The sequence below is a fragment of the Microcoleus sp. w1-18aA5 genome, assembly GCF_036701705.1.
Taxonomy (GTDB): domain Bacteria; phylum Cyanobacteriota; class Cyanobacteriia; order Cyanobacteriales; family Microcoleaceae; genus Microcoleus.
Map to the genome: position 1 here is coordinate 1 of NZ_JAUPTE010000052.1, position 47,983 is coordinate 47,983.

34 protein-coding genes and 5 pseudogenes are annotated in these 47,983 nt (G+C 47.4%); 22 read left to right on the top strand and 17 right to left on the bottom strand.

Annotated features, from left to right (window positions below; genetic code table 11):
* Positions 1 to 63 precede the first annotated feature (63 nt).
* From Q5691_RS18395 to Q5691_RS18420, 6 genes are all read right to left on the bottom strand, one after another.
* Entirely contained in the window at positions 64 to 297 is a 234-nt protein-coding gene (locus Q5691_RS18395; RefSeq protein WP_333346165.1) for a DUF5615 family PIN-like protein, read from the bottom strand.
* A gap of 9 nt (positions 298 to 306) precedes the next feature.
* Positions 307 to 636, bottom strand: a complete 330-nt coding sequence (locus tag Q5691_RS18400) for a DUF433 domain-containing protein (RefSeq protein ID WP_333346168.1) — start codon at positions 634 to 636, stop codon at positions 307 to 309.
* A 155-nt stretch (positions 637 to 791) separates the two neighbouring features.
* A complete protein-coding gene (locus tag Q5691_RS18405) occupies positions 792 to 1,814 on the bottom strand; it encodes an ATP-binding cassette domain-containing protein (protein ID WP_333209614.1) in 1,023 nt (340 codons plus the stop codon).
* Between the two features lie 583 nt (positions 1,815 to 2,397).
* Positions 2,398 to 2,586, bottom strand: a complete 189-nt coding sequence (locus Q5691_RS18410) for a hypothetical protein (RefSeq protein ID WP_015175516.1) — start codon at positions 2,584 to 2,586, stop codon at positions 2,398 to 2,400.
* 313 nt (positions 2,587 to 2,899) lie between these two features.
* Positions 2,900 to 3,823, bottom strand: a complete 924-nt coding sequence (locus tag Q5691_RS18415; protein WP_333209539.1) for a histone deacetylase — start codon at positions 3,821 to 3,823, stop codon at positions 2,900 to 2,902.
* 152 nt (positions 3,824 to 3,975) lie between these two features.
* Positions 3,976 to 4,125, bottom strand: coding sequence for a hypothetical protein (locus tag Q5691_RS18420; RefSeq protein WP_333209537.1), 150 nt, complete (start codon positions 4,123 to 4,125; stop codon positions 3,976 to 3,978).
* Positions 4,126 to 4,218: 93 nt separating this feature from the next.
* Here Q5691_RS18420 and gyrA point away from each other — a divergent pair, with 93 nt between their 5' ends.
* From gyrA to Q5691_RS18435, 3 genes are all read left to right on the top strand, one after another.
* Positions 4,219 to 6,930, top strand: a complete 2,712-nt coding sequence (gene gyrA, locus Q5691_RS18425) for a DNA gyrase subunit A (protein ID WP_333209536.1) — start codon at positions 4,219 to 4,221, stop codon at positions 6,928 to 6,930.
* A gap of 118 nt (positions 6,931 to 7,048) precedes the next feature.
* A complete protein-coding gene (locus Q5691_RS18430) occupies positions 7,049 to 7,705 on the top strand; it encodes a Uma2 family endonuclease (protein WP_333209534.1) in 657 nt (218 codons plus the stop codon).
* Between the two features lie 220 nt (positions 7,706 to 7,925).
* Complete coding sequence (locus Q5691_RS18435; RefSeq protein ID WP_333209533.1) at positions 7,926 to 9,218, top strand: ribonuclease D; 1,293 nt, start codon at positions 7,926 to 7,928, stop codon at positions 9,216 to 9,218.
* A gap of 372 nt (positions 9,219 to 9,590) precedes the next feature.
* On the opposite strand, the gene Q5691_RS18440 is transcribed toward Q5691_RS18435, so the two are convergent.
* Positions 9,591 to 10,598, bottom strand: a complete 1,008-nt coding sequence (locus tag Q5691_RS18440; protein ID WP_333346171.1) for an aldo/keto reductase — start codon at positions 10,596 to 10,598, stop codon at positions 9,591 to 9,593.
* 106 nt (positions 10,599 to 10,704) lie between these two features.
* Positions 10,705 to 11,718: an aldo/keto reductase gene (locus tag Q5691_RS18445; protein WP_333346206.1), complete on the bottom strand. Its 1,014-nt coding sequence runs from the start codon at positions 11,716 to 11,718 to the stop codon at positions 10,705 to 10,707.
* Positions 11,719 to 11,856: 138 nt separating this feature from the next.
* Here Q5691_RS18445 and Q5691_RS18450 point away from each other — a divergent pair, with 138 nt between their 5' ends.
* Complete coding sequence (locus tag Q5691_RS18450; RefSeq protein WP_333346211.1) at positions 11,857 to 12,156, top strand: hypothetical protein; 300 nt, start codon at positions 11,857 to 11,859, stop codon at positions 12,154 to 12,156.
* Here the strand turns inward: Q5691_RS18450 and Q5691_RS18455 are convergent.
* From Q5691_RS18455 to Q5691_RS18475, 5 genes are all read right to left on the bottom strand, one after another.
* Complete coding sequence (locus Q5691_RS18455) at positions 12,143 to 13,198, bottom strand: NAD(P)-dependent alcohol dehydrogenase (RefSeq protein WP_333346173.1); 1,056 nt, start codon at positions 13,196 to 13,198, stop codon at positions 12,143 to 12,145. The genes Q5691_RS18450 and Q5691_RS18455 overlap by 14 nt on opposite strands.
* 160 nt (positions 13,199 to 13,358) lie before the next feature.
* On the bottom strand, positions 13,359 to 14,135 hold the full coding sequence (locus Q5691_RS18460) for an SDR family oxidoreductase (protein ID WP_333346175.1): 777 nt from the start codon (positions 14,133 to 14,135) through the stop codon (positions 13,359 to 13,361).
* 24 nt (positions 14,136 to 14,159) lie between these two features.
* Complete coding sequence (locus Q5691_RS18465) at positions 14,160 to 15,245, bottom strand: alpha/beta hydrolase (protein ID WP_333209522.1); 1,086 nt, start codon at positions 15,243 to 15,245, stop codon at positions 14,160 to 14,162.
* A gap of 52 nt (positions 15,246 to 15,297) precedes the next feature.
* Positions 15,298 to 15,810 (bottom strand): (R)-mandelonitrile lyase, encoded by a 513-nt coding sequence (locus Q5691_RS18470; protein WP_333346178.1) that lies wholly within the window; start codon positions 15,808 to 15,810, stop codon positions 15,298 to 15,300.
* A 23-nt stretch (positions 15,811 to 15,833) separates the two neighbouring features.
* Entirely contained in the window at positions 15,834 to 16,340 is a 507-nt protein-coding gene (locus tag Q5691_RS18475; RefSeq protein ID WP_333346181.1) for a cyclophilin-like fold protein, read from the bottom strand.
* Positions 16,341 to 16,619: 279 nt separating this feature from the next.
* On the opposite strand from Q5691_RS18475, the gene Q5691_RS18480 reads away from it, so the two are divergent.
* Positions 16,620 to 17,603, top strand: a complete 984-nt coding sequence (locus Q5691_RS18480) for an AraC family transcriptional regulator (RefSeq protein ID WP_333346184.1) — start codon at positions 16,620 to 16,622, stop codon at positions 17,601 to 17,603.
* Between the two features lie 224 nt (positions 17,604 to 17,827).
* Here Q5691_RS18480 and Q5691_RS18485 read toward each other — a convergent pair whose 3' ends face one another.
* Positions 17,828 to 20,359, bottom strand: a complete 2,532-nt coding sequence (locus Q5691_RS18485; protein ID WP_333346208.1) for a VWA domain-containing protein — start codon at positions 20,357 to 20,359, stop codon at positions 17,828 to 17,830.
* A gap of 212 nt (positions 20,360 to 20,571) precedes the next feature.
* On the opposite strand from Q5691_RS18485, the gene Q5691_RS18490 reads away from it, so the two are divergent.
* The 3 genes from Q5691_RS18490 (at position 20,572) to Q5691_RS18500 (ending at position 29,091) form a co-directional block, all read left to right on the top strand.
* The gene (locus Q5691_RS18490) at positions 20,572 to 21,558 is read left to right on the top strand and encodes an AEC family transporter (protein WP_333346187.1); all 987 of its coding nucleotides are present in this window, start codon (positions 20,572 to 20,574) and stop codon (positions 21,556 to 21,558) included.
* 163 nt (positions 21,559 to 21,721) lie between these two features.
* Positions 21,722 to 27,139 (top strand): AAA family ATPase, encoded by a 5,418-nt coding sequence (locus tag Q5691_RS18495; RefSeq protein ID WP_333346190.1) that lies wholly within the window; start codon positions 21,722 to 21,724, stop codon positions 27,137 to 27,139.
* A gap of 299 nt (positions 27,140 to 27,438) precedes the next feature.
* On the top strand, positions 27,439 to 29,091 hold the full coding sequence (locus Q5691_RS18500) for a calcium-binding protein (protein ID WP_333346193.1): 1,653 nt from the start codon (positions 27,439 to 27,441) through the stop codon (positions 29,089 to 29,091).
* 67 nt (positions 29,092 to 29,158) lie between these two features.
* Here the strand turns inward: Q5691_RS18500 and Q5691_RS18505 are convergent, their stop codons facing one another.
* Complete coding sequence (locus Q5691_RS18505; protein ID WP_333311867.1) at positions 29,159 to 29,521, bottom strand: hypothetical protein; 363 nt, start codon at positions 29,519 to 29,521, stop codon at positions 29,159 to 29,161.
* Positions 29,522 to 29,922: 401 nt separating this feature from the next.
* Here Q5691_RS18505 and Q5691_RS18510 point away from each other — a divergent pair, with 401 nt between their 5' ends.
* Together Q5691_RS18510 and Q5691_RS18515 are read left to right on the top strand one after the other, a co-directional pair.
* The gene (locus Q5691_RS18510; RefSeq protein WP_333209506.1) at positions 29,923 to 30,765 is read left to right on the top strand and encodes a photosystem II manganese-stabilizing polypeptide; all 843 of its coding nucleotides are present in this window, start codon (positions 29,923 to 29,925) and stop codon (positions 30,763 to 30,765) included.
* Positions 30,766 to 31,227: 462 nt separating this feature from the next.
* A complete protein-coding gene (locus tag Q5691_RS18515) occupies positions 31,228 to 32,001 on the top strand; it encodes an RNA polymerase sigma factor SigF (RefSeq protein WP_333209505.1) in 774 nt (257 codons plus the stop codon).
* A gap of 457 nt (positions 32,002 to 32,458) precedes the next feature.
* Here the strand turns inward: Q5691_RS18515 and Q5691_RS18520 are convergent, their stop codons facing one another.
* Positions 32,459 to 33,625: a pyridoxal phosphate-dependent aminotransferase gene (locus Q5691_RS18520; RefSeq protein WP_333346196.1), complete on the bottom strand. Its 1,167-nt coding sequence runs from the start codon at positions 33,623 to 33,625 to the stop codon at positions 32,459 to 32,461.
* A gap of 237 nt (positions 33,626 to 33,862) precedes the next feature.
* On the opposite strand from Q5691_RS18520, the gene Q5691_RS18525 reads away from it, so the two are divergent.
* The 10 genes and pseudogenes from Q5691_RS18525 (at position 33,863) to nrdJ (ending at position 46,878) form a co-directional block, all read left to right on the top strand.
* Entirely contained in the window at positions 33,863 to 34,375 is a 513-nt protein-coding gene (locus Q5691_RS18525; RefSeq protein ID WP_333209500.1) for an adenine phosphoribosyltransferase, read from the top strand.
* 204 nt (positions 34,376 to 34,579) lie between these two features.
* Positions 34,580 to 35,620, top strand: coding sequence for an ABC transporter permease (locus Q5691_RS18530; RefSeq protein WP_333209498.1), 1,041 nt, complete (start codon positions 34,580 to 34,582; stop codon positions 35,618 to 35,620).
* A gap of 392 nt (positions 35,621 to 36,012) precedes the next feature.
* Positions 36,013 to 36,777: pseudogene (locus tag Q5691_RS27730) on the top strand (leucine-rich repeat protein); the annotation flags it as partial.
* 459 nt (positions 36,778 to 37,236) lie between these two features.
* Positions 37,237 to 37,857, top strand: a pseudogene (locus Q5691_RS27735) (DUF6745 domain-containing protein); the annotation flags it as partial.
* Positions 37,858 to 37,878: 21 nt separating this feature from the next.
* Positions 37,879 to 38,463, top strand: a pseudogene (locus tag Q5691_RS18540) (ABC transporter permease); the annotation flags it as partial.
* A gap of 364 nt (positions 38,464 to 38,827) precedes the next feature.
* A pseudogene (locus tag Q5691_RS27740) lies at positions 38,828 to 39,253 on the top strand (leucine-rich repeat domain-containing protein); the annotation flags it as partial.
* A 507-nt stretch (positions 39,254 to 39,760) separates the two neighbouring features.
* A pseudogene (locus Q5691_RS27745) lies at positions 39,761 to 40,327 on the top strand (DUF6745 domain-containing protein); the annotation flags it as partial.
* Positions 40,328 to 40,758: 431 nt separating this feature from the next.
* Positions 40,759 to 42,921 (top strand): DUF4394 domain-containing protein, encoded by a 2,163-nt coding sequence (locus Q5691_RS18550; RefSeq protein ID WP_333209492.1) that lies wholly within the window; start codon positions 40,759 to 40,761, stop codon positions 42,919 to 42,921.
* 167 nt (positions 42,922 to 43,088) lie between these two features.
* Positions 43,089 to 43,376, top strand: coding sequence for a hypothetical protein (locus Q5691_RS18555; protein ID WP_006630975.1), 288 nt, complete (start codon positions 43,089 to 43,091; stop codon positions 43,374 to 43,376).
* A gap of 208 nt (positions 43,377 to 43,584) precedes the next feature.
* Positions 43,585 to 46,878 carry a ribonucleoside-triphosphate reductase, adenosylcobalamin-dependent gene (nrdJ, locus tag Q5691_RS18560; RefSeq protein WP_333209490.1) on the top strand — a complete coding sequence of 1,098 codons (3,294 nt, stop codon included), beginning with the start codon at positions 43,585 to 43,587 and terminating at the stop codon, positions 46,876 to 46,878.
* A 186-nt stretch (positions 46,879 to 47,064) separates the two neighbouring features.
* On the opposite strand, the gene Q5691_RS18565 is transcribed toward nrdJ, so the two are convergent.
* On the bottom strand, positions 47,065 to 47,283 hold the full coding sequence (locus tag Q5691_RS18565) for a hypothetical protein (protein ID WP_333209489.1): 219 nt from the start codon (positions 47,281 to 47,283) through the stop codon (positions 47,065 to 47,067).
* Between the two features lie 161 nt (positions 47,284 to 47,444).
* Between Q5691_RS18565 and Q5691_RS18570 the strand changes: the two genes are divergently transcribed.
* Both Q5691_RS18570 and Q5691_RS18575 read left to right on the top strand, forming a co-directional pair.
* Complete coding sequence (locus tag Q5691_RS18570) at positions 47,445 to 47,645, top strand: helix-turn-helix transcriptional regulator (protein WP_333081626.1); 201 nt, start codon at positions 47,445 to 47,447, stop codon at positions 47,643 to 47,645.
* Between the two features lie 52 nt (positions 47,646 to 47,697).
* The gene (locus Q5691_RS18575) at positions 47,698 to 47,865 is read left to right on the top strand and encodes a hypothetical protein (protein WP_333209487.1); all 168 of its coding nucleotides are present in this window, start codon (positions 47,698 to 47,700) and stop codon (positions 47,863 to 47,865) included.
* The last annotated feature ends 118 nt before the right edge of the window (positions 47,866 to 47,983 follow it).

Sequence of the window (47,983 nt, forward strand, 5' to 3'; positions counted from 1 at the left end):
AGATAGTCTAGATGGAAGCTCATAATGGTAAATGTATTAGTATGTACATTTTACACCATAAACTCAGGAGAGCCGTTCCTTATCCCTCAACTGTTCGTAAGCCAAATCTGGCATAGTTGCCCGGTCATGGCTTAACACAATGCGATCGTTCTGGGCCGCCCAGTTGAGAATTGTTGGATCGTCAGCTTCTCGCAAACCAACATCCTGAACGCGAAGCAAGTCAAGGTCTGGCTGACGCAGGAAAAGCCCTCGAACAATATCGCCATTAAAATTTTCATCGCTCAACAGCCGCAGCATAGTTAATCCTCAAGATTGTTTTTGGGCTAACAAGCGCGATCGAATAACGCCCAGATCGGGTTGAATGCCTAACAAACGCTGATGGACGGAATCTGCTAATTGCTCGCGATAATTGAGATAAGCTTCTACTGCTTCTTGGTGTCGGAGATAATAGCCGATCGCACTATAGACATCGGACAATGACAGAGTTGAATAACGCTGCACAATAGATTCCGGCGACGCACCATCCTGAAAAGCTCGAATCACCAATTCCAGCAAAACTCTTGAGTTTCCCACCCGAATAGCACCTGTTGCATCTTCTCGGAAAGGAGGCGCTTCAACTTCCAAAACAAGATTCATCTATTAATATCCCCCCAAATTACGAGCGTATTTTTTCACTCTCCTCTTAAGATTATATAGCAGAAGGAAGAAGGTTTTCTCTTCCTTCTTCCCTGTTCCTTATATCCGTTACATCCGTTACAAAATCCGTTGCCGAACTTTTCTCTTCCCTCAAACTACGATCGCATCGCCTGTTTTTGCTCAGCCTTCAAATCGCGGTTGCTAGCAGCAGCCAACTCCGCATCCAACAGCGTCTTACCAGTCGCCGCCAAATACACATCATCCAAACTCGGCCGAGATTGAGCAATCCCAAAAGTAGGAAGTCCCGCATTTTTTAAAGCTTGCTGAATAGTCACCAGCGCATCGCTTTGCGGTGTTACTACTAAATTGAGAGAATTTCCTTGAGCCGTGTTGACAATTACTTCCTGCACAAAAGGCAAAGATTGCATCAGTTTTTTAGCTTTTTCAGCTTCTTCGATCGGCGAAAACTCCCGAATCCGCAGAGTCACCCGATCGCCCCCAACCCGATTTTTCAACTCCTCCGGCGTCCCCTCAGCAATCACCGTACCCTTGTCAATAATCGCCACGCGATCGGCCAAAGCATCAACTTCTTCGAGATAGTGACTCGTAATCAAAACCGTCGTACCTTCTTCCCGCAAGCGCCGCAGGAAATCCCACACTACCACCCGACTTTCAATATCGAGCCCGACAGTCGGTTCGTCTAACACCAAAACATCCGGCTGGTGAAGCAATCCAGCAGCTAAGTCGAGGCGTTTGCGGATACCGCCGGAATAAGTGCCCGTCTTTTTATTTTCCCACTCCTCCAAACCGAGGAGTTTCACCATTTCGTCAATCCGCCCTTTAATCGTAGGGCGCGGCAAATGGTAAAGCGCTGCTTGCAGTTGCAGGAGTTCCCGCCCCGTCAGCACCTTATCGAGAGCCACTTCTTGGGCGACGTAGCCGAGTCTTTGTCTGGCAATTCTCGGCTGACTGACAGCAGAAATGCCAGACACTTCAATGCGTCCGCTATCGGGCGCACTCAAAGTACAAAGTACCCGCAGGGTTGTGGTTTTGCCTGCACCGTTGGGGCCTAGCAAACCAAATATTTCCCCCGGTTCTACCTTGAAGGAAACATCTTTAACGGCTTCTACAGTGCCGTAGCGTTTCTGAAGATTTTCAATTAAAACGGCGGGAGCCATATATTTTGGGGATGAACTGGTTGTTAATATTTTGACACTTCTGAGCTCAAATTGCCGGAATGGTCGATCGACTAATGCGACTGGCTGTGCTGGTAACGATCGCACACTCCTCCTCAACCGGAAACTGCTTATAATTTTGATTCTTAATATCAGTTTAATAAATATTAACTTTATAGCGGTTTTCAACCCTGATCTTCATCAGTTTTCCCACTCTCCAATGTCCCCTCTCAAATCCAAAAAATTATGAGTCTTGAGTTAATTATAACTTTTCAGTTAACAACTCAAAACTCATAAGTTTTCAACAAGTAGAGATGCACCCGAAACCTGTTATTTTTTAATTATCTCTACCTATAGGCAGATGTGTAGCGAGATTTTGATAATTAACACACTGGTCAAACACATCACACTTTCGAGGCAACTATTAAACACAAAAAACTTCCCTACTTGGCAAGTTCTACTTGTAACGAGTTCCCAAAAAATGTAACTGTAGGACCGTGATCTCAACCCCGATAGTTATGAGTAATTACCAATTCTTTAATCGAAAATGGTGTTAAATCTCCTACAGAGAGTGGCTGCCACGTCTTTAATCGACAATTTTTACCCAACCGCGACGAACGTTGTACAGCAGTCGGTTGATGATGGCATACTCATCTTCATTCAGTGTTCTTTCTAAGAGTGCAGATCTGAGCTGTCTCCGGTCGTGGCGAGTCACGACGCTGGAGAACATGACCTGACCAAATAACTCTTCAAGTGTCATTTGGGATACTGACATGATAAACCTCCTAGTTGATTGAGACAGATAAAATTTTAACAGGCTTGTTGTTTTTGTATTATGCACTCTGAGAGCGACTTCAAAGGCGATCGAACACATTGACAATGTGTGATTTTTTGGTTAAAAATCTGTGACCAAGACTTTGATGCCAAGTGACTTGGATCTCTTAACTTTGTGATGCTTGTCACTGAAGTCAGAAGTCAGAAATCAGAAGTCAGAGGGAAAAAGACCATCAAGCACGATCGCCCTCAACAACTCTCCATCCCGTCCTCACCGCTTCTCAACCTTATTTTTCCCTAGGTCAATTTTCCAGCTAATTGAGGCATCGGTCAATAGTCGCCACAACCGACTCGGCCAACTCTTTCAGCGCGTAACCCCCCTCCAAACCAAAAGCTATGCGGCGGGTGAGTTGCAGGCAGTATCCGGTGAAAGTACCGAAATCTGACGGCATCAGAGTCATGCTCGCCAGCGGATCAGACGCAGTAGCGTCATAACCAGCGCTGACAATCAACAAATCCGGTTCAAATTTTGACAAAAAAGGCACGACAAGAGATTCAAAGGCGCTCAGGTATTCAGCTATGCCGCTGCCGGGATAGAGGGGAATGTTCAGCACGTTGTCGTAGGCACCGCGCTCCTCGGCATCTCCAGTTCCCGGATAGCACGGAGATTGATGCAGGGAACAGTAGGCAATTTGGCGGCAGCTTTCCACCAAAGATTGAGTGCCGTTGCCGTGGTGCACGTCCCAGTCGAGGATGGCGACGCGGTTGATTCCCGGCTGTTCCAAGGCGTAGTGAGCGGCGATCGCAGCATTGGAAAACAAGCAAAAACCCATCGCGCGGGCGTTTTCGGCGTGGTGTCCCGGCGGTCTGGCCAGCACAAAAGCCGGTTCCCCCGCAGCCACCACTCGATCGACCCCATCGAGCCAAGCACTCGCCGCTAGCAGCGCTACATCGTAACTTTCTGCTGAAATCGGCGTATCACCGTCGAGGTAGCCACCTCCCCGATGAGCCAAATGTTCGACTTCTTTGATGTATCTTTGCGAGTGAACTTTTTTGATAGCCGAGAACAGTTGTTGTTCGCGCTGCGCCACTGGGGTGGGCAGTTGCCACTCAATTTGAGCCGCCCAAGGAGCAGCTTTCAGAGCGTTGACGATCGCCGTTAAACGTTCTGGTCGCTCTGGGTGAAGCATTCCAGTCTTGTGTAGCAAGAAATCTTCGGAGTAGATGACGGGTAGCATCGGCTGATTTTAGATTTTAGATTTTAGATTTTAGATTTTTAGTTTGCTTTAAGAAGGCCTTCGGTTTTGTGAAATTACAATTGCGATCGGGAAACCCTTTTATTTTTTTAGATAACCCTCAAAAAACTCACCAAAGCATGAAAGCCTTCCCCCTAAAAAACCATTTCTAGCTTTTGCCAATTGATGACTAAATCACCAACTGCCAACTTACGAATTTCCCTTGTTTCGCCCATTAATTTTTCTGGCAACTTTCCCATAAATTCAAAGGCAAATTGTGATATAATTTCAGGAGTAATTTGCAATATTTGGCAGCTCTACTGAATCCAAACCGATTTTATCGCATTTTTGAGATTTATAGCGGTCAAATTTAAATTTTTAACGGAGTTTTTCAACCTATGAGTATCTCTGAGTCGCGGATAATCCCGACGGATCTGGGTAATGAGATGTCCCGATCGTACTTGGAATACGCCATGAGCGTAATTGTCGGTCGGGCGCTACCAGATGCCAGGGACGGTCTCAAGCCCGTTCACCGACGCATTCTCTACGCCATGAACGAATTGGGCTTGACTCCCGATCGACCTTTCCGCAAATGCGCCCGCGTCGTGGGGGAGGTGCTGGGCAAGTATCACCCGCACGGAGATACAGCGGTTTACGACGCCCTGGTGCGGATGGCTCAGGATTTCTCCATGCGGGAACGCCTGATCAACGGCCACGGCAACTTCGGCTCCGTTGACAACGACCCGCCCGCTGCCATGCGGTACACCGAATGTCGCCTCACAGCTTTGACTAGCGACTCCATGCTGCGCGACATCGACTCGGAAACAGTTGATTTTGGCGACAACTTCGACGGTTCCCAGCAAGAACCCCTCGTACTCCCGGCACGCATCCCCCAAATTTTGCTCAACGGTTCATCGGGGATTGCTGTAGGGATGGCCACCAACATTCCGCCGCACAATTTAGGCGAAATAATTGACGGTTTAGTAGCACTAATTCACAATCCAGCAATTACTGACCTGGAATTGATGCAGTACATCCCCGGCCCGGACTTCCCCACCGGAGGGCAAATTCTGGGTAGAGGCGGCATTCGCGATGCTTACACCACCGGGCGGGGTTCGATTACAATGCGCGGAGTCGCTGGCATTGAAACCATCGAACATCCTGGCCGCCCCGACAAAGAAGCAATTATTATCACCGAATTGCCTTACCAAACAAACAAGGCAGCGCTAATTGAGAAAATTGCCGAACTTGTCAACGACAAAAGATTAGATGGAATTTCCGACATTCGCGACGAAAGCGATAGAGACGGAATGCGGATCGTCATCGAACTCAAGCGCGACGCCTATCCCCGCGTCGTCCTCAACAACCTCTACAAACAAACACCCCTCCAAGCCAACTTTGGAGCCAATATGTTAGCGCTAGTAAATGGGGAACCCCAACTACTTACGCTCTCCCAATTCCTCAATGTCTTCCTAGACTTCCGCATTGAGACAATTACTCGCCGGACTCAATACGAGCTCCGCAAAGCAGAAGAACGCGACCACCTTCTGCAAGGCTTATTAATTGCCCTAGACAACTTAGATGCAATTATTCACCTAATTCGCGCCGCAGCCGACTCCGCCGCAGCCAAACAAGAATTGATAGATAATTACGGTCTTTCAGAACAGCAATCCGACGCAATTCTGCAAATGCAGTTACGGCGTTTGACAGCATTGGAAGCGCAAAAAATTCAGCAAGAACACGAAGAATTGCGAGCAAAAATCGCCGATTTGGAAGATATCTTAGCGCGTCGGGAACGCATCTTAGAAATTGCCGAATTTGAAGCAGTCGAAATCCAAACCAAAATCGCCACTCCTAGACGCAGTGTGATCGAACACGCCGAAGGAGAAATCGATGAAAGAGATTTAATTGCCAACGAACAAGCAATTATTCTGATCACAGAACAAGGCTACATCAAGCGGATGCCGGTCAGCACTTTCGAGGCCCAAAGTCGCGCTACTCGCGGCAAAGCAGGCGCGAAAATGAAAGAAGACGACGGAGTAGAACATTTCCTTTCCTGCTGCGATCACGATAGCGTTTTGTTCTTCAGCGACAGGGGCGTAGTTTACTCTGTAAAAGCTTATCAAATCCCCGTCTGTTCCCGGACGGCCCGCGGCACTCCCGTGGTGCAACTGCTGCCGATTCCTATAGAAGAAAAAATCACTTCTATGGTGTCAGTCACAGAATTCACCAGCGAAGAATACTTGGTCATGCTGACTCGCGGCGGCTACATCAAGAAAACCGCACTTTCCGCTTTTGGTAACATCCGCACTAATGGATTAATCGCGATTTCTCTAGAAGAAGGCGACCAACTGCGCTGGGTACGGAGAGCAAAAGTTGGTGACAGCATCATCATCGGTACGCGCCAAGGGATGGCAATTCATTTCCGCACTAATCACGAACAGTTGCGCCCAGTCGGCCGCGCGACGCGGGGTGTAAAATCGATGAAATTGCGATCGGGCGATGAGTTGATTAGCATGGACATTTTGCCCAGTTCAATTGTTGCGGAAATTGCTGAACTGGAAACGGAAGATTCGGAATTTGAGGGAGCTAATATTGCTCAATTAGAAACTGGCGAATCGGAATTTGAAGGAGCAGAAATTGCTGAATTGGACACTGAAGATGCGGAAGTGGAAGATGAAGAATTAGAACTGCAAGCCGAGGAAATTGAAGGCGAAGATGTCGAAGAAATTTCGGCAGTTAGCAGCGAAGTTCCTTCAGTGTTGGTAATCACCACCAACGGCTACGGCAAGCGGGTTCCAGTTTCTCAATTCCGCCTACAAAGACGGGCTGGCAAGGGATTGACTGCTACTAAATTTAAGTCGAAAAAGGGTAAGGATCAGGTAGCTGCGCTGCGAATTGTCAACGAAGATGACGAATTGATGATCATTACCAACCGAGGTATTATTATCCGTCAGGCTGTGAGTGCAATTTCTACTCAATCGCGCACAGCAACGGGTGTGCGGGTGCAGCGGTTAGATGAGGATGATTCGATCGTAGCTGTGGCTTTAGTGCCGCCTGCTGGTGAAGAATCGGCCGAAGAATCGGAATCTGAGGAAGTGGCAGAATAGTCATAGGTTAATAGTTTGTAAGGTGCGCGCTGCGTACCTTACTGCTGAATGGTAAAAATGCGATCGCCCCTACTCTGAAGTTTTCCCTCAAAAGTCAAAGATTTTTTCCGGTGAGGTAATGATGAGTCAACTCCAAACCCAACTACTAACTGATACCTGGGTTACAGCGACTTGGGATGAATATATAGAAATTATTAAACAGCCGGAGTACGATCGAGCAAAATGCTACTACTACAACGGACAGTTGAGGATTGAAAGGGCAGCAGTCGGGGCTGATCATGCTGATGACAACGGAATTATCGTCATCTTAATCAATTTATTTGGTATTGCTAAAGGTATAAAAATGAGACTGCTGGTCAACTGTAGCTACGCCAAAACGGGTGTCCGAGGCGCTCAACCTGATGCTTCTTACTACATCGGAGACCGGGTACAAACGGCACCTCGCGGCAGTTCGGTAGTGAATTTGGATAGCGCAGTTTCCCCTGATTTAGCGATTGAAATTGCCGACAGTTCTCTCGTTGACGATTTGGGTACTAAAAGAATGATTTATGAAGAATTAGGAGTGTCTGAATATTGGGTAGTAGACGTACAAAAAGCGCAAGTTATTGCTTTCAAAATAATTGCTAACCGGGGAAGCGAACGGCTGACGGAATCTCAAGTTTTGCCGGGGCTAAAAGTTGCTTTATTAGAGGAAGGTTTGCGCCGCAGTCGCCAGACAGACAATACAGAAGTAGGCAACTGGTTTTTAGAGGAAGTTCGTGAGAATTGTCAATAGTGCGATCGACTGTATTCTTTTTTTTAACTGGAGGCTAGAAACCCGGTTTCTACGAGTTTTGCGAACAGGAACGAGGAATATAGGAAGAAACCGGGTTTCTGAGGTTTGCGTGTGTCCAGGACACGACAATGCCATGCCCGACGCTTGAATCGTTGACAATCGATCCGATAATTGCTATAGCATAATATAATCAAAAAGTTAATAGCAAAAGTCGGTAAAAATGCCTTATTTAACAGCAGCAAACGACATCAAAGCACTCATCGCTAAATTTTCTCAAGCTAAAATTCTGTGGGTGGATACAGAAATCGCTGACTATAAATCCAACCCCAGATTATCTCTGATTCAGGTGTTAGCTGACTCCACAGATTCCACGGGAGATGCCACTTTTCTACTAGATGTCTTGGATCAACCAGAATTGGCAAAAGATTTCATCAACCAAATCATGGTCAATCCAAATATTGAAAAAGTTTTGCACAACGCCAGCTATGACATCAGATTTATGGGCAATGACGACGCTCAAAATGTCACCTGCACATTGCAAATGGCGAGAAAGATTCCAGCTTACATTCTGCCCTTACCTAATCGACAACTCAAAACTTTAATAGAAACACTTTGCGGCATTGCTTATGTAGATAAAACAGAACAAAGCGGCGATTGGGCAAAGCGTCCCCTCACCCAGAAGCAGCTAGAATATGCCAAGATGGACGCGGTTTATTTAGCTGGAGTGCATCGCCGCCTGCTAGAAATCCTTGCCCAATGTTACCCCGAACCGGCAACGGAAAACTTAACTGCATTGGGCGAAAAATATCAGGAAATAGAATCTCGGTGGAAGCCACTAGACTCAGAAATTTCTGAAGTCAAAGAACGATTTAAAGCGGGGATGATGGCGCAAAAGCTTAAAGATAGTTCTTATTTTGAGCTTTCCAGTTCGATAACGATGAAAGTAGATTTTATGACGCTGGCAAGACTGACGCAAACTGAGGGAATTGAGTTAAATTTTCCAGTGACGCTGACGAAAGAAATTCAAAAACAGTTAGGCCAACTCATCGCCGATCCATCTTTAGAAGTTGAGGAGATTGCTAGTAGGCGCTTGAATTCCAACCTACAGCAACGGCGGAAATCTACTAAGAAAGTTGTACCGGAACCGGAGAGTGAGGATTTAACAGCATTGGGGGAAAGGTACAAAGAAATTTTGGCTGAATGGAAGTTGCTGGATTCTGAAGTTGAGCATCTGAAAGAGCGGATTAAAAAAGCAATGTTGGTGCAAAATCAGGAAAATACTCCCCATTTTAACTTATCTAGTTCCTCGATTTTGAAGGTAGATTTTGCTAGCTTAGCAAAACTTGCCCTATCTGTGGGAGTTGAGTTAGATTTTATGGTGACGCTGACTCAATACATCCAAAAGCGGTTAGGGGATGCGCTTAACAAAATTGATGTGCAAATTGAGTATATTACCAGTTGGCGAATGACGGCGAAGACTGTGGAAGATGAAGAGGAAGAAATTCCGTTTTAATTAACGTCAGTTCTGGTTAAGCAGAAGGAGGCAAAACCCAATCAAACCCAAGAGAGTGCTTCTTAGGTTGATGGCAATAGGCAATTAAACCACACAAAACATTCGCACAGAGGCGTTGCTTAATCAGGGTATGAAAAAATAAGTTTAAAATCCAGAAACTGTGTCGAAAATGGTTTCTATGACTTGCCTATTTTGCCTTGCATACCGTAAATCAGCAACGCCTATTTTCCTTTTATTCGGATCTTAATCAAGTCTTGTTCACCGCTGACCTTTTCCATCCACTCGACGGTATTGCCGGAGCAGTCGTTGGTCTCGCGTATGTAGTCTGCTACGGTGACAGAAATGTCAACGAGAGAACCTATTCTTCGCTGCTCAGCGACCGGTCATTTGCTCCAGCTTTTCAGGGTACCGAGACCCTTGCACCGCGATCTTGGAGGCGGCGTCATCGATGTCACGCACATCGTCAGATGTGAGTTCGACGGAGACTGCCCCAATGTTTTCATCCAAGCGATGCAGCTTCGTAGTGCCTGGGATTGGAACAATCCACGGTTTCTGGGCTAGCAGCCAGGCGATCGCGATTTGAGCCGGTGTTGCCTGCTTCCGTTCTGCAATACTACCGAGCAGATCAATCAAGGCTTGATTCGCCTTGAGAGCCTCCGGCGTGAAGCGAGGCAGGGTGCTGCGGAAGTCGGAACTGTCGAAGGTCGCGTTTTCGTCGATCTTGCCGGTGAGGAAGCCTTTTCCCAGCGGGCTGTACGGGACAAGTCCGATGCCAAGTTCCTCAAGGGTCGGTATCACTTCCGCTTCAGGCTTTCTCCACCACAGCGAGTATTCGCTCTGAAGAGCCGTGACTGGCACAACGGCATGGGCGCGCCGAATCGTTTGCACGCCTGCTTCAGAGAGTCCAAAGTGCTTCACCTTACCTTCCTGAATCAGTTCCTTCACTGCTCCTGCCACGTCTTCGATCGGCACGTTCGGATCGACCCGGTGCTGATAGAGAAGGTCGATCGCCTCCACCTTGAGCCGCTTGAGCGAACCCTCCACGGCTTCTTTGATGTGTTCCGGTCGGCTATTGAGTCCGGGTGAACCCTTCATGCCACGAGGATCGGAATTCGGACTGATGTCGAACCCAAATTTAGTAGCAATGACCACTTGCCCGCGGAAGGGAGCGAGGGCTTCACCCACCAACTCTTCGTTTAAGTACGGGCCGTAGACTTCGGCAGTGTCAAAGAATGTTATTCCGCGATCGACGGCGGCCGCCAGAAGAGCGGTCATCTCCTGCGTGTCTTTGGGCGAACCGTAGCCAAAGCTCATTCCCATGCAGCCGAGCCCGATCGCCGAGACTTCCAGATTACTGTTTCCAAGTTTGCGCTTTTGCATTTTTTGAACTCCTGTCTTTGAATTAAAGGTCGAAACTGTCTTACTTCACGCTCAGGGTTGTTATTGCTTGGATGGTTTCATGTTCAGCAAAGTAGGTTTGGAACGTTCAGGGCTTCGGGGGCGCTTCTACACCCGAAAAAACCAGCACTGCGTCTGGCAGACGTGCCCCACGAATCTCGATCGCCGAAACAGATCGGTTCATTTCGGCGAGTTCGGCAGGCGTGAATCGAATGGCTGCCGCGCCGATGTTCTCGATCATGTGCGGCATCTGTGTCGTGCCGGGAATGGGGACGATCCACGGCTTCTGTGCCAAGAGCCACGCCAGCGCGATTTGAGCAGGAGTGGCTTGTTTCCGCTCAGCCCAGGTTTTGACTAATTCCACGATCGCCAGGTTGTGCGGCAGATTTTCGGGCGAGAACCGGGACTCAACGCCGCGAATGTCACCAGGAGCGAACCGCGTCTGGGCGTCAATGGCACCTGTCAGAAAACCCACACCAAGCGGACTCCAAGGAACAAAGCCGATGCCCAGTTCCTGGCAGAGAGGGATTACCTCTTCTTCCGGCCCACGCCACAGCATCGAATATTCGTTCTGAACGGCGCTTACGGGCAACTCGGCATGAGCGCGGCGTAACGTTTTCAGCCCCATCTCGGACAGACCCCAGTGCAGAACCTTGCCTTGCGCCATCAACTCCTTGACTGCGCCGGCGACATCTTCAATTGGAACCTGTGGGTCAACTCGGTGCTGGTAGAGAAGATCGATGCGATCGGTGCGGAGGCGCTTGAGCATACCATCGACTACCCGCTTGATGTGTTCCGGGCGGCTGTTGAGTCCCGGACGGCGCTCACCGGTTTCTTGATCGATGTTCCAGCCGAACTTGGTTGCGATCGCGACCCGATCTCGGAACGGAGCCACGCCTTCGCCCAAGATTCGTTCCACCTCATGCGGCCCGTAAGCCTCCGCCGCGTCGTAAAAGGTGACGCCCCGGTCAAAGGCTGTCCGAATGATGTTGAACATCTCAGACCGGGTGGGGATGGTCTGTTGATAGGTGCGGCTCATGTTTTGGACGCCAATGCCAACGGCAGAGACTTCCAGGGTACCAAGCTTGCGGCGTCCCTCAATCGTGGGCGACGACTCTCCGTCAGCGGGGCGATCCGCCGGACCAGACTGTGCACTGGCGGACATACGACTCAATAACGAGGCTGCGGCTAAGCCTACCCCTGCACCAAGAAATGTGCGGCGACCAGGCAGCGCGGGGCCGTGTTTTCCATTTCGACCTTTTCGGTTTTGCATGATTTTTCCTTTAAGGGCAATTACGGTCAAGATTCCACCGTAGGCAAGGTAGGAGGGCCAGAGATGGAGAAGTTACGCCCCGATCGCCGTTTCGGGTGGCACTTTGATTTCGAGCGCTGCTGCGAAGCGCAGATCGCAAAAACCCCGTCGCTGAATGCCTCCAAACGGTTAGTATCCACACTCACCTCCTCTGCGAGTAACGATTGCCAAATTTGCGCTTCTGTATGGTTGCTCCTTCTAGAATCTGCCTCAATTATTCAGATTTGAGAGATGCCATATCGATGCAGAAGCGGTACTTCACGTCAGATTTGAGCAGGCGATCGTAGGCTTCGTTGACCTTCTGGATGGGGATAACTTCAACATCCGCAGTGATATTATGTTCGCCACAAAAGTCCAGCATTTCCTGGGTTTCCGCAATGCCGCCGATGTTAGAGCCGGAGAGACTGCGCCGCCCCATAATCAGGCTGAATGCCGCAACCTCCAGAGGATTCTCCGGTGCGCCAACCAGAGTGATGTTACCGTCGAGGCGGAGCAGGTTGAGATAGGCGTTGATGTCGTGCTTGGCGGAAACGGTATCAAGGATGAAATCGAAGCTACCAGCGTGCTTTTGCATTTCGTCGGCATTGCTGGAGACCACGACCTCGTGGGCACCGAGGCGGAGCGCATCTTCCGTCTTACCGGGCGAGGTGGTGAAGACGACGACATGAGCGCCGAAGGCACGAGCAAACTTCACGCCCATGTGTCCCAATCCTCCCAGACCGACCACGCCAACTTTCTTGCCCTCGGTGACACCCCAGTGGCGCAGGGGCGAGTAGGTGGTGATCCCGGCGCAGAGGAGCGGCGCAACCCCAGCGAGATCGAGGTTATCTGGAACGCGCAGAACGAAGCGTTCATCGACGACGACGCTATCAGAGTAGCCACCATAGGTGACGGTCGCAGTCTTGTGCTTGTCTGGGGAGTTGTAGGTGAGGGTCAGGTTCGGGCAGAACTGTTCAAGATTAGCTTTGCACTGGGGACAGGTTCCATCCGAATCAACCATGCAGCCAACTCCTGCCAGATCGCCTGGCTTGTACTTCGTCACTGCCGGGCCAACCTGGGTGATACGTCCCACCATTTCATGACCGGGAACGATCGGGTAGACCGTGCCACCGCCCCATTCGTTTCGCACCATGTGAAGATCGGAATGGCAGATGCCACAGAAGAGGATTTCGATCTGAACGTCATGTTCGGTTAGGTCGCGCCGTGCGATCGTGTCAGAGGCTAATGGTGATGTTGCACTAGCTGCGGAATAAGCTTTGGCGTTGTACATGAATTGATGCTCCTATTGATTTACATTTGGTGTCTGCTACTGCTGTCGCTGACCTGCGATATGACTAATCGCCCTTGGCGCTGAAGGTAGCGATCGCGACAATGCTTTGTTGTCGTGCGTTTAATGTCGTGCGTTTAGGGTTCGATCGCGTTAGCGGCGATCACTGCACCGTTTGGCCGCCATCGATGACCATAGCGTGGCCGATCATGAAGGCAGCCGCATCGGAGCACAGCCAGATGACGGCCGCAGCGATCTCTTCGGGCGTGCCCATCCGTCCGACCGGCTCCTCTGCAATGACCTTCGCACGCCCCTCGTCCGTGTCGCCGGTGAAGCGACCCATCATCGGGGTGTCGATGTAGCCGGGACAGACAGCGTTGACGCGGATGTTCTGCGCGGCGTAGTCGAGGGCCGTTGCCTTGGTCAGTCCGATCACGCCATGTTTTGCGGCGGTGTACGCGGGGCTGCCCTTGATACCGATGATTCCCGCGCCGGAGGATGTGTTAACGATCGCGCCGCGTCCCTGCTTTAGAATCAGCGGGATCTCGTGCTTCATGCACAGGAAAACGCCACGGAGGTTGATGTCGATAATCCGGTTCCACTCCTCCTCCTCGTACTCTGCGGTCGGAGCCGCCTTCCTCGGCTCGATGCCCGCGTTGTTGAAGGCAAAGTCCAGCCGCCCGAAGGCCTCAACGGTCTTGTCCAGGGCCGCCTTCACCTCCTCGGTTCGCGTTACATCGCACCTGACGGCGATCGCCCGACCGCCCAGTTCTTCGATCGTGCGTGCCGTTTCTTGATTGCCCTGTTCTGAAACATCAGCAGCCACCACGCTGGCACCCTCACGGGCAAACGCCAGCGCCGTAGCTCGACCAATGCCACTCGCTGCTCCGGTGACGAAAACGACTTTGCCGATAAAGTTTCCATTCGATTGTGTTGACATATTTTTCTCCTCCTAGTTGCTCGCTTACTTGTTGAGGTGCTGATTGAAAAAGGACGCAAGCTTGTCCCACGGGATAAGGTTCACCCGATCGTACAAATCGACGTGCCCGGCCCCTGGAAGAATGTAAAGTTCCTTTGGTTCGGCTGCGCGCTTGTAAGCATCTTCACTGAACTCTCTGGAGTGTGCATCTGCACCCGTGATGAAGAACATAGGACGAGGCGAAATCGTCTCAATGTCATCAAACGGGTAAAAGTTCATGAATTTAACGTTACTGGTAAGCGTCGGGTGGGTTGTCAGTTTCGGCGACGAACCTTTGGGAGTGTATTCGCCCCTGGGAGTGCGGTAGAAGTCATAGAACTCACGCTCAATAGCAGTGGACTTCTCATTCAGTTCATGTACAGTCCCGCTTGTGTATTTGGTCTCGCCGCCCGTGAACTCCGCATAGCGTTGCTCGGCCGCCTCTGCGATGACTTTCTTTCTCTGTTCGAGGGTCGTAGAATGCCTCAGCCCGTTACGATTGGCCGCACCCATGTCGTACATACTGACCGTCGCAATGGCCTTCATGCGCGGGTCGATCTTGGCGGCGCTGATGACGAAGCTGCCGCTGCCGCAAATCCCAAGAACGCCAATCCGTTCTCTGCCAACGAATGGTCGGGTGCCCAGAAAATCCACCGCAGCACTGAAATCCTCGGCATAAATATCCGGCGCAACAACGTTGCGGGTCTGCCCCTCACTCTCGCCCCAGAAGGACAAATCGAGGGACAAGGTGACGAATCCCTGTTCAGCCAGTTTTTGGGCGTACAGATTCGAGCTTTGTTCTTTGACTGCGCCCATTGGATGCCCGACAATAATTGCCGGATTCTTAGCATTCTGATTCAAGGTTTTGGGAATGAAGAGATTTCCGGCAACCTTCATGTTGTATTGGTTTTTGAACGTAACCTTCTGCATAGTCACCTTGTCACTCTTATAGAAGTTGTCCGCCCCCTCGACTACAACAGACTGCTGCACGGGTGCTTGGGATATCTTAGAGGCGCGCGTTTTGTCGATCGCAACTGCTGCTGTCGTCGCACCGATTGCACTTATCAAGAGGGTTAGTATCAGGTGTTTCATTAGAGTTCTCCAAATGTGTGGATTGGTTAGCTGTTGTAGAGGATGGATACTCCTATCGATTTACATTGAGTGTCCGGTATTGCTCGTCACTGACCTGTTCCAGCCAGTCCACGACCTTGCCGTTGAGTTGTTCGTGAAGGGCGATATGCGTCATGGCTGTAGTGGCTGTAGCTCCGTGCCAGTGCTTCACTCCCGGCGGAATCGAAACCACATCACCGGGTCTGATTTCCTGAATTTGTCCACCCCATTGCTGGACATAGCCAACCCCAGCCGTCACGATGAGCGTTTGTCCTAATGGGTGGGTATGCCACGCAGTTCGCGCTCCAGGCTCAAAGGTGACACTGGCACTACCCGTGCGGGCTGGACTTTGGGCTGAGAATAGGGGGTCAATGCGGACGGAACCTGTAAAGTTTTCGGCAGGCCCTCTGGTGGAAGGCTGCGAACCGTTTCGTCTAACCTCTACAAGTTGTGTGTTATTGCTGGATGGGGCTTGTGTTTGTACCACAGGAGAGAAGCCCAAAGCAAGCAGAGAAGATGACACGATCGCGATCGCAAGCAGTTTCATTTTTATCTCCTTTGACGTTTCTACTAAATTCGCTCGATTGTCACTTCTACAGAACCAGGGACATTAAATGCTTCTACGCCAGCATCGATCTTGCCGATCGTGATGATGCCTGGGTCAGGGATTTCCTGTCCGTCGCGGCGATAATAAATAGCCACATCAGAACTGGGAGACCAGTAAATGATGTCTCCAACTTCATAGGTTTTGGTTCGCTCTCCCTCCTGGGAAATCGCTCTCGGCAGGTGGGCAAACTTTTCTCTGCCAAACAAATCGTTCATCGTCAGCGTTAACGGCAGCAGGGAAATAAAATCTCGTGTGGTTGGGTTGTCGATTAACGTGGCTGTAACGATTTTGTCTCCGACTTTGATGTTGATCTGCATACTGTTTGCCTGCTGGGTTGATATTTCAGTCGGCATCTGCGACGAGGCGTTGCTAGGCATACTGTTATCGGTATGGCAGGCTGAGTAACTTAGGGACATCACCAAAGCGATCGCTAGAATCAGCATTCTCCTGCCGCAGTTTCTTCGCTGCATGACAAACCATTTCAGATGTATCAAGATCCTCTTCATGAGTTTTCTCTTGAATAAAAATCCAGACTCTTGCGGGAAGCCTGAATGCCATTTCATTGCTTTAACCTCATTCTAGAAATCTTGAAAGGCAAGCAATAGGATGATTGTCTAGAATGGTTGTACAATCCTGCAAACTTGCACTGATTTCTATTCAAGCCACGCTAGATTCTTATACAGGCTTAGCTGCCAAACCCTTGTCTTTACCTTGATGTGTCTATAAATCTATCTGAACAGGCATAAGAAATGAACGCTGCAAAAACGAGTGAAAAGTCCGGTAGAGCCTTGATGAATGACTTTCAGACAAAGCGCGAGGCAGACCGATCGCAAGCCAACCGAGAGGAACTAACGGAGCGAATTGCCCAAGCGATTCGTCAAGATGGAGCGATCGAACCGCTGAAAGGATTGCACTTCTACCGCTCCTCTTCCCCTGGGGAATGCTTTCATAGTGTCTCTATTCCTGCCTTTTGTGCGATCGCTCAGGGCTGCAAAGAAGTGCTTTTGGGCTGCGATCGCTATCAGTACGATCCGATGCACTATCTGTTGGGGACGGTCGAACTGCCGATTGCCAGTCGCATTTTAGAAGCAACCCAGGAAAAACCGTACCTGGGTCTTCGTTTCGATCTTGACCCTACCCTAGTTGGCTCAGCCATGGTTGAGGCAGGCTATCCCTCTGCACAACGGGGTGCCAGTGTCAAAGCGATCGATGTCAGTCCGTTAGATGCAAATCTGTTAGATGCTGTCGTGCGGCTCGTCAGGCTGCTCGATTCCCCTGCTGAAGCGTATATGCTTGCACCCCTGATTAAGCGGGAGATTATCTATCGGCTCCTCATGGGAGAACAAGGTGGCCGACTCTGTCATATTGCAGTTTTGGGTGGCTACACTCACCAAATTGCTAGAGCAGTCGATCGACTTCGTAAAGACTTTAACCAGCCGCTTCGGATTGAAAGCATCGCACGAGAGCTGGGAATGAGTGTATCGAGCTTCCACCATCACTTCAAGTCTGTCACTGCCATGAGTCCCTTGCAGTTCCAGAAGCAACTGCGACTGCAGGAAGCTCGCCGTCTGATGTTGGGGCAAAACCTTGACGCTACCAGTGCTGCCTACCGTGTGGGTTATGACGATTCTTCGCACTTCAACCGAGAGTACAAGCGACTCTTTGGTATACCGCCGATGCGCGATATGGAGCGGCTGCGAGAAGCTGCTAGGGAGATTGCGAGTTCAACTTGACATCCTCAAGATGCCCTAATCTTGCTATAAATCGCTAAAACGCAGTTATAGTTCCCGCAATCGTATAGATAGAAAATCATCTTGCGATCGCTCTGTTAATAATTTCCATAAACTGATGCAGTAAAGCAGTCAACTCTCAGCAAACTCTCCGGCGTGGAATCGATCGCGCTTTAAATAAAAATATTTAACCAAGGTGGGCAAATAATGCCCACCCTCCCTAATTCCTACTTCCCTACCGTGAAATACTCATTCTTAGCATACACGCTAATAATGCAGTCTCCCACTTCAAAAAACATCCCCTCTTGCTCATCTTTAGAAAATTGCAAGTTGCCGTATTTAGAATTAATTTCCTCAGCAGTCGCCGCTTTTGCCTCCATTTCATCCGGGATAAGTCCGGTAGAACCGATATAGAAAACCAGCGGTGAAACTTTTTCCCTGTACACTTTTTCAGCATAAGCTTCCAGTAGCTCATTCGCATTAGCTAAAGCAGCGACAAACTCCTCTCGCTTGACATCTTCTCCCTGCCATTTCGCTTGCAAAAGGCGCAGCAAACTATCTGCACCAACTTTGGCTAAAGTAGTGCTAACAATTCCGTTATCCTCCAACCCCAAAAACTCATCGAAAATCAGTTTCATCAAGTCGTCAACTTTGGTGATTTTTGTTCTGGATGACAGCGTTTTGTGGGCGAAGACAACAGGCTCATCTAACGTGATGTCAAATGTCGGTTTTGCTAGCTTTTCGCCCGTGTTTTGGTGGTAAACTTCATAAAGGCGATCGAGAAATTTGTTGGCAGAGTGCAATTTGCCGAAGTTGAGGATGTTTTTGCTGCCGATGTCGATTTTGTAGCTGACTCGCGAATCTACTGAACCGTTGGCGATCGCACTTTTTAAATCTGTGTATTCCGTCGTCGTCGGAAAGTTGATGTAAAGGCTTTTTGACAGATAATGCTGTTTCAATTCTTCCAATTGTTCCGCAGTGTAAGCCTCGGATTCCTCCTTCAAATGAGCCGAGAGAATGCTAGAGAGAATTTTGATTTTTGCGAGTTCCTCAAACACTCCGTCAAGGCTGCTGTAACGCCCGTAAAAAGGCACTAGAGGCAAAGTCTCTAACTTAATATCGTACTCTGAACGGAAGTCAAATTCTTGCACAGGCGAACCGTCTTTTTCAAGGATACCGCATTTGTTGAGCAAATTAAACACTGGTTTGCTGCTGATTTTGGTTCGCAGCGACTTAATATTAACTTCGCCGTCGCTGACAATGGTATAATTGTTGAAAGTATTGAGGTCTGTAACTAGAATTCCCGCCACTTCTGCGATTAAAGTTCCATCCTCAACTTTTACCAGCTTAGCTTTTCGGGTAATCAGCATATTGATGGTAGCGGTATTTTGATTGATGGCAAATGAACCCATTTGCACGTATTCGCCACCATCTAAGAATTCTGTTTTCAGCCAAGGCTTGACAAGGTTGCCGTTTTCGTCTCGCTTTCCCTCAATTCGCTTCAAACCTTTTCGCTGATAATTTTCTTGCAAGTGTTTCAAGTTGATGATGATGCTGTTGCTGTTTTCCTCCAATATCTTGATTAACTCCAGCAGGGAAATTTTATCGCTGACTTTTACCCGATCGCCAATTTCATGATTTGTCAACACATCAGGCGCAAAAACAGCCTGTTCCAAATCTTCCGTAAACTCGGCTATTTGGGCATTTGTCAAAGCTTTAGCGTGTTTTTCGGTCAAAGTAGCGTCGAAGGTGCTCGCCAGCGCATACTTAGCCGTATTTAAATTGCCGTCAGCGAGGTTAGCTTTCGCAAAAGCAAACACCGACTCATCAGTTTGAGCAACGGGAACATCTAGTTTGTCATACTCATCTTTGGCGACTTTCTGATATTTGTAAAAAAGTCCCCGATCGTCTGCTTTCAGCCCGCAGATTTTCAGCGTGCTCGATGAACCGTTGATTTTCTTGCCACTTTTGGAAACAAAAACTTGATAATCATATTCCTTAATTAACGGTTCTTCCAGCGGCGGTGCAACGGAACTACCTAACAGTTTTGTGCTATCGTAAAGAGCATCATAAACCATTTTGACTTCGCCAGCGCGGATGCAATTTCCCGATAATGTGTTGGCGATTTTGGAGAGAAGTTTGAAGTCAGCAGAGGCATAGGATATCGTGTTGGCAAACACATCCATGTCTTTGAGTTCTTCGCAAATTTCCCCTAGTTTTGCAGATTCCGAATTGGGACTGGGGTCATTTGCATAGCCGTCTGTGTGCAAATTGATCGCTGTCATTTCTCCCGCTTTAACCAGAGATTTAGCGATTTGCATCGACTGCGATATGCAGGTACTGCCAGCCGTGTGGATTTTTTGAATTTCTTTGATGTATTGAGAGTCAAGCTTCAGCACTTCTTGAATGGGAATTCGCTGGAAATGACAAATTACGTCCCCATTGCCAGCATAGGAAATCAAGCTGACAATTAGCTGGTAATTGTTGTATTCGTCTAAGGTCAAAAGCTTGATTAGGGTTTCTTTCAGTGGTTTTAAGTCATAATACATTGAGCCGGAACGGTCAATGATGATGATGCTGTGAGCGACGGATTTTTCTGGGATATCACCGGGCTTTCTTTCTAAATTAATGCGATCGACTAAATAGAATGCCTTTGCGTTTCCGGCAAAATTGTAGAGGGTAAACTTGGTGCGAGTATTGGAGGCTGCTTGGCTGCTGGAACTTTTGACTTGAGATGATTGTTTTGCTTGCCGTGCCATAGTTTTCACCTATGTTGATTTTTTCCTCAACTTTATCATGACACGCGCTTCTGTGGATGTCAAGGCCTGTGTGGAAAATTATCTGCGAAGCTGAATAAGCATTAATATTTAGCGCTGCGGTGCCAGGGAAAACTGCGGCGGTAAGGTAAAGGTGGGCTTTTTTGGCAAAAGTAGTGGATCTGCGTAAATATTTAGTAAAGATTTAGTAAATCATGCTTTATTTAGAAAATCCGCTGCTCAAACTTTATCTAAATCTAATCGGATGGGTGACGTTGGGATTTTTTCTCGGCCGCCTGCTACCGAGAAGCTATTCTACATATTTAGCCAAGTTTCTTTTCTTCTTTGGCACGCCATTGAGCATTGTTGGTTTCATCCGTAGCGCCAATTTGTCTGGCGCTATTTGGATGGCGCCGCTGACAGCTTGGGCGGCAATTCTAGCAGGTGGAGGACTCGCTGGGATTTTGATAGTTTTCGGTGTCGGCGACGAACGTTTCAAGACTCTTCATCCGATCGCCCAAAATACCTCTGAACACACCAGCGCTTGGAGTTTGCCCACTCAAGGCAGCTTCTTATTGGCAACGATGGTGGGTAATACGGGTTTTTTAGGCATTCCCGTCACCTTGTCCTTATTAGGCTCGGAACACTTTGCCTGGGCGTTATTTTATGACTTGCTAGGCACTACCATGGGACTCAATATACTGGGAGTTGCTATTGCTTCTCACTGCGGTAAAAGCGATCGCCCTCAGAGTTGGTTAACACCCCTGCAGGCAATTTTTATGAATCCGGCACTGTGGGCTTTTGGTTTAGGATTTGTCTCGCGAAGCTTACCGCTGTCGGCACCAATCGAAGAATTGTTAACAACAGGTGCTTGGACTATAATTACTTTAGCTTTAATTACGATCGGGATGCAGTTGAGCAAGTTGAATTCCTTGCACAACCTCAAACAAGTTTTGGCTTGTCTGGCGATTAAAATGCTGTTAATTCCCTTGGTAATTGGCACGGGATTAACGTTTTTGGGGATCGCGGGCGCGCCGCGACTTGTGCTAGTGCTGCAAATGGCAATGCCTCCTGCTTTTGGTACTACATTGCTGGCAGAAGCTTTCAATCTCGATCGCGAATTAGCCGTAACTGCGATCGGCATCGGCTGCGTTAGTTTATTATTCACGATTCCCCTATGGATGAGGCTATTTAATTTTTAATAAAAATAGGTCTGCTTCACTTTGAAAAATACTTAATTTAAGTGATCCCCATCACAAATATTGATGGTTAATGTCATATTAATTTAATAATTACTGGACTGGGAAACTGTATTGGCTTCTGTTAATGTGGAAATAGCCTGCGGAGGAAGGGAAGAATAAAAGTATGGCAAGTATAAATTTTACATTGACAGGTTATCAAATTTTCGATCGCATTTACTCAGGAACTCGCACCCTAGTTTATCGAGCTTTCCGCACGGGCGATAAACAGCCCGTCGCCATCAAAGTCTTGCAGAACGAGTATCCCAGCTTCAGCGAACTGGTGCAATTTCGCAATCAGTACACGATCGCCAAAAACCTCAACTTGCCCGGAATCATCGAAACCTACAGCTTGGAAACCTACCAAAACAGCTATGCGTTGGTAATGGAAGACTTTGGGGGAATTTCTCTGGACGAATGGACGGAAAAACGGGAAACTGCGCCGACTCTGAGCGAGTTTTTGTCAGTGGCGATCGACCTGAGCAATATATTAGATATACTTTACCGCCACCGGATAATTCACAAAGACATTAAACCAGCCAATATTTTAATTCATCCCCAAACAAAACAAGTCAAACTCATTGACTTTAGTATTGCATCTTTGCTACCAAGGGAAACTCAAACCCTGATGAATCCTAACGTGCTGGAAGGGACACTCGGCTATTTGTCTCCCGAACAAACGGGAAGGATGAATCGGGGGATTGACTACCGGACAGACTTTTACTCTTTGGGCGTGACTTTTTACGAATTGCTGGCGGGACAATTGCCGTTTCAATCCAATGATGCGATGGAATTGGTACACTGTCATATTGCCAAGCAACCGCCATCACTGCATGAAATCAATCCCGAAATCCCGCCGATACTGTCGGAGATTGTCAGCAAATTAATGGCAAAGAATGCCGAAGGCCGCTATCAGAGTGCGTTGGGGCTGAAATTAGATTTAGAATTTTGTTTGAAGCAACTTGAAGAAAACGGTAGGATAGAGAGTTTTGCGATCGCGCAGAGGGATGTGGGCGATCGATTCATGATACCCGAAAAACTTTATGGTCGCGAAATTGAAGTCGAAACCCTACTCCAAGCCTTTGATCGCGCCAGTAGTGGCACAACTGAAATGATGCTAGTAGCTGGTTTTTCTGGGATTGGGAAAACTGCAATTGTAAATGAAGTTCAAAAACCAATTGCTCGCCAGCGCGGCTATTTCATCAAAGGCAAATTCGACCAATTTAACAGCAACATTCCTTTCTCAGCTTTTGTCCAAGCATTTCGAGATTTAATGGGACAATTGTTGAGCGCAAGTGACCAGGAGTTGAAAAATTGGCAAACTCAAATATTGCAAGCAGTGGGCGATAACGGACAAGTCATTATTGAAGTAATTCCCGAACTCGAAAAAATTATTGGGGCACAACCGCCCGCACTCGAATTATCAGGAACTGCGGCCCAAAATCGGTTTGATTTGCTCTTTCAAAATTTTATTCGCGTGTTCACCAAACCAGAACATCCCCTGGTGATGTTTTTGGATGACTTGCAGTGGGCTGATTCCGCCTCGCTGCGGTTAATGCAACTGCTGGTTTCCGAGTCAGCAACCGACTATTTATTAGTAATTGGTGCCTACCGAGATAATGAAGTATTGGCAGCACATCCGTTGATGCTGACACTGGATGCAATGGTCAAAGGTGGGGCAATGGTGAATACTCTGACGCTGGAACCGTTGAGTTCAACAAGTCTAAATCATTTGGTTGCTGATACGCTCAATTGCGATCCATCTTGGGCAAGACCTTTGGCTGATTTGGTGGCACAAAAAACCAAAAAAAATCCCTTTTTTGCAACGCAGTTTCTCAAAGCACTGCATCAGGATGGGCTGATTGAGTTTGACCAGGTTGCTGGTTATTGGCAGTGCGATATTGTGCGAGTTCGGGAGGCAGCGCTGACGGATGATGTGGTCGAGTTTATGGCGTTGCAGTTGCAAAAACTGCCGCCAGGAACTCAGAATGTGTTGAAGTTGGCTGCTTGTGTGGGGAATCAGTTTGATTTGGGGACTTTGGCAGTTGTCTCCCAGCAATTGGAAACGGAAACGGCGGCGGATTTGTGGAAGGCTTTGCAAGAGGGGTTAATCCTGCCTGAAAGTGAAATATACAAGTTTTATATCGGGCGAGAAAGACGGGAGGAGACCGAAAATTCGGAGGTGGTAAATTACAAGTTTTTGCACGATCGCGTTCAGCAAGCCGCCTATTCTTTAATTCCCGAACAAGAGCGATCGCGTGTTCACTATCAGATCGGACAATTACTGATCCAGCAAATTTCACCGGCAGCTATAGAAGAGCAAATTTTTTCAGTAGTCAATCAGTTGAATTATGGTATTGCGCTGATTGAAGACCAAACAGAACGCGACCATCTGGCACAACTCAACCTCACGGCTTGCCGCAAAGCCAGAGGCGCTACTGCTTATCAAGCTGCTCGCGAGTATGCTGCGATCGGGCTAAATTTGCTTGGAGAGAGGGCTTGGCAACGACAGTACGAGATGACCTTGAACTTGCACGAAATAGCCGCCGAAGTGGCTTCACTCTGTGGCGAATTTGACCAGATGAATCAGTGGATTGACACTGTGATTCATCATACCAGAACTCCCCTAGAGCGGGTGAACGTTTACATCGTCAAAATTCAGGCATTATCGTCCCAGAACAAGTTTTTAGAAGCAATTGCTATCGGTTTGTTGAGTCTCAAAGAATTAGGAGTTGAATTGCCCGATAGCCCTACCTCAGAAGATATTCAGCAAGCAGTGCAGGAAATTAATAGCTCGATCGGCGATCGACCCATTGAAGAGTTATTTGATCTGCCAGCGATGGTGGATACCCAAAAGCTGGCCGCGATGCAAGTGGCGGCAACTATGGCGACAGCTTGTTATCTGGGTGGTTCGTCTTTGTTTGCGCTGGTGACTGCCTTACAGGTAAATTTATCTATCCAATATGGCAACAGTCGTACTTCAGCTTATAGCTATAGTTGTTATGGGATGATTCTCAACAACTTTCTACAAGATGTGACGGTAGCCGATCAATTTGGCCGATTAGCTTATCGTCTTGCCAGTGGCGCGGATGCCAAAAATATTCGCTCTGCAACTTTTGCTGCACTCGGACTCTGTTTGCACCATCGTAAATCGCATTTGCGGGAAACCCTCCCCATTCTTGAGGCAGGCTATCAAGCCGGATTAGAAACAGGCAATCTAGAGTTTGTCGGGTATGATTTGTATACTTTTTGTCTAAATGCCTACTGCTGCGGTCAACCTTTGGCAGAACTTGAGCCCCAAATTCGGGCATACCGCCAGCAATTACTCGACCTCAACCAACTAACGACGGCAAATTATTGTTCGGTTTTTTGGGAAACAACGCTGTTTTTATTGGGTAATCCAAACAACTTGGAGATTTCCTTTGAACAGAAAGGCTATGACGAGAAGCTGATTTCTCAGTCGCTTGCCTCTAACGATTTTTACCGACTCTGCATCTTCTATCTGTACAAGGCGACGTTGAGATTCCTGCTGGGAGACATTGCTTGGGCCTGCGTAGATCTCGATCAAGCAAGACAGTATATAGCGGGAAGCGTAGGAAGTATTTCCGAAGCTGGTTTATATTTCTATGACTCACTCATAGCCCTTGCCACTCCTGAGTCCGAGACGGAGTTAGAAACGCAGTTGCAACGAGTTCAGGAAAATCAAACTTCGTTGCAGCATTGGGCACAACACGCCCCCATGAATTATTTGCATAAGTGGCAGTTGGTAGAAGCAGAGAAATACCGAGTTGCCAAACAGAGGGCAGAAGCTATTGAAATGTACGATCGCGCCATTTCTGGAGCGAAAGAAAACGAATACATCCAAGAAGAAGCCCTCGCTAACGAACTAGCAGCTAAATTCTACCTCGACTGGGGCAAAGAAAAAGTGGCGCAAGCTTATATGCAAGAAGCCTACTACTGTTATGCTCGCTGGGGTGCGAAAGCCAAAATCGATGACTTAGAAAAACGCTATCCCCAACTTCTTGCTCCCATATTGCAGGCAAGAGAAAATCGTTTTGGAATTAGCGAAACTCGCCTCCACACAATCAATAAATCGTCAGTTTTACATCAAACCTGGCACACAACTCTATCTAGCAGTAACAGTATTTACGAAGCCGTCGATTTCGCGACTATTCTCAAAGCCTCCCAAACTCTATCGAGTGAAATTCAATTAGAAAAATTACTGGCTGCACTGATGTGTGTGGTGATGGAAAATGCCGGGGCAAAAAAAGCAGTTCTCCTGTTGCTTAAGGATGGGAATCTCGCGATCGAAGCTGTGGCCTCTTTCCATCGAGATGTCATCTCAATATCTGTACCGCTGTCAGCCAGCGACGAGGTTCCCGCTGCTGTGGTCAACTATGTTAAGCGGACTTGGAAAACTGTAGTTTTGGATAATGCAGCAGTACAAAGCGATTTTATTGCCGATCCTTATTTGATGCAGGAAAATCCCAAAAGTGTGCTGTGCGCGCCAATTTTAAATCAGGGTAAATTAATCGGGTTGCTATATCTAGAAAATAACTTGACAATTGGTGCATTTACACACGATCGCATTGGAGTCATCCAACTTTTCTGCGCCCAAGCGGCTATCTCTCTAGAAAATGCCCGCTTGTACCAACAATCTCAAGCTTATGCACAACAATTAGAGCGATCGCTCCTCGATTTGCAGCAAGCACAGTTACAGATCGTGCAAAGCGAAAAAATGTCCGCCTTGGGCAATCTAGTCACAGGAATAGCCCACGAAATCAATAATCCTGTCGGCTTTATTAGCGGCAATATTGAGGAAGCAACCACCACGATCAAAGATCTGATTTCCCACTTAAAATTATACCAAGAAAAACTGCCAAATCCCGGGGAGGAAATCGAAGAAGATGCTGAGGATATGGATTTAGAGTATGCCTTAGAAGATTTGCCAAAGATGCTGTTGTCGATGAAAGTGGGATGCGATCGCATTCGCGGCATTAGCACCAGCCTCCGCACCTTCTCCAGAGCCGATAAAGACTACAAAGTTCCCTTTAATATCCATGAGGGCATTGACAGCACCATCTTAATTTTGAAACACCGGCTGAAGGCTAACGAACACCATCCCGCGATCGAAGTCGTCACAGACTACGGCAATCTCCCGCAAATCGAATGCTTTCCCGGTCAACTGAACCAAGTCTTTATGAACCTGCTTGCTAACGCGATTGATGCCTTAGAAGAATCAAACCAAGGACGCAGTTTCGAGGCGATTAAAGCAAATTCCTACTGTATCACAATTCGTACCAGCCTGTTGGGCGATCGGCACATCAAAATTCAGATTGCCGATAACGGTGCGGGCATGACTGAAGCCGTGAAAAAGCGGATTTTTGACCATCTGTTCACAACGAAGGCAGTAGGAAAAGGTACCGGGTTAGGATTGGCGATCGCCCGCCAGATTGTAGTCGAAATCCACGGTGGAACAATTAATGTCAATTCTATTTTGGGGGGAGGGAGTGAATTTGAGATAGTGTTACCTGTTACTGAATAAAAGTTAACTGTTGACTGTTGACTGTTAACTGTTAACTGTTGACTGTTGACTGTTGACTGTTGACTGTTGACTGATGACTAATGACTAATGACTAATGACTAATGACTAATGACTAATGACTAATCGGGCATTATACCAGCCCCGATCGGAATTGCGGACACGGGCAAAACTTCCAGCGCCCCTTCGCCAGATTGCCAAAATCTCAATTATGCTAACCTAGGCAAGCAGCAATCCCTTGTCATGAAGGCGATTAACATAATTTCAAACAATTTATTTGATTTAGGAGCGGTGTATCCCGTATGGCAAATCTGATCGGCACAGACAGCAACGACTTTATTCTAGGAACTCCGCTGAGCGATCGAATTCGCGCCTTAGATGGCGATGACACGCCCCTGGGTGCGGGAGGAGATGACACCCTAGAGGGCGACGGCGGCAACGACCAGCTTCTTGGAGGTGACGGAGCAGATTCGCTGATTGGCGGTGAAGGAAATGACGAACTTATTGGCAACCAAGGCCGCGATTTTGCTTCCGGCGGAAACGGCGACGACTCGATTCGTGGCGGTTTAGGCAACGACATCCTCGAAGGCAACGACGGGATAGACAGCGTGTTGGGAGATGCAGGGGACGACTTAGTTTTTGGCAACGGAGGCTTTGATGTAATTGCCGGCGGTACTGGCAACGACACCCTCACAGGGAATGACGGCGACGATTCCGTGTTCGGCAATGCTGATGACGACTTTCTCTACGGGAATGCGGGGAACGATTCTCTCAACGGCGGCAGTGGTAGAGATCAAATGTTGGGCGCTGAGGGCAACGATTATTTGACCGGCGGCGACGGCGACGACACTTTGTACGGCAATGCCGACAACGATTCGCTCTTCGGAGATGCTGGTAATGACCAGATATTCGGCGGCAAGGCTGACGATACAGTTTTTGGCGGCACCGGTTCCGATACCCTTCGCGGCGATGAAGCCGACGACTCGGTACTGGGAGAAGAAGGTAATGACTTTCTGTTTGGTGGCAAAGGTAATGATGGTATCGACGGTGGTTTTGGCGATGACTCCTTGGCTGGAGGTATCGGCGACGATACAATTTTGGGCGGTTTCGGCAATGACAATTTATTTGGAGCAGAGGGTAATGATTCTTTAATCGGAGGCGAGGGTTCGGATACTCTGACTGGCGGCAGCGGCAGCGATGTTTTTGGATTGGGAGCCGGGCCTGGCAGTCTGGCTTTAATTACTGATTACAATGACACAGAGGATTTCTTTGGACTGCCGAGCAATTTATCTTTCGCTCAACTGCTAGTTACCCAAGGCAACGGTGCAAATGTCAGGGATACAGTAATTACGACACTCGACGGCAAGCTTTTAGCAATTTTGATCGACACTCCGGCGGCGCTGATCGAAGCGAATGATTTTATCGCTGTGACTGGGACGGCTACTCCCAGGCCAACCACCATTACCACTACAACTACAACTACAGTTACAAGCACAATTACAGATCCAGCTCAACCTCAAACTTCAACTACAGAATCACTTCCAACTCCGCCTCCAACTCCCACGGAAGCAACGACTCCAACTCCCACGGAAGCTCCGGCTCCAACTTCCACGGAAGAAGCGACGCCGACTCTCACGGAAGCACCGACTCCGACTCCGACGCCGACTCCCACAGCAGCACCGACGCCGACTCCCACAGCAGCACCAACTCCGACTCCCACAGCAGCACCAACTCCGACTCCCACAGCAGCACCAACTCCGACTCCGACGCCGACTGCTACGAGGATTCCTATTCCGCCGACTGTTAGCGTGCCTGATTCGCCTCTGCTATCAATTAGTTCGATCCCCCCGACTGCCGGACTATTGCCAATGCCGGGCCAGACGCCGATATTCCCGACGGCGGTGCCGAACCCGATACCTGTTCCTACACCTGTTCCTACACCTTACGGGCTTTAGGTGCGATCGCGACGCTCAGTGATGAGTTATGAGTTAATGTAAAACTCACTAAACTCATCACTCAAAACTATTTAACGTCTTGGGGAGTTTCGGCCGAGTCTTCTGGCGACTCGGCTGGAGAATCTTCTAGGGGAGATAATTGTTGGCTGTACCCCAAGAGCGATCGAAGTTTCATGCGGTGGATGTAAGGCCAGCCGCCATTGGCTTCAATATTCCTAAGCAGTTTGTAAAGTGCTTGGCGGTTGTCGGGAAAAGACGCTTGAAACAAACCGTCCCGAATTTCCCGGTGCGAAGCTTCCAGCCTCCGCAGCAGGGCCAAAAGCAGCAGACTGTCTCCCTGACAACTTTCGCCTAAAGTCCGAATCGCCTCTGTCAGCGATTGCATTTGAGACTGCAACTTTTCTGACTCTAAATCTTTGCCGTTGTCCATACTGCTGCTTCCTTTGAAATCTACAAGGCCTTTGTCCCCAGCCTTTTGGTCAACCGACTAATCGAGCTAGTCGCGATCGCCATTCGGGGTCATAAGCAAAGTAACTTAAGTAGGTTGACTTAAGCAATATTAATTTGCAGTCCAAGTCAGGAAAAGAGCACAACCCGTCGTACCATGTGTATTGGGCTGCGATCCGAACACGATTGAGAAATCATAAGTTCATGCTTATTTTCACGGCACACTAGCTTGATTTTTGGAGTCAATGCCGGTGTCGGTGAAGCGAGCGATCTGGATCTAAATGCTGCCCTAAGCGCTGGCCTAGCCTGCCGGCGGGCAATTATATTTTGCTCGAAGTAGGGCTTTTTCTTAATATAATCCGATGTTGGATATTGAGGTTTGCAATGAAATATCGTGCTTTAATTGTTGCACTTTTAGCATTTTGCATGAGTGCGCTGGTTGCTTGTTCTTCTGCTCCTGACACGACGGTGGCGACTACTGAGTTGCTCACCTACGACGAGATTAGAGGTACTGGCTTGGCTAATAACTGCCCTAGCTTGGCAGAAACTTCTCGGGGATCGATCCCCATCGAAGCGGGCGCCACCTATAAACTGACTGGTTTGTGTTTGCAGCCCACAACTTATTTTGTGAAGGAAGAACCAGCAAACAAACGCCAAGAAGCGGAATTTGTGCCTGGTAAATTGCTGACCCGGTTCACGTCGAGCATTGACCAAGTTCAAGGTACGCTCAAGGTCGGTACAGACGGAACTCTGACTTTCACAGAAGAAGACGGCTTGGATTTTCAAGCTATTACGATTCAGTTACCGGGCGGAGAGCAAGTACCTTTCTTGTTTACCATTAAACAGCTAGTTGCAAGTTCCGAACCGGGAGTGGTTGCTATCAATACTTCCACCGATTTGAGAGGGGAGTTTAACGTTCCTTCTTACCGCAGCGCAGGCTTTTTAGATCCTAAAGCTCGCGGGGTATCGACTGGCTACGACAATGCTGTAGCGCTTCCGGCTACTGACAATTCCAAACGTGTGCGGGCTAATGTTAAGGTAGCTGACACGCGCACCAAGGCGGGCAAAATTTCTCTCCAAGTTGCTAAAGTCAACAGCGCCACTGGCGAAGTTGGTGGGATTTTTGAGAGCACGCAGCCTTCTGATACTGATTTGGGAGCTAGACCGGCTCTGGACGTTAAAATTCGGGGTTTGTTTTACGCTCGCATTGAGCCTTCTGTGTCATAAAATTGGCTTTCTGGATCGATCGAACTTGAGCAGTTTCTGGCCATAAAGCTCCTGCTCGCCCTTCATTAGCCAACAGTCTTGAGCAACATAACTTAGGACTGTTGACTAATGACTAAATTTCTGATTAAATAGTGGTCATTCGCAAGTTATGAAGTTGGGATTTTTTATTAATTAAAGTATTGTATTCAAACCGCTTTCAGTTTATAATATTTTTTTCAAAAAACCTGGTTAAATTGGGGATGCGGTCGAAGGCGTTCTACCTGGTAAAAGTCTGCCTTATGCCGAAAAAATGCGGAGAATCCCGCTAAATCCGTTCACGTACCGAAAACTCAACTGGTGTGTCCGCTATCACACCTATTAAGTGCTAGGATTACACTACCTAAAAGTGAATTTTTTTAGACTAGATTAGAAGCTAGATCTAAAGCAACCTCAGTCCTCTGCTCTACCCACCCTTATGCCACCATGTCTACCACACTGCCGAACGAGCTAAAAAGCGAAAATTTGCAATTGTTGCGCGAGTACCAACTTTCTGGATCGAATGAAATCCGCAATCAGTTAGTTAAACTGAATATTGGACTGGTCAGAAAAGAAGTTTACCACTGGATCAACCAGTGCGGTGAAAGCTACGACGATTTGCTGCAAGTCGGATGTATTGGGTTGATCAGGGCGATCGAGCGGTTTGATATCGCGAAGGGGCACGCTTTTAGTTCCTTTGCCATTCCCTACATTCGGGGCGAAATTCAACACTACTTGCGGGACAAAAGCCCTTCTGTGCGGTTTCCCCGCCACTGGCAGTCCCTGGAACGCAAATCAGTAGCAGCGATCAAGGAGTTGCAGGTGCAGTTAAACCGCAAACCTACGGATGCTGAAGTAGCAGCAGTCCTTGAGGTTTCTTTACAAGAATGGCAAGAAATTAAGTTGGCCCATCTCAACAGATCGCCTCTAAGTTTGGACGCGCCGATGCAAGATGAAGATGAGGGGGCGACTTGTCTGGGAGAATTGGTGCCCGATAGCAAGTATCGGAGTTTTCAGTTGGCGCAAGAGGATCAAATTCGCGTACAGCAAGCTTTGGCTATGTTGGAACAACGGACTCGCGAGATATTGGAGTTTGTTTTTCTCTACGATTTGACGCAGAAGGAAACGGCTGAACGCTTGGGTATCAGTGCGGTGACTGTTTCTCGGCGAGTTAAGAAGGGACTGGATTTGCTCAAAGAGATTATGACTAAACAGCTTTAGGTATTAGTCATTAGTCATTAGTCATTGGTCATTAGTCATTGGTCATTTGTCAGCAGTAGTTATACCAATTCACAAAAGTAGTGCGACATATAAATTATCAGCTATCGTCTGTAGGGAAACGGCACTGCCGTGTCCGGCCGATGGTGAGAGTGAATGAACGATAATTTATATAAGACAATTACTATACAATACTCCGGACAGTTTTTGAGATCGAGGCTGAAACCCTCATTCTACCGTTAGCATTCGACCTCACTGAGAAGGCTGAAACCCTCATTCTGCCGTTAGTGATTGAAAACTGTCCGGACTATTGACTATAGCAAGAGTTTTTTAAATTGGTATTAGTCAACAGTCAGCAGTAGTCAGTCAATAGTCAACAGAGATCGGTAATTAGTCAGTTGCTACCAAGAACAAATGACTAATGACTAATGACTAATGACTAATGACTAATGACTAATTTTTAGAGGCTGCGGACAAATTTATCGAGCCTTTCTACGGCTTTTTTAATTGTGCCTAAATCGGTAGCGTAAGACAAGCGAATATGGTCGTCTGCACCAAATGCAATCCCCGGAATAACTGCTACTTGCTGCTGTTCTAAGAAAGCGTCGCAAAATTCCAAAGAATTCATTCCCGTCTTGCTGATGTTGACAAACATATAGAAAGCACCGTCTGGTTTAATACAGCTAATTCCAGGGACAGCATCGAGTAATTCAAATATTACCTGACGCCTTTCGGCAAAAGCTAGACGCATTGTTTCGACAGACTCTTGACTGCTTTCCAAAGCTGCGATCGCACCGTACTGTGCAAAGGTACACACGTTTGAGGTACTGTGACCTTGAATGGTGCTGGTGGCTTTGATTAATTCGATCGGCCCGGCCAAATAACCGATTCGCCAGCCTGTCATCGAGTAAGCTTTAGCAAAACCGCTGCTGATCAGGGTGCGATCGAAGATTTCTTTGCCTAGGGAACCGATGCTGACGTGTTGGGCGCCGTCATATATAATTTTTTCGTAAATCTCGTCAGCAACGACTAAAATATCTCGATCGACTATCACCTCGGCCAAGGCTTTGATTTCCGCCGGAGTATACACCATTCCCGTCGGGTTAGAAGGCGAATTCAGTACAAATAACTTGGTTTTGGGAGTAATCGCTCGACTCAGTTGTTCCGGTGTAATTTTATATCCTGTAGAAGCATCAGTCCGTACAATTACTGGCTTGCCACTAGCGAGTTTCACCATTTCAGGGTAGCTTAGCCAGTAGGGAGCAGGAATAATTACTTCCTCTCCAGGCTCGATCAGAGCCATCATCAGATTGTAGAGGGAATGCTTGCCGCCGTTGGTGACAATAATATTTTCCGGTTGATAGTTGAGATTGTTGTCATCGCGGAGTTTGCGGGCGATCGCAGCTTTTAACTGCGGTTCCCCAGACACAGGGCCATACTTAGTCTTCCCCGCGTCTAAAGCTTGTTTTGCCGCTGCTTTAATGTGTTCGGGCGTATCAAAGTCGGGTTCTCCCGTACTCAAACTACAGACATCAATCCCTTCGGCCTTCATGGCTTTAGCCTTAGCGGCGATCGCCAAGGTTATAGAAGGAGAAACCTCACCCACTCGTGCTGCCAATTTAATCATTGGATTTTAGATATTAGATTTTTGACTTTAGATCATAGGGTGACAAATGTTGATATTCAACCCTGTTGTTAGGGAATTATGACATTTGTTTACATAGTACGTAAAGGATTAAGCAATTAAAGAATAAAAATTAAAGAAGCTGTTAGTTTTAATTTTTATTTTTAAATTTTTAAATTTTGACGTTATTATTGTACCATTTTTGATGCCTCGTTACCCTCAACCCCGATCTGCAAGCTTATGGATCTCAAATCTCTGATTCGCGACATTCCTGATTTCCCAAAGCCGGGAATTATGTTTCGAGACATTACAACTTTGCTGCGCGACCCGCAAGGGCTGAGCTACACCATTGACAGCTTAGCCGAAAAATGCTCGGCAATGTCTGTTGACTATGTGGTGGGCATGGAATCGCGAGGCTTTATCTTTGGCGCGCCGTTGGCTTATAAAATGGGAATAGGCTTTATTCCTGTCCGCAAACCAGGGAAACTGCCAGGTGCGGTTCATTTTGCTGAGTACGAATTGGAATACGGTGTCGATCGACTGGAGATGCACCAAGATGCGATGACTTCCGGTAGCCGGGTGCTGATTGTGGACGATTTAATCGCCACTGGCGGAACAGCGGCGGCGACGGCTAAGTTGCTGGAGCAAGGTGGCTGCGAGCTTGTCGGTTTTGCTTTTATCATTGAATTGCAGGCTTTGGGCGGCAGGCAGAAATTGCCCGATGTGCCGATCGTCACGCTAGTTGAATATTAGTTAGTTAACTGTTGGCAGTCAACTGTCAACAGTTGACTGTTGACAAATAATATTCTTGAGCTTTGCATCGGAATTATTCATCTCTCTCTTCTCTTTCTCTGCGATCTCTGCGTTCTCTGTGGTTACATAATTCCGATGCAATCAGCATTAATATCATTCACCATTCTTCCAATCTAAAATCTAAAATCTAAAATCTAAAATCGTATGACTTCTATTAAATCTAATCGAAATTGGCAATTATTGAGTTCTCTGTTTGCTGGGGAAACATTTACTTATGTTTTCAAGCGACTGTTGCAGGCACTTTTAACGCTATTTTTGGCATCGATGCTTTGTTTTGCAATTATTGAACTAGCACCGGGAAATTACTTGGATACTTTGAGCCAAAATCCGAAGATTTCGCCGGAGACACTCAAGCAGCTCGAACAGCAGTTCGGCTTAGATAAACCAGCGATTGTGCAGTATTGGCTGTGGCTGCAACAAATTGTGACGCGGGGAAATTTTGGCACGAGTTTTGTGTATCAGCGATCCGTAGCTTCGCTGCTGTGGGAACGGGTACCGGCGACGTTATTAATGGCGATCGCATCTTTGATTGTAACTTGGGCGATCGCGATTCCCTTGGGAATTGTCGCCGCCGTCAATCAAAACCGCACAGTCGATCGAGTTCTGCAAGTAGTTAGCTACACCGGACAAGGATTTCCGAGCTTTATCACAGCGTTACTGCTGCTATTTTTCGCACAGAATACTTCGCCTCTGTTTCCCGTCGGAGGAATGACAAGCATTGACCATGCAGACTTACCTTGGTGGGGTCAAATTCTCGATTACGGCTGGCACTTAATTTTGCCAACAGTCGCCCTCAGCGTTACTGGTTTTGCTGGTTTGCAAAGATTGATGCGCGGACAATTGTTAGACGTGCTGCGTCAAGATTACATCCGAACGGCAAGGGCGAAAGGTTTGCCGGACGATCGAGTAATTTACATTCATGCTTTGCGGAATGCTGTTAATCCGTTGATTACGCTATTGGGTTTTGAGTTTGCTAGTTTGTTGAGCGGTGCGTTTATTGCGGAATTTTTCTTTAATTGGCCAGGTTTGGGAAAGCTGACTTTGGAGGCGGTGAACAATCAAGATTTGTATTTAGTAATGGCAAGTTTGATGATGGGTGCGACCATGTTGATTGTTGGGAATTTGTTGGCAGATTTGCTGCTGAAAGCTGTCGATCCTCGGATTAAGCTGGAAGATTTGAAATAGAAGACTTAATTCAGTAATATGAGGTACGCAAGGGAGATTTGTAATAGTCAATATAGCAAAACCATTTGATTTGTAAACAATCGATTCAATCATCACAAGCGTTTCAGGTTGTTCTACATTCACGACTCAAATAGACTTGCTATAGTCAATAGTCAACAGTCAACAGTCAACAGTATTCCCATTACCCATCCCCTATGCCCCATGCCCCCTGACCAATCTCGGAGTGTTTTATGTCAGAAAAACAACCAAACGATGTAATGAGTTTTAGCCGCTTTGCCGACTGGTGCAGGCATATTGACAGTCTTTCAGAAGAGGCAAGGCACACAGTTAAAGTGTTGTTAAAAAAAGCTGGCACTGATGACCCTGAAGCAGCGGAGCAGATACTTTCAAGCATGACAGAACTCGATCTCAACAGAAATCGAATTACCGACATCAGCTTCCTCGGCTCGCTCACCAATCTGACCACACTCGATCTCAGCTACAATCAAATTAGCGACATCAGCTCTCTCGGTTCGCTCACCAATCTGACAACACTGTCTCTCCGCGGCAATCAAATTACCGACATCAGCTCCCTCGGCTCGCTCACCAATCTGACCACACTGGATTTCGGCGACAATAAAATTACCGACTTCAGCTTTCTCGGCTCGCTCACCAATCTGACCACACTGAATCTCTACAACAATCAAATTACCGACATCAGCTTCCTCGGCTCGCTCACCAATCTGACCACACTCGATCTCTGGCGCAACCAAATTACCGACATCAGCTTCCTCGGCTCGCTCACCAATCTGACAACACTTTCTCTCGAAAACAATAAAATTACCGACATCAGCTTCCTCGGCTTGCTCACCAATCTGACAACACTGGATCTGTGCAGAAATAAAATTGCCGACATCAGCTTCCTCGGCTTGCTCACCAATCTAACCACACTCAATCTCGACAGCAATGGAATTACCGACATCAGCTTTCTCGGCTCGCTCACCAATCTGACCACACTGAATCTCTACCACAATCAAATTACCGACATCAGCGCCTTGCGTAAGCTCACCAATCTGACAACACTGCATCTCGGCGGCAATCAAATTACCGACATCAGCGCCTTGCGTAAGCTCACCAATCTGACAACACTGGATCTGTGCAGAAATAAAATTACTGATATCAGCGTGTTAGGCCTCCTCGCACAAAAACGTCTTACTCTCTCGACTACGCCAATTGATGCTCAAAAAGCCACAGAAGCAGTCAAAGTTGCCTATGCCACTATTGGCTTAGAAGAACCCTCCGTTATTGTTTGCAGCAGTCCCCGCGATGCTTTTCTCCAACTCTTCAACTTGCCCAAAGGCGACCATTCACCAAACTGGTCAAAGGAAGAGCATTGGGATAGATTGGGGAAAAAGCTAGAGTGGAAATGGATGTCCCCATCGATTGTGAGAGAATTTACAAATCCGGCGGTGTGGGAGTATGAGCTTGATCGCATGACGATCGAGTCCGAAGCAGACAGCACACTGAGTTCGCTAATGTACGAAGTTGTTGAGGAATATGCTCGATCGGAACGAACGATGGGGATTTTTTTTCCCGCTCATTTGTTATACCTGAAATCCGCTGAAACCCCCACGACTTTGTTTAAAGAAATCTATTTGACTCAATGGTATATTTCTTCATTAGGCGTCAATATTTCCCAAAAAGCTCAAGAAATACATCACTGCCAAAAGCAGCTTTTCGAGCATTGCGGTTGGATATTTCCCTTTGAAAAAATTTGCGCGGTGTGCGATCGCCCGCGCCACCTGCGCTTTGACAGTCAAAACCGCTTGCACGCGGAAGGAGAACCTGCCATTGAGTTTGCGGATGGATGGAATTTTTATTATTATCATGGTGTCAGATTGCCTGAAGAATATGGCAAAGTCCACCCAAATCAATGGCAATCCCAATGGATTTTAGCAGAAGATAATGCCGAAGTTCGGCGAGTGTTAATTGAAGAAATTGGTTACGCTCGCATTTGTCAAGAATTGTCAGCAAAACAAATAGATAGTTGGCAGGAGTATGCACTATTACAAATAGGTGACGCCGATGATATAGATGACGCCTATGATGTCGAGCCGATTATTTTGTTAAAAATGACTTGTCCAAGTACGGGATTCATTCACGCTTTGAGAGTGCCGCCTGACCTGACATCAGCGAGGGAGGCAATTCGCTGGGTAAATTGGGATATTGATCCAGAGGAATTTTCCGTGCAGACTTGATATAATTGTGGCGAGGGATTTCTACAAGTAGTCAGCTACACTGGACAAGGATTTCCCAGCTCGCTCGCAGCAAAGCTGCTGCTATTTTTTGCTCAGAATACGAAGCCTCTGTTTCCCGTCGGAGGAATGACGAGTATTGACCACGCTGACTTACCGAATGTGGGGTCAAATCCTCGATTACGGCTGGCACTTAATTTTGCCAACAGTCGCTTTGAGCCTTACTGGTTTTGCTGGCCGGCAAAGATTGAGGCGCGGACAATTGTTGGACGTACTGCGTCAAGATTACATCCGAAAAGCACGGGATCGCCTGTTTGGCGGACGATCGAGTAATTTACATTCACGCTTTGCGGAATGCTGTTAATCCGTTGATTACGCTATTGGGTTTTGAGGCAAGCTAGTTTGTTGAGCGGTGCGTTTATTGCCGAATATTTCTTTAATTAGCCGGGTTTGGGAAAGCTGAATTTGGAGGCGGTGAACAATCAAGATTTGTATTTAGTAATGGCAAGTTTGATGATGGGTGCGGCGATGTTGATTGTTGGGAATTTGTTGGCGGATTGGCTGCTGAAAGCTGTCGATCCTCGGATCAAGCTGGAAGATTTGAAATAGAAGACTTAACTCAGTGAGAAGATGTCAGTTGTAACTTAAATCTTGCACCATTCTAAATAATCTGTAGGGGCGGTCTCACCAACAGTTTTAAATAATACAGACAGGTTAAACAAACCCGCTCCCACCCACAAAAAAAGCCCCTTATTGATATTGGTGCAAGATGTCAGTTGTAAATAAAATTTTGTCCCTTTCCGAGTGTTTTATGTCAGAAAAACAACCAAACCAGCCAATGATTTTTAGCCGCTTTGCCGACTGGTGCAGACATATTGACAGTCTTTCAGAATCGGCAAGGTACACAGTTAAAGTGTTGTTAAACAAGGCTGTCACTGATGACCCTGAAGCAGCGGAGCAGATACTTTCAAGCATGACAATACTGTATCTTGACAACAATCAAATTACCGACATCAGCGTCCTCGGCTCGCTCACCAATCTGACAACACTGTTTCTTAACGACAATCAAATTACCGACATCAGCTCCCTCGGCTCGCTCACCAACCTGACAACACTGTTTCTTAACGACAATCAAATTACCGACATCAGCTCCCTCGGCTCGCTCACCAATCTGACAATACTGTCTCTTGACAACAATCAAATTACCGACATCAGCGTCCTCGGCTCGCTCACCAATCTGACAGCACTGTTTCTCAGCACCATTGAAATTACCGACATCAGCTCTCTCGGCTCGCTCATCAATCTGACCAGACTCGAGCTGTGCGACAATCAAATTACCGACATCAGCGCCTTGCGTAAGCTCACCAATCTGACAGGAGTGAATCTCTACAACATTCAAATTACCGGTCTGTGCGTGTTAGGCGAACTCGCGCAGAAACGTCTTACTCTCTCTACTAGGCAAATTGATGCTCAAAAAGCAACAGAAGCAGTCAAAGTTGCCTATGCCGCTATTGGCCTAGAAGAACCATCCGTTATTGTTTACAGCAGTCCCCGCGACGCTTTTCTCCAAATCTTCAACTTGTCAAAAGGCGACCATTCACCAAACTGGTCAAACGAAGGAGATGGAAATAGATTGGGGAAAAAGCTAGACTGGAAATGGATCTCCGTGTTCCCATCGATTGTGAGAGAATTTGCAAGTCCGGCGGTGTGGGAGTATGAGTTCCGGCGCATAAGGATCGAGCCCGAAGCAGACAGCATACTGAGTTCGCTCATGAGGGAATTGGTTGACGAATTTGAGCAATCGGAACAAAGGATGGGGAATGTTTTTCCCGCTGATTTGTTAGGCTTGAAATACCCTGAAACCCCCACGACTTTGTGTAGAGAAATCTATTTGAGTGAACTTTATATCTCTTCACTAGGCGTCAATATTTCCCAAAAGGCACAAGAAATACTTCGCTGTCAAAAGCTGCTTTTCGAGCATTGCGGTTGGATATTTCCCTTTGAAAAGTTTTGCGCGGTGTGCGATCGCCCGCGCCACCTGCGCTTTGACAGTCAAAACCGCTTGTACGCGGAAGCAGAACCTGCGATCGAGTTTGCCGACGGATGGAATTTTTACTATTATCATGGTGTCAAATTGCCGGAAGAATACGGCAAAGTCCACCCAAATAAATGGCAATCCCAATGGCTTTTAGTAGAAGAGAATGCCGAGCTGAGGCGAGTGTTAATTCAAGGGATTGGTTACGCTCGCATGATTCAAGAATTGTCAGCAAAAAAAATAGATAGTTGGCAGGAATATGCACTATTACAAATAGATAATGCCGATGTCGAGCCGATTTGTTTGTTAAAAATGACTTGTCCAAGTACGGGATTCATTCACGCTTTGAGAGTGCCGCCTAACCTGACATCTGCTAGGGAGGCAATTCGCTGGGTAAATTGGGATATCGATCCACAGGAATTTTCCGTGCAGACTTGATGATGGTTGTCGCCGCTACACACAAAGCCCACCGTCGCAGGCTTTAAGATTAAAGTTAAAAAATAATTTCTGACCGTACAGATCCAAAATTATAGAGTCAGCGTATATTACTAATGAACGCAGTACAAAATTTCATAGGTTCGCACCGCTAAAAATTTCAGCTTGCCTGTTTGCAGTTGAGCTGCGATCGCCCTTGGCTACACAGCCAACTATAAAATACGGCTAAGTGATCTTTATTTAGGATTGGGTTTATTTGAACCCGGTGGCTGGTTTATATATCATTTGATCTGCCTGTAATACTTTTATGGCAACCCACCCCTACAGCCGAAAATAACAAAAACTATCCTAAAAGTGCGAACTTGTGATATTTTAACTGATAATACCACCGCCGTTAGGCAACAGAAGTATCAAATTTAGAGGCTGATTAGAAAATGGCAGAAATTAGAGGCACCGGCCAAGCAGACTTGCTAGCAGGAACTCCGGAAGATGACCTGATTTTTGGTTTGATGGGCACTGACACCATTGCCGGAAACTCTGGTAATGACAGCATTTATGGAGGTAAGCAAAGCGATTTAATTGATGGCAATTCTGGTCAAGATTCGCTTTTTGGAGATTTAGATAACGACATTATTAACGGCGGAGAAGGTAACGATTTTTTAGTGGGCGGAAAAGGCAGCGATTCCATATCGGGCAACTCTGGCAATGATGTTTTGTCGGGCGATCGAGATACTGATATCCTGATAGGCGGAGACGGGGCAGACCTATTTGTTTTGAGGCGCTACGCTGAGGCTGACCCTTCCCGTACCAGTGGCGGTGTTAGTTTGGCAAATGCCGACCTGATCGCCGATTTTGTACCAGGTACAGATTTAATCGGTTTGGGGGAAGGTCTCAGTTTTAGCGACTTGAATATTCTGGAAGCTGGAAACGATACTGTTATTCAAGACCGGGTAACAGGAGAATTTCTCGCTACTCTCAGAGGGGTGAGGCAAAGTGCGATTAACCAGGCAAGTTTCACTAATAATATTGGCAGCGTTGTTCCCAGCCCCCCGCCTCCAGCCCGGACAACGGCTTATGCTTTAACTCCTGCTAATCGGATTGTCGGTTTTAGTCTTTCCAATCCGGGAAGTGTCATCACAGATTTGCCCGTGACTGGATTGCAAGCGGGAGAAAGTTTGCTGGGAATTGATTATCGGCCGGCTAACGGTTTGCTTTACGGTGTGGGTTCTAGCAATCGCTTGTATACTGTCAATCCGATGACTGGGGAAGCAAGTCCAGTCGGTAACGGGGAGTTTGCTGTTCCCCTAACTCCGGGGGCTGCGGGTTTTGATTTCAATCCCACAGTCGATCGAATTCGGTTTGTCAATCAAGCCGATCAAAACGCCCGCCTCAACCCGGATAACGGGACACTTGTGGATTTTGACACGCTGGCGGGGGGAATTCAACTCGACGGGAATTTAGCTTATGTTGCGGGCGATCGCAATTTTGGGTCAAATCCGGCGGCAGCAGGGGCTGCGTATGTGAATAACTTTGCAGGGGCAACTTCGACAACGCTGTTTGTAATTGACAGCGATTTGGATGTTTTGGTGCGACAAGATCCGCCGAATAATGGAGGGTTGAATACGATCGGATCTTTGGGAGTTGATGCGAATAGCGTTCTCGGCTTTGATGTCAGGAGTATTGGCGGCCGCGAGGTGGCAGTGGCGGCGCTGGAAGTTGGTGGCATTTCCGGCTTGTACAATATCAATTTAAGTAGCGGTCAAGCTTCCTTTGTCGGTCAAATTGCCGACGGGAGACAGATTAACGGTTTGGCTTTGCCTTTGCCTACAGCTTACGCTTTAACTGTTAGAAATGGCGCTGAAACAATTGTCGGTTTAAATGAGGCGGCACCGCGGGCGATTCTCAGTGATGCAGCAGTTACAGGGTTGCAGCCTGGAGAAAGTTTGCTGGGAATTGATTTTCGCCCCGCTAACGGTGTGCTATACGGTGTGGGTTCTAGCAATCGCTTGTACGCGATTAATCCAGTTACTGGGCAAGCAAGTGCAGTCGGTAGTGGCCAGTTTGCTGTTCCCCTAACTCCGGGGGCTGCGGGTTTTGATTTCAATCCGACAGTCGATCGAATTCGCTTTGTCAATCAAGCCGGTCAAAACGCCCGCCTCAACCCGGATACGGGGGCACTTGTGGATTTTGACACGCTGACGGGGGGAGTTCAACTCGACGGGAATTTGGCTTATGCTGCGGGCGATCGCAATTTTGGCAATCCCGGCGCGGCTGCTGCTGCTGCGTATGTGAATAACTTTGCAGGGGCAAATTCGACGACACTATTTGCAATTGACACCAATTTAGACATTTTGGTGCGACAAGATCCGCCGAATAATGGGGTGTTGAATACGATCGGATCTTTGGGAATTGATGCTGGTACCGTTCTCGGCTTTGATGTCAGGAGTGTTGGCGGTAACGAGACGGCTTTGGCTGCGATCGAGGTTGGCGGAGTTTCCAGCCTGTACAATATCAATTTGACGACTGGTCAAGCTTCGATTGTCGGTCAAATTGGTGACGGGCGAGGGATTAAAGGCTTAGCACTGACTTTGATTTAAATAGGGGAAGGAAGAAGAAGGAAGAAGGAAGAAGGAAGAAGGAAGAAGGAAGAAGGAAGAAGGAAGAAAAATAATTAAACTTTTTTAATTTACCAATGCCCAATTCCCGATTCCCGATTCCCAATGCCCAATTTGAGTTAATCTATTATTTTGCCAACCAAGATAATATGTTATCTCAAGTTTTTTACTTGCTACGTTCCCGCAGTGACGGCAAATATTTGTCCGCGAATCCCAATCCAGATGCGGCAGTGAGTTACCTGCTGATGTTTCGCGAAGACTATGACGCTTTGAGCTATCTCAATGCCCACGCTGCTGATGTTGCCGATCGATTTGGAGTAGAATCGATTTCCGGTTCTCAGGTAAAAAAGCTACTTGAACGTTGGGGCTTTAACGGTGTGGGGGTTGTTCAAGACCCGCTGTTACCCAATATTGAGTTTTTATTGACAAAGGATTGACAATTGACAAGATTTGGTATTCACCCGGTTTCAGGAAGAAATCGGGTTTTTTTGTCAAGTTTTGAGGAGCTCGCCCGATCGAGCTTGTACACTTCTGTGCCCCATATTTAGTGCAAATTGTCAAATATATTAACCTTTAACCCTAAATCTGAATCCTGTTGTATATTCGTAGTCTGTTGATTTATTCCGACACGTCAGTACACAACCTATGGTTAGAGAATTAGAGCGATCGAGTGCCAGCGATCAACGCAACCTGTCCGATTTTCCCGAAACAGCACCCGCAGCCAATCCAGTATTTTTTAGGACTTACAGCCGCCGTACCGAGACAGGGCGGGAGACTTGGGAGGAAGTGTGCGATCGAACAGTTAAGGGGCTGCAAAAGCTTGGAAACCTCACCCCCGAAGAAACACAACTGCTGCACCGGATGCAAAACCAGCTCAAAACCCTCGCTTCAGGCCGCTGGCTGTGGGTAGGTGGCAGCAAATGGATCGAGCAACCAGAGAATTTTTCCGGCGCATATAATTGCTCCTCAACAAATATTCTCGACTGGCGTTCCTTTGGTTTGTTGATGGATTTGGCAATGATGGGCTGCGGCACTGGGGCAGTCTTGGAACCACAATATATCAACCAACTGCCACCGATTCGCAACCGTTTAACCCTAACCATGCAAGGCGAAATCGGCTCTACACCCGCCCAGTCGCGCCGTCAAGAAACAGAAGTAAAAATAGACGAAAAAACCGCAACTATTTATGTCGGAGATTCTCGCCAGGGTTGGGTAAAATCCTATCAAACTTTGCTGGAATTATCCACAGATGAAAGATTTGCAGGAGAAGTTCAAGTATTCATCGATTTGAGCGACGTTCGCCCGGTAGGAGAACCTTTAAAAGGTTTTGGCGGAGTAGCAAATCCGGTGAAATTGCCCGACCTTTATCAGCGCTGCGCCGCAATTTTGAATAAAGCTTTAGGGCGGCAGTTAAATTCAGTTGAATGCTGCGTGTTGATTGATGAAGCTGCGGTCACGATCGTCGCCGGCAATATTAGAAGATCTGCCGGGATGCGTCAGTTTTCTTTTGATGACGAACTGGGGGCAAATGCTAAAAATAATTTGTGGCAACAAGATGAAAGTGGCAACTGGAGAATAGATCCAGAACGCGATGCCCTTCGGATGGCCAACCATACGCGAGTTTTCCATACCAAACCTACACTAGAAGAATGTATTGATGCTGTCCGTAAACAGTATTACAGCGGCGAAGGTGCGATTCAATGGGCCGGCGAAGCTGTAGCTCGATCTAACGTTGATTTACTTTCTACACCGAGTCTTAAACTTGAGTTTTTGAAAGCTTATGACGAAGGAAAAGCTAAAGAGTGGTTGCAGGAACGCCATCCTAATATGACTGCTGGCGAGTTAGAGCATAGGTTAGTTCGTGTGGGCTTAAACCCGTGTGGTGAAATCATCGGCTCTAATTTTCATTGTGTCAGTGGCGACACTCTGCTAATTACTAGAGACGGACTGCATAAAATAAAGGACGTTCTTGGAACTGAAATCGAGATTTGGAATGGTAAAAGATGGAGCTGCGTCACACCATTTAAGACAGCGAGTGATACTTGTGGCGGGCGACGCAAACTTTATCGTGTAAAGTTTGGTGATGGTACTTATCTGGATGCCACAGAATATCATCGCTTTTTTGTCAAGGATCGCTTTGGTAAAGTTTACAGAGAAGTTCAAACCAAAGACTTGATGGATACAAGCCGCTATAGCATTCATACTGAACCTTTTACAATTCAGTATGAAGATGGCTTGAATATCGATTCAAGTTATGCTTACACTTTGGGGGTCGCTCTAGGAGATGGAACTACCGACAAAAATGACAATGCGAAAGTTCGACTTTACGAACATAAAATGGCATTGTCAGTAGCAGGAAATAAGTCTCCTGAAAGAAGCTATGACTATTTACCTGCTTTTACCGATGTAACTAACTTGAGCTTTTCTGGAGAGTTGCTGAAAAGTTTGAAAGTTAACCCAGAAGCACTAAATGTAATTGCGAGCTGGAATCGGCAAGCAATTTTACATTTTATTGCTGGATTAGCCGATACGGACGGCTCGAATACCCACAGTAATGGTATCAGAATTTATATTTCTGACCGCGATCGCGCTTTTAGAGTTCAGTTACTTTTGACCAAATGTGGTATTCGTTCGTCGCTAAATCTTTGCGCTCATCAAGGGTCAATTACTAATTACGGTGTCCGAAGTCGAGATTTGTACTACTTGCAAATTACTGAATGTGGTGAAATTCCTTGTCAGCGGTTAGATGTGAGCAAAGGGACGAATGCTAAACACAAAGGTAAATGGCAAGTGGTCAGAAGTGTCGAAGAATTACCAGGATTGCACGATACTTACTGCTTCAACGAACCAGAGTTTCATAAGGGAGTTTTCGGCAATACCCTAGCTGGAAACTGTAATTTGGCGGAGGTTCACCTCAATCAAATTGACCCTTACAACTTCAAAGAACAGGAAGAAGCTTTCAGGGCTGCGGCTCTATCTGTCGCGGTACTTCTCAATCACAAATTTCTTGAACCCCGCTATCAATACAGCCGCGAATTAGACCCGATTGTCGGCGTATCTTTCACGGGATTGTTCGATTTCTTCGTTCATGCTTTTGGCGTTGAGTGGCTGCGCTGGTGGGTGGAAGGCCGCCCGCAAACTCCGCAAGGAATCGCTTTTAAACAGCGGGAAGAAGAGTATTTGAGTGGTTGGCGCGAGATTGTCGATCGGGTAGTATGGGATTATTGCGATCGTCATTCCTTAAAACGCCCCAATCGCTGCACAACCGTTCAACCATCGGGTACTAAATCTCTGCTGACAGGTGCTTCTCCCGGCTGGCATCCGCCGAAAGCCCAGCGTTTCATTCGCCGAATCACTTTCGGCAAAAACGACCCCGTAGCCCTCGCCTGCATCGACTACGGATACAACGTGATTCCGTCTCAATCTGACAAAGATGAAAACGGCAATTTGCTGAACAATCCCTTCGACGAACGCTGTACAGAATGGCTGGTAGAAATACCTGTTGCGGTAAGTTGGGCTGACTTGCCCGGTGCTGATGAAATTGACATTAACAAGTTCTCAGCGGCGGCACAAATGGACTTTTATATGCAGGTGCAAAAGTTCTATGTCAGACATAACACTTCAGCCACGATTGAACTGCGCGAAAATGAAGTGGAAAGTTTGGGCACTCGGATTTATGAAGCGATTCGCGATGATGAAGGCTACATTTCCGCAGCGCTTTTGGCTCGGTTTGATGCTCTTGAAACTTTTCCGCGTTTGCCCTTTGAACCGATAAACAAGGAAACTTACACCAAGATGGTGGAAGAGACTTTAGCGCGCCGCCAAATAGATGTTTTTCATGCGGCACTAAGTCGTTATGACTTAGGTGAAATGATGGATTCAGGGCCAGCGGGCTGCGATTCCGATAAGTGTTTGATGCCAGAGACTAAGGCTATGTAATAGCCTTGAAAGAAATCCCCCGTTTGGGGGATTTTTTTATGTTGTTTTTAAGTGCTGGTTCAGCAAAAATCGTAGGGGTGAGTTCACCAACCATAATTGCCTAAAATCAATAATCTCGTAAACCCGCCCCCACCCAACGACTAATTGTCACTCTCTCCCCGTGTCCGGGAAGGGATTCTTTGAAAATTACCGATCGAATGTTCTGTAGCAAGTGTCAGCTTGCTGCGACTCTAGCAAGTCGGGGTTAAATATCACCGCGAATTTCCCGCCAGGAACCAAGCGACGGAGAATCTCTAGATGACCGTCCGCATCCGATCGAGTGCGGAACTGACCAACTGTCAACCGCTGCATTTTGGGCAGCAAACGAACCAGCACCCAAGGATAAAGTCGTTCTTTGTAAGGCATAATTAACTTGTCTCCATTACGTATGGGAGCCAGAGCCAGTGCTGATAGGTTGGTAGCCGGGACGCACTGGCTTTCTGACGAATGTGATGTTCTCCTCTCATACTACGGACAAATTATGGTTAAGTCAACTTAACCATAGGAATTCTGAATTTGGATAGTTAATGAGTAGTGTGGGGGAAAAACTCAAACAGCGACGCCAATCGCTTTCTTTAACGCAGCAGCAAGTTGCGGATGAATTGGGCGTGAGTGTAACCACTGTGAAAAATTGGGAAGCGGGTAGACATATTCCAAAACTCTATCTCGAACAGACGAAAGTATTGTGCGACCTCCTGAAGCTGTCCTTAGACGATTTGGTAGATTAAATATTTTTTAAATTTGTAACTAATAGCAACATGATAAGAGGTGCAATTTCAGATGAAATTCCTGGGAAGCTGGCACAGACGATCGCCGGGTGCTGCGTGGCAGTTCTTGGCTCAACAATGCGATCCTTTGCCGCAGTGCCTATCGTACCAGGAAGCGGGCGAACGTCCGCACAACGACATCGGTTTTCGCGTTGCTTTGGTTTCCGGTTCTGTGCTGTAGTCTCCCATTTTGACAACTGTCGTTACAGAGACAAGGAGTATTAAGTAGGTCGGCGCAAAAAAACCGAACTATGTTAAGATAAGTAAACAAAGAGAATATATCTACTGAGGTAACTAAA

Coding starts and splice junctions, on each gene's coding strand:
- Q5691_RS18455 (WP_333346173.1), bottom strand. CDS start 13,198: ATGTACAACGCCAAAGCTTATTCCGCAGCTAGTGCAACATCACCATTA.
- Q5691_RS18565 (WP_333209489.1), bottom strand. CDS start 47,283: ATGCCTTACAAAGAACGACTTTATCCTTGGGTGCTGGTTCGTTTGCTG.
- Q5691_RS18405 (WP_333209614.1), bottom strand. CDS start 1,814: ATGGCTCCCGCCGTTTTAATTGAAAATCTTCAGAAACGCTACGGCACT.
- Q5691_RS18480 (WP_333346184.1), top strand. CDS start 16,620: ATGAACGCTGCAAAAACGAGTGAAAAGTCCGGTAGAGCCTTGATGAAT.
- Q5691_RS18395 (WP_333346165.1), bottom strand. CDS start 297: ATGCTGCGGCTGTTGAGCGATGAAAATTTTAATGGCGATATTGTTCGA.
- Q5691_RS18550 (WP_333209492.1), top strand. CDS start 40,759: ATGGCAGAAATTAGAGGCACCGGCCAAGCAGACTTGCTAGCAGGAACT.
- Q5691_RS18505 (WP_333311867.1), bottom strand. CDS start 29,521: ATGGACAACGGCAAAGATTTAGAGTCAGAAAAGTTGCAGTCTCAAATG.
- gyrA (WP_333209536.1), top strand. CDS start 4,219: ATGAGTATCTCTGAGTCGCGGATAATCCCGACGGATCTGGGTAATGAG.
- Q5691_RS18460 (WP_333346175.1), bottom strand. CDS start 14,135: ATGTCAACACAATCGAATGGAAACTTTATCGGCAAAGTCGTTTTCGTC.
- Q5691_RS18430 (WP_333209534.1), top strand. CDS start 7,049: ATGATGAGTCAACTCCAAACCCAACTACTAACTGATACCTGGGTTACA.
- Q5691_RS18510 (WP_333209506.1), top strand. CDS start 29,923: ATGAAATATCGTGCTTTAATTGTTGCACTTTTAGCATTTTGCATGAGT.
- Q5691_RS18465 (WP_333209522.1), bottom strand. CDS start 15,245: ATGAAACACCTGATACTAACCCTCTTGATAAGTGCAATCGGTGCGACG.
- Q5691_RS18415 (WP_333209539.1), bottom strand. CDS start 3,823: ATGCTACCCGTCATCTACTCCGAAGATTTCTTGCTACACAAGACTGGA.
- Q5691_RS18555 (WP_006630975.1), top strand. CDS start 43,089: ATGTTATCTCAAGTTTTTTACTTGCTACGTTCCCGCAGTGACGGCAAA.
- Q5691_RS18515 (WP_333209505.1), top strand. CDS start 31,228: ATGTCTACCACACTGCCGAACGAGCTAAAAAGCGAAAATTTGCAATTG.
- Q5691_RS18470 (WP_333346178.1), bottom strand. CDS start 15,810: ATGAAACTGCTTGCGATCGCGATCGTGTCATCTTCTCTGCTTGCTTTG.
- Q5691_RS18570 (WP_333081626.1), top strand. CDS start 47,445: ATGAGTAGTGTGGGGGAAAAACTCAAACAGCGACGCCAATCGCTTTCT.
- nrdJ (WP_333209490.1), top strand. CDS start 43,585: ATGGTTAGAGAATTAGAGCGATCGAGTGCCAGCGATCAACGCAACCTG.
- Q5691_RS18530 (WP_333209498.1), top strand. CDS start 34,580: ATGACTTCTATTAAATCTAATCGAAATTGGCAATTATTGAGTTCTCTG.
- Q5691_RS18525 (WP_333209500.1), top strand. CDS start 33,863: ATGGATCTCAAATCTCTGATTCGCGACATTCCTGATTTCCCAAAGCCG.
- Q5691_RS18400 (WP_333346168.1), bottom strand. CDS start 636: ATGAATCTTGTTTTGGAAGTTGAAGCGCCTCCTTTCCGAGAAGATGCA.
- Q5691_RS18410 (WP_015175516.1), bottom strand. CDS start 2,586: ATGTCAGTATCCCAAATGACACTTGAAGAGTTATTTGGTCAGGTCATG.
- Q5691_RS18440 (WP_333346171.1), bottom strand. CDS start 10,598: ATGCAAAAGCGCAAACTTGGAAACAGTAATCTGGAAGTCTCGGCGATC.
- Q5691_RS18490 (WP_333346187.1), top strand. CDS start 20,572: ATGCTTTATTTAGAAAATCCGCTGCTCAAACTTTATCTAAATCTAATC.
- Q5691_RS18500 (WP_333346193.1), top strand. CDS start 27,439: ATGGCAAATCTGATCGGCACAGACAGCAACGACTTTATTCTAGGAACT.
- Q5691_RS18575 (WP_333209487.1), top strand. CDS start 47,698: ATGAAATTCCTGGGAAGCTGGCACAGACGATCGCCGGGTGCTGCGTGG.
- Q5691_RS18520 (WP_333346196.1), bottom strand. CDS start 33,625: ATGATTAAATTGGCAGCACGAGTGGGTGAGGTTTCTCCTTCTATAACC.
- Q5691_RS18495 (WP_333346190.1), top strand. CDS start 21,722: ATGGCAAGTATAAATTTTACATTGACAGGTTATCAAATTTTCGATCGC.
- Q5691_RS18485 (WP_333346208.1), bottom strand. CDS start 20,359: ATGGCACGGCAAGCAAAACAATCATCTCAAGTCAAAAGTTCCAGCAGC.
- Q5691_RS18435 (WP_333209533.1), top strand. CDS start 7,926: ATGCCTTATTTAACAGCAGCAAACGACATCAAAGCACTCATCGCTAAA.
- Q5691_RS18475 (WP_333346181.1), bottom strand. CDS start 16,340: ATGCAGCGAAGAAACTGCGGCAGGAGAATGCTGATTCTAGCGATCGCT.